The organism is Mycolicibacterium novocastrense (assembly GCF_001499835.1).
GTDB classification, from domain to species: Bacteria; Actinomycetota; Actinomycetes; order Mycobacteriales; family Mycobacteriaceae; genus Mycobacterium; species Mycobacterium novocastrense.
Window position 1 is genome coordinate 1 of record NZ_LQIH01000026.1, and the last position, 45,088, is coordinate 45,088.

Consider the following 45,088-nt stretch of genomic DNA (forward strand, 5'->3'; position numbering starts at 1 on the left):
TCCGCCGAAACCACCACGTACGGGTCGGCGAGCGATGGCGACGGTCGAAACGCGGCGCGGTAGGCGTCGACGGCGTCCAGCGCGGTGGCGGGGGTGATGTGGTAGCTGGCCACGAACGGCAACCCCCGCTCCCCGGCCACCCGCGCGCTCTGCCCTGCGCTGCTGCCGAAGACCCACGGCGTCAGGCCGGTGCCCTCACCGGGCACCGCTCGAGCGGTGACGCCGTCGACGCCTACCGCGCCGCGTTTCGACCGTCGCCATCGCTCGCCGACCCGTACGTGGTGGTTTCGGCGGACATCGTGGTCGCCGACGACAGTGCCACCGCGCACCATCTCGCGTCGAGCTACGGCCACTGGGTGTACTCGATCCGCGCCGGTGACGGCGCGGTCCCGTATCCCGATCCCGACGCGGTGACACCGTTGTCCGAGGCGCAACTCGACGTCGTCCGCGATCACACCGAGACCCAGTTCGTCGGTGACGCAGAGGAAGTCGCCGAGAAGCTCGATACGCTGCGGCGGGCCACCGGCGCCGACGAGCTGGTGGTCACCTCGGTGTGTCACCGGCACAGCGACCGACTGCGCTCACACGAACTGATCGCCAAGAGGTGGGGCCTGTGACCGTGCGCATACGGGAAGGCAAGCAACGTAAGCCCATTCATCTCGCGGCCCACTTCCCCGGTGTCAACAACACCACGGTGTGGTCGGACCCCGACTCGGGAAGTCAGATCGAGTTCGACTCGTTCGTGCACCTGGCGCGGACGGCGGAGCGGGGGCTGTTCGACTTCTTCTTCCTCGCCGAGGGCCTCCGGCTGCGCGAGCATCTGGGACGCATCCACGACCTCGACGTCGTCGGCAGGCCCGACACGTTCACGGTGCTCGCGGCGCTGTCCGCGGTCACCGACCGGCTGGGACTGGTCGGCACCATCAACACCACTTTCAACGAACCCTTCGAGGTGGCAAGGCAATTCGCCACCCTCGACCATCTCTCCGACGGCCGGGCCGGGTGGAACATGGTCACGTCGTCGGACGCGTTCACCGGCGAGAACTTCCGGCGCGGTGGCTTCCTCGACCACGCGCACCGCTACGAGCGGGCCGCGGAATTCATCACCGTCGCCCGGAAGTTCTGGGACAGTTGGGCACCCGACGCGGTGGTGGCCGACGCCGCTGGCGGCGTCTACGTCGAGCCCGGCCGGATCCGCCGGGTCGAACACACCGGAGCGCAGTTCGACGTGCGAGGCGTTGCGACGCTGCCCCCACCGCCGCAGGGCCACCCGGTGCTGCTTCAAGCCGGTGACTCCGCCGACGGGCGCACGTTCGGCGCGCAGCATGCCGACGCGTTGTTCACGTTGCATTCGGCGTTGGAGGCCGGGCAGAAGTACTACACCGACGTCAAGGACCGTGCGAAGTCGTTCGGCCGCGACCCCGACCAGTTGAAGGTCTTTCCGGCGGCGACGTTCGTGCTGGGGGAGACCCATCGGGAGGCCGTCGACAAGGCGCGTCACATCCGGCTGCAACAGGTCACCGGCCCGACCGCGATCACCATGCTCGAGCAGGTCTGGCAGCGCGATCTGTCCGCATACGATCCCGACGGCCCGCTGCCCGACGTTGAACCCGCCGACGACCCGACGGTGACCCAGGGTCGCGTCCGCCACGGTGACCCCAAGGCGCTGGCAAAAGCGTGGCGGGAACGGGCGGAGGCCGAGCACCTCTCGATCCGCGAACTCGTCATCGCGGTGACCAGCAGGCAGCAGTTCGTCGGAACCCCGACCGAGGTCGCCGATGAGATCGACCTGCACGTGCAGTCCGACGCGTGCGACGGGCTGATCCTGGTGCCGCATCTCACGCCGCGCGGCCTCGACGAGTTCGTCGACAAGGTGGTGCCGCTGCTGCAGGAGCGGGGCAGCTTCCGCACCGAGTACACCGGCGCCACGCTCAGAGAGCACCTCGGCCTTCGGGCAGGCCTATAGGCTGGGCTCCGGTGTCGCGCGAAGCACGATGAGCCGCGCGGCGCCGGGGGTGATGGTGGCGGTATCGCAGACGATGGTCGGCTGGCTGCTGGTTGCGGCCGGCCTGCTGACGTTCGTGTTCGGGGTGGCGTCGCGGGTGTTCATCGGGCGGCGCCGCGAGACGAAGGCCGTCCGGATCATGGTGCACACCTTCCGCCGGACGGGATTGGCGCGCGTGCTGTTCGGCCGGTTCGAGAGCGACGTGCTCGACGACGACGAACTCGACGCGATGATCCTGATGCCGACCATCGTGATCGCGTGCGGGCTGTGCCTGACCGCGGTGTTCCTGCTCGGGTACCAGAAGCTGGTCTAAGCGCGCGCCGCCGCTTCGGCCGCGTCGCGAATCGACCCCCGCCACACCGGCCCGTGCCCCGGCAGCAGCACCTCGGTGTCGAGCAGTCCGAGAGCCGACAGGCTGCGCACGCAGCCGTTCTGGTCGTGGTTGAACAGTCCGGGCAGAAGCTGCGGGCCGCCGCGCGTCGAGAGCGGGTGCCCGGTGACCAGCGCGTCGCCGCTCACCAGGACGCCGTCGACCAGGAACGAGCAGTGCCCACCGGTGTGTCCGGGAGTCGGGATCGCCATCGGCCTGCCCGGAAGCTTCGCCGCGACGTCCTCGGTCAGGGCCCGCGCGGTGGGGATGCCGTCGCGTAGCATGCCGCCCTTACGGGTGATCGCCACCGACCACGTGAGGTAGCGCGGGCGCCAGATGTGCTTGGCGATGTCGACCGGAGAGGCCTGTTCGAGGTACTCCCGTTTGGCGTGGCCGACCTCGGCCGCGTGGCAGTAGACCGGCGTGGCGTGCGTCTCGGCGAACCAGATCGCCGAGCCGAAATGGTCGATGTGCGCGTGGGTCAACAGGATTGCGCGCAGATCGTCGACGCCGAAGCCGAGCTCACGAAGCGACTGCAGGACGTCGTCGCGGTTGCCGGGGAAGCCGGTGTCGATGAGCATCACGCCCGTCTCGTCGGTTACCAGCGTCCAGTTGACGAGGTCGGTGTAGGCGAAATGGACGGTGTCGGTGATGGCGCTCAAGCCTGCTGCCATGCCGCGAGTCTATGCAAGGGAGTAGAAACGAACCCGTGGCTGAACTCAAACTCGGATACAAGGCGTCGGCGGAACAGTTCGCGCCGCGGGAACTGGTCGAGCTGGCCGTGGCGGCCGAAGCGCACGGGATGGACAGCGCGACGGTCAGTGACCATTTCCAGCCGTGGCGCCATGAGGGCGGCCATGCGCCGTTCTCGCTGGCGTGGATGACGGCGGTCGGTGAGCGGACCAAGAACCTCATCCTCGGGACGTCGGTGTTGACCCCGACGTTCCGGTACAACCCCGCGGTGATCGCGCAGGCGTTCGCGACGATGGGGTGTCTGTATCCGAACCGGATCTTCCTCGGGGTGGGCACGGGCGAGGCGCTCAACGAGATCGCCACCGGGTACGAGGGCGACTGGCCGGAGTTCAAGGAGCGCTTCGCGCGGCTGCGCGAGTCGGTCAAGCTGATGCGCGAGCTGTGGCTGGGCGACCGGGTCGACTTCGACGGCGAGTACTACCGCACGAAGGGCGCCTCGATCTACGACGTGCCCGAGGGCGGAATTCCGGTGTACATCGCCGCGGGCGGTCCGGTGGTGGCCAAGTACGCGGGCCGCGCGGGTGACGGGTTCATCTGCACCAGCGGCAAGGGGGAGGAGCTGTACAAGGACAAGCTCATCCCCGCGGTGAAAGAGGGGGCGGAGGCCGCTGGGCGCAACGCCGATGAGATCGACCGGATGATCGAGATCAAGATCTCCTACGACACCGATCCCGAGTTGGCGTTGGAGAACACCCGGTTCTGGGCGCCGTTGTCGCTGACCGCCGAACAGAAGCACTCCATCGACGATCCGATCGAGATGGAGAAGGCCGCCGACGAGCTGCCCATCGAGCAGGTCGCCAAGCGCTGGATCGTGGCGTCGGATCCCGATGAAGCCGTCGAGAAGGTGAAGGACTACGTCGACTGGGGGCTCAACCACCTGGTGTTCCACGCCCCGGGCCACGATCAGCGCCGGTTCCTCGAATTGTTCCAGCGCGACCTCGAGCCGCGTCTGCGTCGTCTGGGCTAGATCGCACGAGAACCGTAAACGCACAACATGATTCGAGTGCCGGCGACGGTTCTCGGCGTGCTTGCATTCGCGTTGGCGTTCGCGGGGCTGGTGTCGCGCTACCTGCCGGTCGACAGCGAGGTCGTGCTGGTGCTGGCCGCGGCGTCGCCCTACCTGACCGCGGCGGGTGTCGCGTCGATGGTGCTGTTCGCGGTGGCGCGGCGGTGGGCGGCGACGATCGTGGCCGCGGGGCTGTGTGTGGTGATGCTCGCGGTGGTGGCGCCGCGCTACTTCGGTCCCGAGGAGACCGGTGTCCCCACGGTCGCGCTGCGGGTGCTCACCGCGAATCTCGGAATGGGAGGCGCCGACGCGCGGGCGGTGGTGGAGTTGGCGTCATCGGCGGCCGATGTCCTGGTGGTACAGGAGATGACCCCGCAAGTGACCGAAGCCATGTCGGGTGCCGGACTCGACACGATCTTCGGCCACCGGGTGATCGAGCCGCGCCCGTCGGCTGATGGGATCGGGGTGTGGAGTCGAAATCCGATCGTGGCCTCCGGCACCGTCGACGGCTACCAGATGCCGATGCTGAGCACTCGGATCCGGGTTCCTGGGGTGAGATTCGACGTCACCGTGCTCGCGGTTCATCTCGCCGCACCGTGGGTGCAGCCGCTGCGCTGGTTTCAGAACGACATCGCCCGATTTCCCGAGACGCTGCGGGAGTTGGCGGACAGCGCCGGCTCCGGTGCGGTCATCGTGGCGGGCGACCTCAACGCGACCTACGACATGAAACCCTTCCGTCAGCTGTTGGACGAGGGGTACCGCGACGCCGCCGAACAAGCCGGGGCGGGCCTGACCCGCAGCTACCCGAGCAGGCCGTGGCTGCCGTCGGTGGTCGGGATCGACCATGTCCTGCTGCGCAATTGCGCAGCCTCGTCGGCGTACACCGTGGAGGTGCCCGGATCCGATCACCGTGGGCTCGCCGCCGTCGTCGACATTCCCGCGGACCCGACGGCGAGCTATCCGGTGGGACATCCCGCGGCGGGTCGTTCGGCAGGCTAGACTTCGGCGAACGAGTACGTACTGCCGTCACATGCCGGTTTCTTGGATTTGGACGAGGGGCCGACCGCCATTGCCGACCGAGACCACGACAGCCTTACTTGAATCTGTTAATCCTGCCATCGTGATTGCCCTATGTGCGGGATAGCCGGGCTCCGACGGTTTGACGGGCAGTCCGTTGACCGCGAGACGCTGTCGCGGATGGCAACGTTGCTCCGTCATCGTGGGCCAGATGCGATGGGTCTTTGGTTGGATGGTCCTACCGGTATGGCACATAGGCGGCTGTCGATCATCGACCTGGAAGGGTCCCACCAGCCGATGGTCGACGCGAGCGGGCATCGGCATCTCGTGTTCAACGGCGAGATACTGAACTATCGTGAGCTGCGCCATGATCTGACGTCGTATCCGTTTCAGACGCAAGGTGATACCGAAGTTCTGCTGGCCGTCTTCGAGAAATACGGGCCGACGGGAGTGAATCGTCTACGAGGCCAGTTCGCCTACGCGGTCTTCGATTCTCGAACCGGCGAGACTCACGTGTTCCGGGACCGGCTGGGCATCTTGCCGCTGTACTACTACGCGGATAGCCGTCTGTTCGCCTTCGCTTCCGAGATCAAGGCGCTGCTACCGGTCATCGATTCGCCTGCGATCGACGACGACAGCCTCCATGACTACCTGGCGCAGCGTGCAGTACCTGCCCCGCACACACTCGTCCGAGGTGTGCGCAAGCTTCCGCCAGGGCACCACCTGGTGCTCGGTTCCGACGGCGGGGTCCGCGTCTCAGCGTACTGGGAGTTGGCCTCCCGCCCCTCGCGTCGCGCGGTAACGACGCAGGAGGCTGTTGACTTCGTCGATGAGGCGCTCAAAACGTCCGTGCGTGAATCCCTCGTCGCTGATGTGCCGGTGGGCGTTTATCTCTCCGGCGGCGTCGATAGCAGTCTGTTGACGGCCATGACCAGGCGGGAGAACCCGGGGCAGCACCTACATACGTTCGGCGCGAGTTTCGGCGACGAACGTCTTGACGAGACTGTCTGGGCGCGAAAGGTTGCCGAACTCAACGGAACAATTCACCATGACGTCCTGGTCACCGCCGATGACTTCATGAACAACTGGGGGAAGCTGAGTTGGCACAGGGACGGACCGCTTTCCGAGCCGGCGGATGTGGCGGTCTTCCGGCTGGCACAACTAGCGCGCGAGCAGGTCAAAGTCGTGCTGAGCGGAGAGGGGAGTGACGAACTGTTCGGCGGCTACCCCAAGTACAAGTTCGCCCGCGCCACCCGCTGGCTCGGTGCCGCCCCCTCACTGGGAATGCTTGACCGCTTGGAACACGCACTGCCCGCGAGCAAGTCTCGACTCAGGATCGCCGTCCGCGCCATGGGCGAGAGCAAGTATGAGGATCGGCTACGCGCGTGGTTCGCCCCGTTCACCGTGACGGAACGGAACCGGCTGACCGGCCGCCGATCACCGCGCGGCGCACCGAGTGCGTACAGCCGAGGGCGTGGCGATGCCCTGCGCCGGATGCTGTTTGCAGATACCTGCGTCTGGCTCACCGACAATCTGCTCGAGCGCGGTGACCGGATGTCGATGGCAGCCTCACTCGAGACGCGCCCGCCGTTCCTCGATCACCGTTTGGTGGAGCTCGCTTTCGACCTGCCGAGCGCCGTCAAAGTCCGTGGCGGAACAACGAAGTGGGTGGTCAAGGAAGTCGCGCGTCGCTATCTGCCCGACGACGTGGTCGATCGGCCGAAGGTGGGTTTCAAAGTTCCATTGGACCGATGGTTTCGGCACGGCTTACGGGAAATGGCATTCGACCTACTCACCGGACCTTCGTCGTATGTCGGAAACAACCTCGATGGCGAGATCGTGGCCCGGCTGTTGAACGATCATTCGCGAGGCGTCCGTGACGAAGAGTCCCGCATCTGGACGTTGCTTTCACTGGAAGTCTGGCATCGCGAGTTCATCGCGAGGAAAAACGAGGTCTGAATCTCTAACGCTTGGACATTACTTCGTCGTATGCGCGGATAAGCTTGGGAACTTCGTAGTGCCAGGCGAGTTCATTCTGGACGCGTGCCAAACCGAACGCACCCATCTGCGCGCGCCTTTCGGGATCATCCAACAAGTTGACGATCTTTCGCGCCATGTCTTCGGCATCATTTTTCTCGGCATACAGGGAGGCCTCACCGGCGGAGTATCGTCCTTCCGTCAAGTCGAACTGCACGATCGGCTTGCCCAGAGCCATGTATTCCATGATTTTGTTCATCGTCGACTTGTCGTTCATCTCATTCGCCACGTCCGGATTGACACAGACATCTGCGGTGTTCAGCATCTCGAGAAGCTCGGTGTCGGGGACGCGGCCGGTGAAAGTGACGTACTCCGAGACGCCGAGTGTGATCGCCAGTTGCTGCATCTCGGCCAGCGAAGTGCCGCCGCCGACCAAGCCGAAGTGCACATCGTGACGGTCCATGTCCTGGACGATGTGCTTCACCGCAAGCAACAGAAGGTCGATGCCCTCCTGCTTGCCCATGACGCCCACATAGCCCACCAAGTACTTTCGACCACGCTTCAACTCGGGTTTCGGGGGCAGTGTCTTGAGGCGTTCGAGCATAGGCCCGCTGCGCACGACGAATACCCGCTGCGGGTCCATACCCCCTCGATCAATCGCGATACGGCGGTAAGACTCGTTGGTCGCGATCGACACATCGGCTGTCCGAAACGTCGCACGTTCCAGCCAGATCATCAATCGCCAGAAGGCATCGCGGCGACCGAATTTGGCTTCATAGAGTTCGGGGTTGATGTCGTGGTGGTCGAACAGAAATCTTGTCTTGGCGAAGATTTTGAAGAATAAGCCGACCAAGAACAGCAGATCGGGCGGGTTGCACGCATGGATGACGTCGAACCCACGTTCTTTTCGCACGCGGAAGGCCAGGCGGAAGGTGTGCCACAGCGCCGTCGAATACTCCGACAGATAGCCGAGCGCCCCGCTTCCCTCCGTGGGCAGGCGATACCGGTAGATATGGATTCCGTCGATTACATCCCGCGTCGTCTCGTAGCCCTTGCCGCTCGGACAGATGACGCTGACCTGCCAGCCATGAGCCTGCAATGTCGTCGCCTCCTGCCAGACTCGCCTGTCGAACGGCACGGGCAGGTTCTCGACGAGGATCAGGACACGCTTCGGGCTCACCAGCAGATCCCGTCGTAGTTCTCGTCGCTGGTGCGGTCGATCACCCGGACGAGATCGATGACGGTCTGACCCGGTCGGAGGTTGGCGACGGCTGACCGGAATTCATTGGCGCCGTTGCCTACCAACACAGTGTCGGCGAACTCCATCACCTCATCCACCGTGTCCACCATCAGACGCGATATGTGCGGGATGTGATTGAGGATGTAATCACGGTTCGCCCCCGTCAGCGCCGCCATGTTGACGTTGTCGTCGTACAAGCGGAGGTCATAACCCTTGCCGATCAAGTGCTCGATCACGTCCACGACGGGCGATTCGCGCAGATCGTCAGTGCCGGCCTTGAACGCGAATCCCAGCACACCGACCTTTCGCCTGCCCTTCGACGTGATCATCGCTATGGCGCGTTCCACCTGTTGGCGGTTGGACGGCAGGATCGAATTCAGAAGCGGTACGTCGAGATCCAGCTCGCGAGCCTTGTAGGTAAGTGCGCGCACGTCTTTGGGCAGGCACGACCCGCCGAAGGCGAAGCCGGGCTTCAGATAGTACGGCGATAGGTTCAGCTTAGTGTCCTGACAGAAGATCTCCATCACCTGCCGGCCGTCTATACCGGTTGCTTTGCAGATAGAGCCGATCTCGTTGGCAAACGCGACTTTGACGGCGTGCCAGTTGTTGTCAGCGAATTTCACCATCTCGGCCACCTCGACCGGGGTTCGGATCAGCGGAGCGTCGAGTCCTGCATAGAGGGAGGCCAACAGTTCCCCCGCCTTGGGATCCGTCTCGCCGATGACGGTTCTCGGTGGGTGGTGGTAGTCCCACACCGCGGTGCCCTCCCGGAGGAATTCAGGGTTGCTGCAAACACCAAAGTCCACGCCGGCGGTTTTGCCGGATGAGGCTTCCAGGGCTGGGATCACGACACCCCGCATGGAGCCGGGCAGCATCGTGGAGCGTGCCGCCACGACGTGGTAGGTGGTGTCGTCGCGCAATGCTCGGCCGATCTGCTCACACACCCTGCGTACAAAGCTCAGGTCGATGCTGCCGTTGCGCTGACTGGGAGTCCCGACGCAGATAAGCGAGACGTCGCTGCCCGGGATCGCTTCGTCGACTTCGGTTGTCGCGCGCAGTCGGCCGGACTTCACTGTCGCGCTGATCATCTCGCCGACGTCGGCTTCGACGATTGGTGTCTGGCCCGCATTGATCAGGTCGACTTTTGTCTGGTTGGGATCGACTCCGATCACGTGGTGGCCGTCCGACGCCAGACACGCTGCGGAAACGGCGCCGACGTAACCCAGCCCAAGGACGACGATTTTCATATGCCCCCGCTCGTCACCAAGCGATCTTAGGCATCGCGGCAGCATTTAGAGCAAGTCAGCGCGGACCATGATGCAGTCGACCTCGACGAGCCTCGGAAAGTGGCCGGCATTGTTCGGGACCAGGGCGCTCAGCTCGAATCCGCACTTCTCATAGATCGTGATCGCCTCCCGGAAGTCGACGGAATCCGCGTAGAGCTTCTTGATCGCCAACTCGCTCTGGAGCCCGACGAACGTTTTCACTGCCTCCGGAGCCGCGCTCACGATCTGCGTGTCGTATCCCTGCGTGTCCAGTTTGAGAAACGGCCGCGAGAATCCGAACTGCCCGCGGAGCCGGTCGACCGTGGTCGCCAGGTTCTCCGTTTTCACGGTGACGGTCTTGGAGACTTTATTCAGCTCCGTGAAGAGGTCGACCTCGTCATGGCGGGGGGCGCTCAGCGAGCTGAAGGTGTTCTCCTTCATCACGTTGAACTCCGCCGTCCCATCCTCGGCGCTGATCGCGAGCTCCTCCACCACCCAACGGGGCTGGCGTTGCGCCTTCTTGGTCAATTCGGCGGCTACGCTCGGGTCTGGCTCGAACGATACGACCAGGCCTTTGTACCCGACTTTCTCGCGCAGCATCGTGGCGTACTGCCCGACGTTGGCGCCTACATCGAACACGCAGTCGACCTTGAAGTGTTTGAACAGCTGCTGGAGGTGATCGACTTCCCACTGCTCGTACATGCTCTTGACCGCTGTCGGACCTCGACGGACCCACCTCATTCGGGACTCCTCACATAGAAGAAACCGATCACTCGTCGTAGGCAGACTCCAGATCGCGGGCGACGTCGCCGTAGCAATCGTACGGTCGGCGTCGGCTCCAACCAATCACCCTCTTGCGCGGTGGCCGACGCTACCGACTCGATGGCGGCGGTGGGGTTGTCGGGCACGTGCCGGGCTGGTCCCTGCGCGCAGGGCGGGATCTCGCGGATCGCCCTGCGGCGCAGGGGTTGTCGACGGTGATGAATTCGAGGTCCGCTATACACCGCCGGCCTTCAGTTACGCGAAGACGACGAACGATTCTTCCCCTGCCTGAGCGCCGACCTGCACCGACACCCCGTCCGGCGCCGCCCGACACCGGCCCAGCACAGGAGCCCGGCCGCTGCCAAACCACAGGCCGCGACCAATAGAACCCATGTCGCATCACCCCGAGAACTCGTCGCCTGATCCGCTTCCAGCCCGAGCAGGCTCAGCGCGGCGGGCGCCCAGAATCCGGAATCCGGGCCACCCCGGCATGGTCCGTCGGTCTGTCCTGGATTTTTCACCCACAGAAGGCCATCGAGTGCGCCGCCTTGGAACAGCCGCGGTGGCTTTCCCAACCGGGCCCCCGGCGGGTTGCATGGGCTGTCCTGCGGGCCAGCACCATTTCGCCCGATGTCGATCACGTAATGCGAGTCGGTGATGCCCAGTTTGCTGAGTTCGGACCGCACGCTCTCGGCGAACCGTACCTCACCTTCGACGGGATAGAAATTCGCGACGTTGAGACTGAACCCCGCAATCTTGTCGACGCCCACCCTCTTCAACCGGTCCGCGATTTCGGCTGCAGGCCACCAATTCTCATGTCCGGCGTCGACATAAACCCGCGCACCGGTCGTCGACAGCGCATCGACCGCGTAGCTCAGAACGCTCAAACGGTCATCCTGCTGGCATGGCAGTCCCGGCAGTGCGTCGGGTTCGATGATGACCATCGCCTCGTCATGCCCCATCAAGGCAGCAGCCACGCCGTCGACCCACGCTTTGTACTCCTGTTCATCGCGCGCACCCCCACTTTCCACGATGGGGCCACAATCACGTGTGGGGAGTCGGTAGAGCACGAGCACCGGGACCGCGTTCGCCGCTGCCGCGCCGGCGAGGTACTCGCTGACATCACTGCGGGCTGTCGCGGGGGTGGACCAGTCAGTGAACCACTTCGCTTGCGGCGTCCGCGCAATCGGATCGAAACGGGAATCCTCACGTGCCGCGGTGATCGACTGCATGTGGGGATCGAGATACAACGCGGTGCCCACAGGTGTGCTGCCCCCTATCACCTCAGGGGTGTGCTGCCGCTGCTCGGGATAGACGACCACCAGGATCGCCAGCAGGACAACGACAACCGAAACCGCTGCCGTCGTGAGTATGGCGTGTCGTTCTCGTCTCTTCACCCGTCGCCACCACGACGAAACCGGCCCCGTCGGTCTGCTGTTCATCGCGCACCGTTTTCTTGGTGCGTATCGCGGGGCCGCGCGAAGAACAGCACCGAAAGCGGAACGATCGTGACGGTCCAGAACATCGCCGTGTCCACGAAGCCCAGCGGCACATCAAGGAAACCGCCGACGGCAATGCCGGTCACCAGCATGGCGCCGACCGTCAGGTAGCGGCTCTTCCACACCGTGATGGCGAACGCTTGCACGAGAAGCGATCCGACAGCGAGAAACGCGAATATCGGACCGCCGACAGTGAGGAACTGAATGAACTGATTGTGACCATGAAAGGCGGCCAGGTTCAAAGGAGATGTGTCGCTCGTCGCGATTTGTTCGTACCAGTCACTGCCGAGGCCGGTGAGAAATTCCCGCGACGACCACTCGGTCAGCGCACCCTTCCAGATCAGACCGCGATCGGTGAACGTCTCGTCTTCCCATCCCATGATCGGCAGCGCGCACATTGTCAGCACCGCGGCAGTTGTTGCAGTACGTGCCACCGCCGACGCTGCTCGGCGCCATCCGAGGTGCGCCATGATGCCCACCACGATGCCCACGACAAGCATGCATGCCGTCGCGAACATCGAGTTTCGACTGGAGGACCACACAATCGCGAACACGACGACCGCTAGCCCGGGGACCCGCAGCCACCAGCGCGACAGCGTGACGACCGCGGCGATCCCGATCGAAAGATATAGGCCGAGATTGTTCTCGGCTGTGAACATCCCTTGCAGCAGGCCCAACGACGGAAACAGCGACTTATCGGAGTGGCGGACCGTCCCGTCCGCGTCATGCAGGATGCCGGCATCCGGCATCAGGAAACCGAATCCAATGGCGATGACGGCCGTCAGAACCACGAGTGCACCCAGCGCTCTGAGCACACGAGGGTGCGGACGCAAGGCGGCGATTGCCAAGACCACCAGCACGTAGAGGACGGCGTCGGGTGTCGGCGCGCCGGAATACAGGTCACGCAGCAGGATCCAGAGCCAGGGTGCCAACAGCACCGCGATGCGCCACAGGCCCGGTCGGGTGACGTCGTTGATCCGGAAGAGGATGATGCCGACGCTGATACTCACCGCCAACAGAAAAGACAGCCTGGAGACCATGCCGGCGGCTGGCGGCCATATCGGATCCTGGCCGACCGGGACGAACACCTTGTCTGCTGTCAGCGACAACACGATCCGGGATCCGACTGCCCGGCACCACAAAACGACGATGAGGAACACGGCGGCAGCATCAGAAGTGATGACCAGGCGGCCCCTCTGGTGCATCAACCCTCCACTCGCACCGCCCGGCCACCTCACCACGATGGCTACACGGGTACTTTGTGGATGTTACCGGCCTGACGAGCGGGGGAACGGTTGTCAACCGGACATGGGCGCTCCGCGAGCGGCAACGCGCTGCTGGCTCTGAGCGGCCAATGGGGCCGCTACGCGGTGCAGTTGCTCGCGCTCGTGGTGTTTTCGCGGCTGCTCAGCCCAGCTGATTTCGGACTCGTCGCGATGGTCACCGGCGCTGTCGGCGTCGCCTATGTGATCGGTGATTTCGGGCTTTCGCTCGCCGCGTTGCAGGCCGACGAATTGCACGCGCACCAGCGCAGCAACCTCTTCTGGTGCAACAGCGGGATCGGCGTCGTCCTGGCCGTCTCGATATGCGTCGCAGCTCACCCCCTCGCTGCGTTCTACGGCGATCCGCGCGTCGCTCCCGTCGCCGCCATCTTGGCCTCGGTGTTCCTGCTCAACGGTGTCTCGGTGCAATTCCGTACCGAACTGAATCGTGAACTGCGTTTCGGTGTGATAGCCGCCGCCGACTTGCTCGGCCAGGCATCGGGATTCGCCGTGGCGTTGGTGGGGGCGCTCGTCGGGTGGTCGTACTGGGCGCTGGTGGCCATGCAGGTCATCGCAGCGGTCGTCACGAATGCGGTGATCATCGCGCGGGCGCAGTGGTGGCCAGGCTGGTATCGCCGCGGCACACCCATGCGGTCGTTGCTCACCTTCGGGGCGAACACATTTTTCACGCAATTGATCAATTACGTGTCGACCAACATCGACCAGGTCGTCATCGGGCGGGTGTGGGGCGCCACCACGCTCGGCTTCTACAACCGGGCCTTCCAGATCGCCCGTATCCCCGCCCAGCAGGTGGCCATCCCGCTCACCCGTGTCGTCCTCCCTTACCTCTCGAGACTCCAAGGTGACCGAGCGGGATATCTCGACGCGGTGAAGAAGACACAACTAGCGCTGGCCGCACTCCTGCTGTCGCTGCTGTCGTTCGTGGTCGGCACCGGAGACTGGCTGGTCCCGATTGTTCTGGGTGATGGCTGGCAAGAGGCCGTTCCGTTGCTCCGCGTGCTCTGCCTCGCGGGCGCGCTGGAGGCGATCGGATGGGTTCCCTACTGGGTGCTGCTCTCGCAAGGTAGGACCGGCCTCCTGCTCGCCACCGAACTCGGAGGGCGCCTCGTCATGATCGCACTCATCGTCGCGGCCGCCACGCAGGGACCGTTTTGGGTAGCGCTCGCCGTCGCAGTCGGGCAAGCGCTCCTACTGGTTTCGGCGGCCTTCTATGCGGTTCCTCGTGCCAATGTTCCTCCGGCCCTCGTCCTGCTTCCGGCGGCGCGGCCCGCGATCCTGTTCGCGATCGCGGCCGGCGCCGCGTGGGGTACGGGCCACCTCACCGGCGAGCTGCCCGATTTCGCTGCCCTGCTGGTCGCGACGATCGCTTTTGTCGGAGTTTGCTTGGCCGCCATGGCGCTTCAAAGCTACCGTCACGACATGGGCGTCCTGTTGACGCTTGTCCGCAGCGTACGGCGGGGAAGGAGCAACGGATGAGCGGACCGCGACTGACGGTCTTGATGTCGACGGGACCGCTCAAAGCCGACGACAATCCCTACCTACAGCAGCTGATCGCCGGTCTGAGCGAGCAGATCGACGTCGAACCGCTGTCGTGGCGCACTGCGTTGTTCTCCCGCCCAGACGTATTCCATGTGCACTGGCCCTACCAGCTCTACCGCGCCAACGGACGAGCCAAGACGATCGTCAAGAGAATCCTGTCGGCCATACTGCTCGCCCGGTTGCGGGCACGCCGCGTGCCTGTCGTCTGGACGGTGCACGACCTCGCCTCCCACGAGGCGGATCGCGGCGTCGAGCGGCTCCTCTTGCGCGCGCTGGAGCGGATGATCACACTCCGTATCTACCTCAACGAGTCGGAGGAGAACGATCCTGCACTCGGCGTGGTCATCCTGCACGGCGACTACCGCGCATGGCTGCAAGGACGTGACATCGACACCTCACCGCGGCAACCCGAGCGAGACGTCCTCTTGTTCGGGTGGTTGCGGAGGTACAAGGCGATCGAATCCCTCATCACCGCAGCGCGAAACGCCGATGCGACGCTCACCATCACCGGGCGTGCGATCGATGACGACTACGAACAGTCGCTGCGCGCGATGACGGTCGGCACCCCCTCGACCACTCTCGACATCCGGCACCGCGAGGAGGAGGAACTCGCGGCCGAAATTCTTCGGCATCGAGTTGTGTGCCTTCCCTATCCGCGCATGCACAACTCGGGGGCACTGGTCTACGCGCTCAGCGTCGGCCGGCCGGTTCTCGCCCAGCGCAGTCCGTACAACGGGGCTATTGCACGCGACGTCGGTGCCCAGTGGCTGATGCTGTACGAAGGCCCGTTGACCGCGGAGACGTTGCGCGAGGCGCTCGGCCGGACCCCGCCCGCCGGATTACCTGACCTCTCCCGGTGGGACTGGTCGACGGGGATCGCCCTGCACATCGCGTGTTACCGCGCACTTGTCGGCATGGACGGCCGACGCTCTGCGTCCACGATCGTCCGCGAATTGCTCGAAGCCGAACCCGCGTTCGGCGAACATTCGGCGTTCAACGCTTCTGCTCAGATCTTGTAGGCGTCGCGCCAGAAACCCAGCGGGTTGCGCAAGGCCCGCGCGAGCTTCCCACGCTGCATCCGGGCATGGGTGCGCTTCACCTCCGGCGGGAACGGCCCGCTGCCCGCACGGAGGTAGCCCAACAGCATTGCGAATGATCCGACAACGTAGGGACGCCGAACAAGATAGCGGCCGCAATGCAAGAGGAAGTAGGGAAATGAGTAGCCGGTCCACCGGCAGACGCGACCATTGCGGTATCGCCCATGGACCTGTCCTTCGCTTGCGCCCACAGCGCGCACCATCTCGAAATGCGAGTCGGCGTCCACGCGCGTTTCGAATCCCGCCATGCTCGCCACCACCTCGTCCAGCACATCCCAGCCAAGAGCTGTCGGCATCGACTCGGTCGCCCGAAACGCGTCCATCGAGTACAGCTTGACCGAGCCCGGCACATGGAACTTTTGCTCGGTCATGCCCTTCGTCACGATCACGCCGCCCGCTATACCGACTCGGTCGCGAGCCAGTTCCATCACCCGTTCGAGGTAGTCGGGGGCCATTCGCACATCGGCGTCCAGCTTCATCACGTGTGTATACGGTTTCCGCGGCAGCGCGCTCGCAACACCGAAACGCCATGAGCTGAAGTCAGACCCGCCGATCAGGCCGCCGTCATTGGCTTTCGACAACACGGTGGCCAGGTTCTCGGTGTCGACCTTCTTGAATTGTTCGGCGGTGCCATCGGTACTGCCGTCGTCGACCACCACCCAATCGAAGTCCCGGAATCGCTGCTCCCGGACCGTGGCGACGAGGCCCGATACGTTGTGAACCTCATTGTGCAGCGGGGAGACGATGAGCAACGTCATTGTGGGTTGCGGGCTCGCTGGATACGTTCCCGCACGCCTTTGAAATCGCCCTTGAGTAGGTGCTCGGTGCCGTTGGCGGCCTTGCGGACGAACATCCGAACCCGGCTCTTGGCGACCACAGTCGGTTGGTCACACCATTCGCGCGCCACGAACGGCGCGGTCTTTTGAAATACCGCGGTACGCCGGGCCAGCTTGCCCCCGAACTTCCATTCGGGCTCCTGTTTGAGCACCTTGACGATCATGTCGCCGGTCCAGACGTCGACATCGTCGATCAGGAGATATCCGCCGATACGCAGGCGGGGCGCGAGGTAGAAGTAGTCGATCGCCGGGATCGGGAACCCGTGTCCGCCGTCGATGAGGGCGAGGTCGAGGTCGGTGATCTCGAGACGGGGCAGGATGTCTTGGGAGTATCCGATCTCGAACTTCGTCCGGTCCGTTGCGATGCCCTGCTCGGCACAGTAGGTGGTGATCCTCTCGGCCTCGTCGGCGGAGGGTGTGACGGCCGTGTGTTGAGCTCCGAGCGCAGAGAACACGATGGTCGAGTAGCCCGCGCCGGTCTCCACCGTGACGGAGTCCTCGCTGACGTGTCTGGTCAAGAAGTCGAGCACCTGCTCGGCGATCATCCAGTTACTCTGTCCGCCACGATGCAGTGTCGGTCCTGACGCGCTGAGATCCACGAGCCTCCCCGGTCGGTAGCGAGATCGCCACTGAGTGTACGGCGACGCCCGGGCGTTCAGGCCAAGCTCGGCGAGCGCACGTCGCGGCGGGATCACGACACCGTCGCGTTGCTGACACTTGACAAATACATTCGGGCGGTTCGCCGCTATTGTCAGTTCGAGGAGCTGGCCGCACCGTACGCGCACGCTTCGCATTTCGGTGTCGACACGTCGGGTGGAATATGGATCTTCGCAGCTACTGCCGCCTCCTGCGGCGGCGTTGGCTGGTACTCCTGGGCACTTTCTTTCTGGTTGCGGCAGCGCTCGGCGGAGCCGGATTCCTCCTTCCGTCCACCTACACGGCGACCGTCCAGATGGTGTTCACGCCCAATCTGCCACCGGATTCGTCGATGGAAACCCGCCAGATCGCCGGGTTGTATCTGGCGTCCCGCATGAAAACCTATGCGCAAGTGGTGACCACCGATCCGGTCCTTCAGCCCGTCATCGACAATCTCGGTCTGGGTGTGACCGTGCCCCAGCTCGTCGAGGAGATGGAAGTCACGATCCCGACGGACACCTCGGTGATCGACCTGTCGGTGTCCGCGCCGACGGCGGAGAAGGCCGCTTCGATCGCCAATCGGATCGCTGGTCAGATGCAAGTCGCTGTCGCCAATCTCGAAGGCTCGGCGATGGTCATCCAAGTCGCGGTATTGCAGCCGGCCACTCCGCCACAACATCGCTCGTCGCCGAATGTGTTACTGAATCTGGCCATCGCGTTCGTGGTGGCGGCGGTCGCCGCTGTCTTCGCCGCGGTCGTCGTGGACATCTTCGACACCCGAGTTCGAAACGGGCGTGACGTCACCGCCTTGGGGGTGCCGTATCTCGGTGGCATTCCGAAAGATCGGGACACCAAAGCCCGGGGCCTGTCGCCGTTCAGCGAGCAGGTACCTCAACTGCAGAGCATCGTTCATCGGATCGCCGTCGACGTTCTGGACGGGGTCGCCGAGAGGCCCGCGCGCGTGTTGGTCACCTCACCCCGGGCCGGTGCCACCGACAAGACGATGGTGGGCGCCTCCATCGCCGGTGCGCTCGCCGAAGCCGGTTATCGGGTCGCCTTCATCGACGCCGACCTCCGGGGTGGACGTCTGGCCGCGCAGGTCGGCATCGCGCAGCGCTGGGGGATCACCGACCTGGTATCCGGTCGGGTTCGACTCGACGAGTCGTTCTTCGCTTCGAGGTGGGGCGGATTCACCGTCGTCCCCTTGGGCGAAGGCGCCTTCGACATCGGTAGGTTGCTCGCCGACAAGCAGTTCGACAACGTGATGCGAGATTTCGTCGGCGACTTCGATGCAGTCATCGTCGATGCCCCGCCCGTCGCGAACTCGAACGAGGCGTCGCGCTTCACGCAGTACGTCCCGAACGTTGTGGTCGTCGCGGATGCGGTGACCACACGACGCGATGAGTTGCTGCGGGTAACCGCCGAACTACGGCAGACCGGAGCCAAGCTGCTCGGGGTTGCGCTGGTTCAGACAGACAAGGCCGAGAACCCGGCACCCGCCGACGACGGGGATCGCTACGACGAAGAAAGGTCCGATCACGTGACCGAACGACCCCGTCACGGACGCTGAAACCGTTCGTAGATGGACTCGGATTAACGCTCAATAAACCCTGTCCGCCAGTACAATCCCAACCCTGTTGCGAGTAAGAAGCTCGACCTCTCGAAAGTAGAAAAGCGTGCACTCGATCGGTTCAGTCTGGTTGCCGGTTCACGGCTCGGGCGTCGACCCCTTTTCCAGCGAATGGTGATGATCGCAGCAGTGCGGCAAACGCTGACCCGGGCGATGTCGTTGTGTCTGCCGGCAGTTCTCGTGTTCGCGGTTGCCGGCTCGGCGTATGCGCAGCCCAATGACGCCGCCGACCCGGCCGCACCGCCCCCTGACGGGGATGCGGCATCGCGTACTCTCTCGTGGCCTGACCTCGGGCTGCAACCGGGGCTGGAGTTGTATCCCGACAGCAGCCAAAGCTTCACTGTGCAGGTGCCTGCGGGATTGCGCGCCACCCGGTTGCAGGGCCTGATCCACGCACCGATGAACGTCGATTCCGGCTACCTCGAAATCACCGACGGTGAGGGCAAGTTCCTGGCGGCTGTCAACCTGCCGCCCTCGGTGGGCGCTTCGGCAGTGACACCCTTGGACGTCGACATCTCGGGGGCCCAGACTCAGGCTTCGGCGATCGACGTGTCATTCACGCTCCGTGCGCTGGACGGCGCTGACCGAGTCTGTGGTCCCACCCAGCGGCTGACTCTCAGCGACCTCGCGACAGTATTCACCGGGAATCAACCCCCGGTGACCACGATCGCGAATTTCTTTCCCCCAGTACTCGAGCGGGTCACGATCTACGCTCCAACCGACGCAAACGCCACCGAACAGCAAGGGGTGCTGACACTGGTGTCCACGCTGGCGCGGATCTACAGCGCCCTGAAGTTGGATATCGCGGTCGTCAATCAACCGCGTGGGGCGGCCCCCCCGCCCACATCCGGGCTGGCCCGTGCGGTTGTCGTGGAGACGGGCCCCGCCGGCCTGCGCCTCGAGAACGCGGGGACATCGGACGCTTACCTACGGGTGTCGGGCGACGGTGACGAACTCTCGTCGCAGATGGCACTTCTCGTCAACAGCCTGCAGCCGCTGGCGCAGACGGCCACGGCCCGCGTCGACAAAGTGGGGTCGGAAGCACCCGTCCCCGGCGACACGCTGACGTTCAGCCAATTGAAGGTAGGGGGCCAAGCCGCCGTCATCAGATCGAGCACTCTGCGGGTCGGAATCGATCGGACACTGTTGGGTCCTCGCTCCGACAGCGTGGAAGTCCATCTGCTTGCCGATTACACGCCTGTACGAAAAGATGACGCGGCAACCGTCGTGATCAAAGCCGACGGACTCATCGTCTACCGAGCGATGCTCGACGACACCGGCCTTCTGGACGCGACGTTCGACCTCGGCAGCCAGATGCTCGATGAGCAGTGGATCAATATGGAGCTCGCGCTGACCTACACCCCGCGGCAAGAGTGCGGAACATTGATCGCACCCATCACATTCCAAATCGATCCACGGTCGACGCTGACCATGCACCGTGGGGGCAATCCGCTTGGCGGCTTTGCTGCTTTCCCATCCGAGTTCGGCCCCATGTTCGTGGTCGCGCTCGACGGCAGCGGACCCGACCAGATCGCCTACGCCGCTCGGGTCGTGGCAGCGATCGCGCGCCTCACCCGGGCGGAGCTGAAGCCGCAGGTGGTTGATCTCCAGACCGCCGCCGACGCCAATTCCGGCGCGCTCATCGTGGCTAAATCCCAAGCATTGCAACAGCTTCCACTCAACCCGCCAGTGGCCGGTGACGGCTCGAGCGTGAACTTCGCTCTGCCGGACGATTTGCAGCTCAACATCGATGGCGGGCTTGGTTCCATTCAGGCTTTCGCAGATGCGGCGCGCAACCGCTCGGTCGTCCTTGTCACGACGACGGCCGAGTGGACGTTGGTGGACCCGCTCTTCGGCTATATCGATGGGGCAGTGAAGGACTGGTCCGAGTTGACCGGGGATGTGCTCGCCGCGGGCGTGGCGGGCACGCCGACCGAAGTCGCGGTCCGGCCGGCCGGCAACGTCTTCGAGCCGCCGCAGTCCAGCACCGATTCATGGCTGAAGACAGGCGCGATGGTGGGAGGGGTGACCGCCGCCCTCGCCATCGCGGTCCTAGCGGTGGCGTTGTTCCTGCGTCGGCGTAAAGTCCAGCCCGCAGTCGAGCGGCATGGAATCGTCGGCAACCACAGCGCAGAGGGTGAATGATCACCATCCCGTCGTCCACCGCCCATCGCGGTGACACCATCACGGAGTTTCCGTGACATGACCTCCGACGAAGCCGTATTGGTTACGGGCAGTGCGGGTTTCATCGGAAGCGCGCTGTCGTCGCATCTGCGTGAAACCGGCCGACGCGTCGTGGGTCTCGACCGGGCCGCGAAGCCGGGCGCCGATTCGCTACGTCTCGACCTGACGACGATCGAGGGGCAACATCTGCCTAGCCCCTGCCCGCCGACGATCGTGCACCTCGCCGCCCTCTCCAAGGAGCCGGGCTTTCCCTGGCGGGACTACTTCGCCAACAACGCCGAGGCGACGCGCCGCCTTTGTCAGGCCGCCGACGAGGCAGGGGTGCGGAACATCGTCTTCACCAGTTCGATGATGGTCTTCGCCGCCGGTCCGTGGCGGCGCTCGGAAGGCGACTTCGGCGACGCCGACACGGCATATGGAGCGAGCAAGCTGCAGGCCGAGGAGATACTGCGGACCTGGCAGGCCGCAAAGCCCGGACGCCGCCTGCGCATCGTTCGGCCAGGGGTGGTCTTCGGCCCGGCCGATCAGGGAAACATGCGGCGTTTGATTCACGGGCTCAGCCGGCGCCGCTTCGCCTACATCGGCCGCAACGACACGGTGAAGAGCTGTATCTACCTCAAAGACATGGTGCGCCTTTTGGTTCGCCTCATCGACGATGACGGGCCACACGAGACATATCACGCCGTGTACCCACAGCCGACCACCATCGGCGACCACGTCGACGCCATCAACAAAGCCTGGGGTTGGGATTACCGACCGCCGACAGTTCCCTATCGTCTCGCCCTGGCGGCGGCGACCCCCTTCGCCTTGCTCGACCCCTCGGGCTCCCGTTTCGGACTTCATCCGCGGCGGGTACAGAAGCTCCATCTGGACACGAATATCAGCTCTGATCAACTGGCCGACATCGGTTTCGCCTCCGAGTTCTCATTGCAGGAGGCGTTCGTCGACTGGCGGCGAGAGTGCGGCGGCGGGCTGCCTCCGGCGGCATGATGGGGGAAGTGAAGAGAACACAGTCGTGGGAAGAACCGGCTTCATCTGGTCTGGCGCCGCAATCTGAGGAAAGCTGAGCTGGTGTCACGTGATCCAGAAAGCGAGCGCAAGCCGGTGTCCGCCGTTTACGTCGCATCCCCGGAAGGCGACACGGGAAAGTCCACCGTCGCGCTGGGCATCCTGCACCGGTTGACGGCTACCGTCGCCAAGGTCGGTGTCTTTCGGCCGATCACCCGGCTCGGCGAGGATAGCGACTACATCCTCGAGCTGCTCCTGGACCACACCACTGCGGGTCTGTCCTACGACGACTGCGTCGGCGTCGGCTACGAGCAGTTGCACGAGGATCCCGACGCGGCGCTGGCCGAAATCGTCGACCGGTACCACCGGGTGGCTGACCAGTGCGATGCGGTGCTGATCGTCGGCAGCGACTACACCGATGTCGCCGCCCCCAGCGAGCTGTCGACCAACGCCAGGATCGCGGCCAACCTCGGCGCTCCGGTGGTGCTGGCGGTCAAGGCCAAGGATCGCAGCCCCACCGACGTCGCGCAGATCGTCGACATCTGCCTCGGCGAGATCGCCGCTCAGCACGCGCACACCGCAGCGGTCGTCGCCAACCGTTGTGACCCCGAACAACTGACCGCGGTGCTCGACGCGCTGAATGACCTCGATCCCAAGTGTTACGCGCTGCCGGAGGAGCCGCTGCTGGTCGCCGCGTCGGTCGCTGAACTGCAGCGGGCCGTCGAGGGCGAATTGATCAGTGGCGATCCGGCGCTGCTGTCCCGCGAGGCCATGGATCTGATGGTCGCCGGGATGACCGCCGAACGCGTCCTTGAGCGGCTCAGCGAGGGTGTCGCCGTCATCGCGGCCGGCGACCGATCCGACGTCGTGCTCGCGCTCGCGAGCGCCCATGCCGCCGAAGGCTTCCCGTCGTTGTCCTGCATCATCCTCAACGGCGGGCTGGCATTACATCCCTCGATCGCGGCTTTGGTCTCGGGGCTGGGATTGCGGTTGCCGATCATTGCCACCGAATTCCGGACGTTCGAGACGGCCAGCCGGGTGGCCTCCGCGCGCGGCAGGGTGACAGCGACCTCCCTGCGCAAGATCGACACTGCCATCGCCTTGATGGAAGCCCACGTCGACATCGCAGACCTGCTGGATCAGTTGGCCATCCCGATTCCACAGGTGGTCACCCCCCAGATGTTCACCCACAAGCTGCTGGAGTGGGCCCGCTCGGATCGTAAGCGCATCGTGTTGCCGGAGGGCGACGACGACCGCATCCTGATCGCGGCCGGTCGGCTGTTGCACCGCGGCGTTGCCGAGCTGACAATCCTCGGCGAGGAATCTCAGATACGGGCGCGCGCAGCGGAATTGGGTATTGATCTCTCGGACGCCGCCGTTCTCGACCCGCAAACCAGCGACCTGTGCGACAAGTTCGCCGAACAGTACGCCGAGATGCGCAAGCACAAAGGCGTCACGGTCGAGCAGGCGCGCGAGATCATCCACGATGTCTCCTATTTCGGCACCATGCTGGTGCACAACGACATGGTCGACGGCATGGTCTCCGGCGCCCGGCACACCACCGCCCACACCGTCCGGCCGGCCTTCGAGATCATCAGGACGCTGCCCGACGTGTCCACCGTCTCCAGCATCTTCCTGATGTGCCTTGCCGACCGGGTGCTCGCGTACGGGGACTGCGCGATCGTGCCGGATCCGACCGCCGAGCAGTTGGCCGATATCGCGATCTCCTCGGCGCGCACCGCGGCCAGCTTCGATATCGAGCCACGGGTCGCGATGCTGTCCTACTCGACCGGCACCAGTGGATCCGGCGCGGACGTCGAAAAGGTCCGGCAGGCAACCGAACTGGTTATGCAGCGGGAGCCGGACCTGTTGGTCGACGGTCCGATCCAGTACGACGCCGCGGTCGATGCATCCGTTGCCAAGTCCAAGATGCCCGACTCGAAGGTGGCCGGCCGGGCAACGGTGCTCATCTTCCCCGACCTCAACACCGGGAACAACACGTACAAGGCGGTCCAGCGCAGCGCAGGCGCAATCGCGATCGGGCCGGTGCTGCAAGGACTGAAGAAGCCCGTCAACGACCTTTCGCGCGGGGCGTTGGTGGAGGACATCGTCAACACCGTGGCGATCACCGCGATCCAGGCGCAGACGCTCTGATGGCCCGCAGCGTTCTGGTTCTCAACTCGGGATCGTCCTCGCTCAAATACGCAGTCATCGAACCGGATTCGGAGACGATGGTGATCGACGGCATCGTCGAGCGCATCGGTGAGGGGCAGGTCGGTGACCACGCCGAGGCGCTGCAGACAGCGTTCGCCCAGATGGCTGAAGCGGGCCGGGGCCTCGACGCTCTCGACCTCGTCGCCGTCGGCCACCGCGTCGTGCACGGCGGTCCGGACTTCTACGAGCCGACGCTGGTCGACGACGCCCTGGTCGCCAGGATCGACGAGCTGTCTCCGCTTGCCCCGCTGCACAATCCGCCGGCGCTGCTGGGAATCGAGGAGGCACGCAAGGCGCTGCCCGATCTGCCGCATGTCGCGGTCTTCGACACGGCCTTCTTCCACGATCTGCCGGCCGCCGCGGCGACGTACGCGATCGACCGCGACATCGCCGAGCAGTGGCATATCCGCCGCTACGGCTTCCACGGCACCTCACACCAGTACGTCAGCGAGCAGGCCGCGGCCTTCCTGGGCGTCCCACTGGACTCGGTGCGCCAAATCGTGCTGCACCTGGGCAACGGCGCATCGGCCTCGGCCATCGTCGGCGGCCGCCCGGTCGACACCTCGATGGGGCTGACGCCGATGGAGGGGTTGGTGATGGGAACCCGTTCGGGCGACATCGATCCCGGTCTGATGTTCTATCTGTGGCGCACGGCGAACATGAAAATCGACGACATCGAAGAGATGCTCAACCGTCGCTCCGGCGTGCGCGGACTCGGCGGTGAGGTCGACTTCCGGGTCCTGCATCAGCGCATCGAGTCCGGGGACACCTCTGCGCAACTGGCGTACGACGTCTACATTCACCGGCTGCGCAAATACATCGGCGCCTATCTTGCGCTGCTGGGCGGCGCGGACATCATCACCTTCACCGCCGGAGTCGGGGAGAACGACGCCGCGGTGCGGCGAGACGCATTGAGCGGCATGGCGCCGTTGGGCATAGAACTCGACGAGACGCTCAACGCCAGCCCCGACAAGAAGGCCCGGCGGATCTCGGCCGACCGGTCTGGAACGACGGTGCTAGTTGTTCCCACTGATGAGGAGCTTGCGATCGCCCGCGCTTGCACGAACCTCATCGAGCACTGAGCGCGGCTTCTCGAGCGGCAGTTCCTGGGCGGAATCGCAGATGGCCAACAGCCGACGAACCTGCCTGCCGCAGCGCACCTGCCAGTCGATTCCGTTCCGGGAGCAGATCACGTTGATGTAGTGCAGCGCCGCGAAGCCGGCGGTGCCGAAGAAGTCGACGAGCCGCAGGTCGATCACCAGGCGCCGGGTGCCGGCGACCTGACCCTCGACGTAGGTGGCCAGCGCTCGGCTGTTGGTGGCATCGATCTCGCCCTCGACCGTCACCAGGACCGTCGAACCATGCCGGTGGGACGCTGTGAAGCTGGCGCGATGGTGGTGTTCGCACAGATCAAACGACCGAGGGTCGGGACGGAACACCCGGCAGGTTCCTACAGCGGACACGGCGCACTCCTGTTGTCGAGATGCGATTGAACCGCGGAGGCCGTCAGCGACGCCTGACAGCTGCTGCGCCACGATCGGGATGGCCCCGATGGCCTCTGCAGTTTGGCTGTGACCTCAACCTGTGATGCAGATTACTACGAAATCCGCGGCAGGACCATCGAGTGTTACGACATGGGCAAATCCCGTAAAGTCGAGGCCTGCTGCGGTGTGGTTTGCTGTAAGGGCCACTGAATCCGTAGTTCTGACGCCGCTCGGGGTGGCCGCGGTGAGGATGAATTTGCCCCGCTGGCAACATGCCGAAATCCGGCCGCAACCGCCGTCAGCTGGAATGTGCCCATTCGGTGCGACGAAGGGGCACTCATGTCGAATATTCTCGAGCAGATCGGCGGCCACGAGGCCCTCGAAGGCGTGGTCGAGGACTTCTACAACCGCGTGCTGGCGGACGATCAGCTGGCCGGCTTCTTCACCGGAACCAACATGGCGCGGCTCAAGGGGCGGCAAGTCGAGTTCTTCGCCGCCGCGCTGGGCGGGCCCGACCCGTATACCGGTGCGCCGATGCGCCAGGTCCACCAGGGCCGCGGCATCACCGTCCACCATTTCAACCTCGTCGCGGACCATCTGGGCGCAAGCCTCGCGGCTGCCGGAGTGCCTGACCAGACGGCCGGCCAGATTCTGGAAGCTATCGCCCCGCTGCGCGACGAGATCGCGACCGCCAGCGTCGCCTGACCGTCAGAACGTGCTGGTCGGGCGGACGCTGTTGGCCAGGTCCACAAGCGCGTATCGGTGCGCCTGCGTCGGTGCCACCCGCGCCAGCGCGCGCAGTGAGGCCTCCACACCCAGCTGCAATCCGTGTTCGGTGAACGGGAACCCGAGGATGTGATTGGTGCTGGCGGTGTTGTCGGCCAGCCAATCCATCGCGGTGCCCAGCACCAGCGCGCGGATCTGCAGCACCCGCGGCTCGGTGTCCGGCAGCGCCTCGACGCGCCGTGCGGCGTCTCGGATCTGCTGCTCGGTGATCTCGGTCGACGACCGGCCGGACAACAGAGTGACCGCGCTGGTCAGCCGGGCCGTCGTGAAATGGCGGGACATCGCGGGCACCTTGTCGAGTGTCTTCACCGCATCGTCGCGCTCACCGGCGGCCGATTGCGCGCGGGCCAGGCCGAACCCCGCCGAGATCACCCCGTTGTCGGTCGACCACACGGTGTTGTAGAACTTTCCCGCGTCTGGGGTGCCCGCCAACTCGGCGGTGGCGGCCAAGGCCAGTTTGGGCGCCAGCTCGCCGGGCATGGTGTCGAGCACCTCGGTGAAATGCTTTGTCGCCGAGCCGTAGTCGGCGGTCAACAGTTCGGAGACGGCCTTGAACCAGACCAGCCGCCACGGCCAGCCCACCCGCTCGGCGAGGTCGTCGAGTTTGCGGGTGGCCTTGGCGACGTCGCCGAGGTCGAGCAGCGCGCGCACCTCCATCAGCGGCAGCTCGACCGAGTCCGACAGATCGATGCCCTCGGAGTCCAGCGCCCCGTGCCGGGCCGCGCGCAGCTGGTCGAGGGTCTGCACGGGCTGGCTCACCACGCTGGCCGACAGCACCGGCGCGCCGACGTCGGTCGGATCGACCAATGGTACGGGCAGGGCCCTGACGATCTCCTGTGCGGTCAGCCGCTCGGAGTGCACCTGCCCGTCGAGATAGACGTCGGTGTGCGCTACCAAAAGATCGATGCCGAACGTGGACCGGGTGGGCGAAAACACCGTGGACAGACCGGGTTTGGGTGACCCGGTGTCCTTCGCCACGACCTCACGCAGCACACCGAGCAGCTGTCCGGACATCTCGTCGGCACTGCCGAAACGCCGCCGTGGATCCGGGTCGATCGCCCGGCGCAGCGCACGGCCGAACGAGTCGTACTCGGCCAGCACCGGATCGTCCTCGGGCAACCCGTCGACGTAGCGGCCCTTGCGGGTACGCAGGTTCAGCGTCAGCGCTGCGAGCGTGCGGCCGACGGTGTAGATGTCGGTGGCCACCGTCGGCCCCGTCCGCACGATCTCGGGAGCCTGGTATCCCGGGGTGCCGTACAGGTAGCCGAACGAGTTGATGGTCGACACCGCGCCGAGGTCGATCAGCTTGAGCTGTTCCTCGGTGATCATGATGTTTTCGGGTTTGAGGTCGTTGTAGGTCAGGCCGAGCGAGTGCAGATAGCCCAGCGCGGGCAGGATCTCGAGCATGTACCCGATGGCCTGGGCCACCGGTAGCTTCTCGCCCTTGGCCTGTTTGAGCGATGTGCCGCCGACATACTCCATCACGATGTAGCCGACGGGGTTGCCGTGCTGGTCCGCGTGCTCGACGAAGTTGTAGATCTTCACGATGCCGGGATGGGTGACCTCGGCGAGGAACTGCCGCTCGGCCATCGCGATCTTCTGCGCCTCGGCGTCGCCGGAATGCACCAGACCCTTGAGCACGACTGGTCGTTCGTTGACGTTGTGGTCGAATGCCAGATAGACCCAGCCGAGGCCGCCGTGTGCGATGCAGCCCTTGATCTCGTACTGGTCGGCGACCATATCACCCGGATTCAGTTGCGGCAGAAACGAATACGGACTGCCGCAGTGCGGACACCAACCTTCCGACCGGGCAGGTTTGCCCTCGCTGGAACGGCCCACGGGACGGCCGCAGTTCCAACAGAAGCGCTTCTTCTCCGCGACCACCGGATTGGTCATCAGCGCTTCGAGCGGATCCTTGGCCCGCACCCGCGGGATCTCGACCAGCCCACCGCCCAGGCGGCGCGTTCGCGACAACGCCCGCGTCGTGGTGGTGGTCTGCTCCTGCGGCTCAGTGTCTCCGGTGCCCGCCGACCCACCGTCGTCGTCGTCGAGATGGGGCCGGAACACCGCCTCGGTCGCCATCGGGCGGATGGTCGAGGCCGAATCCATGCCCATATCGTCGAAGCTCGCCGGCTGGGTGCCCGGGCCCTCGTCGTCGTAGTCGTGCAGTTGGGTCTCGGACATCAGTCGGAATACCTCGCGACCGGAGGAGCCGGCGCCGGCCCGAGCACCGTCAACCACTTGCGGTACAACGTGTTCCAGGTGCCGTCGCGGCGGATACGTTCGAGCGTGCCGTTGACGAACCGGACCAGGCCGGTGTTCTCCCGGTTGACCCCGATGCCGTAGGGCTCCCGGTTGAGGCTTGGGCCGACGATGTGCAGGTAAGGATCCTGTGACACCAGGCCGGCGAGGATCGAGTCGTCGGTGCTGACGGCGTCGACCTGCCGCTGCTGCAGTGCCACCAGGCAGTCGGCCCACGCGACCACCCCGACGATGATCGGGGGCGGCGTGATCTCCCGGATCCGCTCCAGCGATGTGGTGCCCTTCGCGACGCATACGCGGCGTCCCGAAAGGTCCGACGCCTGCCGGATCGTCGAGTCGCGCGGCGCCAGGATGCGCTGATTGGCAGTCAGATACGCCGTCGAGAACCCGATCAGCTTCTTGCGTTCGCACGTGATGGTCATGGTCTTGACGACGACGTCGACCTGATCGTTCTGCAACGCGGCGATGCGGTCCGCCGACGACAGGATGCGGTACTCCACCTGCGACGGGGTTCCGAAGATGTCGCGGGCGATCTCACCGGCGATGTCGACGTCGAATCCGGTGATCTGCCCGGTGATCGGGTCGCGGAACGAGAACAGGTTGCTGCCGATGTCCAGGCCGACGATCAGCCGCCCCCGCGCGCGGATGTTCGCGACGGCCTCCTCAGCCTGGGCCCGATCGCTGAACGGCCGAAGGCTTGCCGTGCGGTCACAGTCCTCGGTGTCGTCGCCGGGCGGGCGCACCGGTTGCGGTGGCAACTCCTCCATACCCGCCGGGGTGGGCGGTGGAAGCGTCACACCGGGTGTGGAGGTCACCGACGTCGCCTGCCCGCATCCTGTGAGAACCAGCGCGGCGGCGACGAGCAGGCCGAAGAACTTCTTCATTACCGGTACTCACTCAACCTCGGCCACAACCCCAGCGCCACCGCGACCGCCGCGACGACGCTGAGCACCGCGGCGCCGACGGTCGCACCGGACAGCACCCGGTGCGCGTTGATGATGTCGTCGCGCAGTTGCCCGCGGCTCTCTTCGATCCCCTGGCTCAACGCCTCGTCGAGCTTGTTGAACGCGGGCGTGGAATCGTCGGCGCCGGTGCCCAGCGCCACCTGCGTGGCGGCTTGGTAGTTGCCGACGCTGATGTAGGCGTTGATCCGGTCGTCGGCGGCGCGCCAGCGCTTCAACAACTGCTCGGCCTCGGCGAGGTCGGTCTTGTCGATGGCGTCCTCGCGGGCCAGGTAGTCCGCGAGCTGCTGCTGCATCATGTCGATGCGCTGGTAGTACGACTGTTTGCGCACCGTCTCGTCGCCGCGCCGGATCAACGACAGCGTCTCGTCGGCACGGGCCTGCTGCGCGGTGATCGCCAGGTTCGTCACCGTCTTCAACGACTCGGCGGCGGTGTCCTTGGCGCTGCGACTGTCGGAGGTCGAGATGACCAGGGCCGTGCCCACCCAGATCAACATGGTCAGAACGGCCAGCCCGCCGGCGACGAAGCCGATATTGATCCGTCTGCGTGTGCGCCTGGCCAGCCAACGGTTCGCGAACAACCCGAACAGCAAGGTCGCCAGCACCACCAGGATGACCGGGCCGGGGATCCGGGTGGACGCGCTGGTCTCGGCGTCGACGCGCTGCGAGGTCTCCTCGTAGAGCCGTTGGGCCCCGGGCAGGATCTGCGTCTGCATCAAGGCCGACGCCTCCGACAGGTACGACGAACCCACCGGATTACCCGAACGATTGTTGGTGCGGGCGGTCTCGACCAGGCCGGTGTACACCGACAACTCTGCGTTGATGCGGCCGAGCAGCTGCACCAGGTCCTCGTCGGTGAGCCCGCTCGACGCCCGGGTCACGGCCACCGACGCGTCCGTGATCGCCTGCTCGTACCGTTGTCGGACGTCGCGCGGTTCCGCCCCGGCGATGAAGGCCGTGGCCGCTGCGGCATCGGCCACCGACAGCTTCGTGTAGAGCTGCCCGGCGGCAAACGACAGCGGCTCGGTGTGGTTGAGCACCGTCATCAGCGCCTGCTGGCGGTCGTTGATCGTCGTCGACGTGGCGAACGCGCTGGCGATGACGAGCGCGGACAGCACCACCCCGATGGTCAGGATCCGGCCGGGCGTGGTCCACAGAAACCACCAGCGTTGTTGTGCCGACGTCGACGGCGACCGCGACGCGAGCGGCTCCGTCGACGGGTGCGCCAACTCCACAGTCACGTGCGCGCGGACCTCATCAGCATCGCTTTCCGGCTCGTCGTTTCGACCGCTCCCACTGTATGAAAGAAGTCTAAGAGTTTCCGGTAGGCCGGGCGGCCCTATTGTTGAGGCGTGCGCGGCGACGGTGACGGATGGGTGGTTTCCCACGGCCAGGCCTACTGGGGCAGGTACGGCGCGGCCGGCCTGTTGCTGCGGGCCCCCGGCCACGACGGCACCCCGGTGGTGCTGCTCCAGCACCGGGCGGCCTGGAGCCACCAGGGCGACACGTGGGGTCTGCCCGGCGGGGCGCGCGACAGCCACGAGACCGCGGAGCAGGCGGCCATCCGGGAGGCCCATGAGGAAGCGGGGCTGCCAGCCGAGCAGTTGACCGTGCGCAAGGTGGTGCAGACCAAGATCGTCGCGGGCGACGGGGTCAGTTGGAGCTACAGCACGGTGATCGCCGACGCACAGGAGATGCTGCCCACCGTGCCGAACCGGGAGAGCGCGGAGTTGCGCTGGGTGGCCGTCGACGACGTCGCCACCCTGCCGCTGCACCCGGGATTCGCCGCCAGCTGGCAGCGGTTGCGCGACGAGTTCACGTCGATCCCGCTCCTGGTCAACCCCCAGCTCTGAGCGCCGCCTGCAAAGCCACCTTCAAAGACGAGGCCGCCGCACCAGGGTCCTCGGCCGCCGTGATCGCCCGCACCACGACGACGCGTCGCGCGCCTGCGTCCAGCACCTGGGGTAACCGGTCGGCGTCGATTCCGCCGATCGCGAACCACGGCTTGGCCGTACCGAGCTGGGCGGTGTGCCGGACCAGCTCCAGCCCGGGCGCAGCGCGGCCGGGTTTGGTCGGGGTGGGCCAGCACGGGCCGACGCAGAAGTAGTCGACGGCCTCGTCCACCGCCGCCGCGACCTGGTCGACGTCGTGGGTGGACCGCCCGATCACCGGCCCCTCGCCGACGATGCCGCGCGCCACCGCCAGCGGAAGGTCATCCTGGCCCAGGTGAAGCACGTCGGCGCCGGCGGCCAGCGCGATGTCGGCGCGGTCGTTGACGGCCAGCAGCGCGCCGTAGCGCCGGGCCGCGTCGGCGAGCACCTCGAGGGCCTCGAGTTCCTGGCGTGCCTCCAAGGGGCCGAACCGCTGTTCGCCCGGCGAACCCTTGTCGCGCAGCTGGATGAGGTCGACCCCTCCGGCGAGGGCGGCTTCGGCGAACTCCGCGAGGTCGCCGCGCTCGCGCCGGGCGTCGGTGCACAGGTACAGCGACGCGCTGGCCAGGCGTTCTCGAGGTTGGTGCACACCGCGACGCTAGCGGCTCGTCGTTGGGGGCCTAACCAGCGGGTACTGTGGGTTGACGAACGCGGGAGTCCCGGGAACGGGGACTGAGAGTGGGCATTCGAACCTGCCCTTACCGTCGCACCTGATCCGGGTCATGCCGGCGAAGGGAGGGAAGTTGACCGCAGCAAGCCTGGCCGTGATCGGCGGCGGCGTCATCGGATTGGCCGTCGCGCGGCGTGCGCTGAGTGCCGGCTGGGACGTCCGAGTGCACCGCACCGACGAGCGCGGCGCGTCGTGGGTCGCCGGCGGCATGCTCGCACCCCACAGCGAGGGCTGGCCCGGTGAGGAGAAGCTGCTGCAGCTCGGCCTGGAGTCGCTGCACCTGTGGCACGGTGGCTTTCTCGACGGGCTGCCCGAGGATGTGGTCACGGCACGCGAATCGCTGGTGGTCGCCGTCGACCGCGCAGATTCGAGCGACCTCAAGACAGTGGGCGAGTGGCTTGCGGCCCAAGGGCATCCGGTGACGGCCACGACGTCGGCCCGCGATATCGAACCGCTGCTCGCCCAGGGCATCCGGCATGGGTTTCGCGCCGAAACCGAACTGGCCGTTGACAATCGGCTGCTGGTGCGAGCCCTGGCCGTGTCGTGTGAAGGGCTTGGTGTGCAGTGGGCGCCCCCCGTGTCCGAACTCGCCGAGGTGCAGGCGGATGCCGTGGTGATCGCGAACGGTATCGACGCCCCGACGCTGTGGCCCGACCTGCCCATCCGGCCGGTCAAGGGTGAGGTGTTGCGGTTGCGGTGGCGCCGCGGCTGCATGCCGGTGCCGCAGCGGGTCATTCGGGCCAGGGTGCACGGCAGGCAGGTGTACCTGGTTCCACGTGCCGACGGCGTCGTCGTCGGCGCGACGCAGTACGAACACGGCCGCGATACCGCGCCCGCGGTGACGGGAGTTCGGGAACTTCTCGACGACGCCTGCGCGGTGATGCCTGCGCTGGGCGAGTACGAACTCGCCGAATGCGCGGCAGGCTTGCGGCCGATGACACCGGACGGATTACCGCTCGTCGAACGCCTCGACGAGCGCACACTGGTCGCGGCGGGCCACGGGCGCAACGGCTTTCTTCTCGCGCCCTGGACGGCCGAACGGATCGCGGCCGAACTCGATGTCACGATTGGAGCGACACAATGAAGGTACTGGTCAACGACGAAGCGGTGGAAGTGGACGCCTCGACGACGGTCGCCGCGCTGCTGGAGCGTCTCGGCTTTCCGGAGAAGGGCATCGCGGTCGCCGTCGACTGGTCGGTGCTGCCGAAATCGGACTGGGACACCGCGCTTTCGGATGGTGCTCGCGTGGAGGTGGTGACGGCGGTGCAGGGTGGCTAGCCCCGGCACCCTGCGCGCGGGCGGAGCATCGGTCACGAAGTTGACCATCGCGGGTCGCGAGTTCGGTTCGCGGCTCATCCTCGGCACCGGAGGCGCGGCGAATCTCGCCGTGCTCGAAGAGGCGCTTGTCGCATCGGGCACCGAGCTGACGACGGTGGCGATGCGGCGCGTCGACGCCGACGGCGGCACCGGCGTGCTCGAGTTGCTCGACCGGCTGGGCATCACCCCCTTGCCGAACACCGCGGGATGCCGCGGGGCGGCCGAGGCGGTGATGACGGCGCAACTCGCCCGCGAGGCGCTGCACACCGACTGGGTGAAACTGGAGGTCATCGCCGACGAGCGCACGCTGCTGCCCGACGCCGTCGAACTGGTCCGGGCGGCCGAGCAATTGGTCGACGACGGTTTCACGGTGTTGCCGTACACCAACGACGATCCGGTGCTCGCACGCCGGCTCGAGGACATCGGGTGCGCGGCGGTGATGCCGCTGGGTTCGCCGATCGGAACGGGACTGGGAATCGCCAACCCGCACAACATCGAGATGATCGTCGAGGCCGCTTCGGTGCCGGTGGTGCTCGATGCGGGCATCGGCACCGCCAGCGACGCCGCGATGGCGATGGAGTTGGGCTGTGACGCCGTGCTTTTGGCCACCGCCGTGACACGCGCCGCCGACCCGCCGACTATGGCGGCAGCGATGGCCGCCGCGGTCACAGCGGGTCGTCTGGCCCGGCAGGCCGGCCGTATCCCGAAGCGGTTCTGGGCGCAGGCATCCAGCCCGTCCCGATGAGTCGCTATGTCGCGCTGGGCAGTTCGATGGCAGCGGGTCCCGGGATCGGACCCCGCGCCGATGGTGCGCCCTGGGCGGCCGGCCGGTCGACGCGCAACTATCCGCATCTGGTGGCCGCCAGGCTGAATCTCGACCTCGTCGACGCGACATACTCCGGCGCGACCACCGCGAACGTGCTGTCCGAACCGCAACACGGTGCGCCGCCGCAGATCTCGGCTCTGACCGGATCTGAAGAGCTGGTGACGGTGACCATCGGCGGCAACGACGTCGGCTACGTGCCGATGTTGTTCGCCGCCGGCCTGCCACGAATCGCCCGCCGGCTGCCGCTGCTCGGGAAGGTGCTGCGCGCGCAGCTCGACCCGCGGGCGCGCGAGGACGCGTTGACAGAGGTCGCGGTGGCACTGGAGGAGGTCGGCCGGACGGTGCGGGCCCGCGCACCGCGCGCGACGGTGCTGTTCGTCGATTACCTCACGCTGCTACCACCGCCGGGTGTGCCGGCACCACCGTTGTCCGACACCGACGTCGCGACCGGCCGCCACGTCGCCGACACGCTGGAACGGCTCACCGCGGAGGCGGCGGCGGCCACCGGATGCGGACTCGTGCAGGCCGCCGAGCACAGCCGCCCGCACCACGCCTGGTCGGCCGAACCGTGGACGACCCGGTTCGGGCTGCCGTTACCGGGCAGACCCGCGCCGCTGCACCCGAACGCCGCGGGCATGCGCGCCGTTGCCGACATCATTGCGGCGCAGCTGGACGGGCCGGCGCCCGGGCGACGCTAACGTAGTGAGCAATGAGGCACACAAAGCTGTCGAAGACAATCGCCCTGATCTCTGTCGGCGTCATCGCGCTCGGGGGCTGCGGCCGTGACGAGGAGCGACCGGCGGTGCAGCCGCCCACCACACAGGCCGGGGTGTCGCCGGCCGCCGTGGACTTCGCCGGGGCGCTCGCGCAGCGCACCTCCGCCGACGCGATGTACCAGCATCTGGTGCGATTGCAGGAGATCGCCGACGACAACGGCGGCAATCGTGCACTCGGCACCCCGGGTTACGACGCCAGCGTCGACTACGTGGCTAACATCCTGCGCGACAAGGGTTTCGACGTACAGACACCGGAGTTCGAGGTGCGCCTGCCGTTCGCCGACGAACCCGCACTGACCGTCGGCGGCGCCGCGGTCAAGGCCAGACCGCTGAACTTCACGATCGGCACGCCGCCGGATGGTGTGTCGGGCCCGCTGGTGCCCGCCCGCGTCGAGGACTCTCCGGGATGCACCGTGTCCGACTACGACGGCTTACCCGTCAAGGGCGCCGTCGTGCTCGTCGACCGTGGCACGTGCCAATTCTCGGACAAAGAACAGGCTGCCGCTGAACGCGGTGCGGTGGCGCTGATAGTGGCCAACAACGAGGACAACGACGAGATGGGCGGCACGCTCGGGGAGGACACCGAGGCGAGCATCCCGGTTGTCAGCATCACCAAGACCGAGGGCGACCGGCTACGCGCCGAACCACGTGACGTCACCCTCAAGCTCAACGCGGGTGTGCGTAAGGAGCAGACCCGCAACGTCATCGCCCAGACCAGAACGGGCGACACCGCAAACGTCGTGATGGCCGGTGCACATCTGGACAGCGTCCCGGAGGGCCCTGGCATCAACGACAACGCCTCCGGCGTGGCGGCCGTGCTGGAGTCCGCGGTGCAGTTGGGCGGTTCCCCGAACGTCCAGAACGCGGTACGGTTCGGTTTCTGGGGTGCGGAGGAGGTCGGGTTGTTCGGATCGAACAACTATCTGGAGTCGTTGGATGTCGATGCCCTCAAGGACATCTCGCTCTACCTGAACTTCGACATGGTCGGCTCGCCGAACCCCGGCTACTTCACCTATGACGGGAACCAATCCCTCCCGCCCGACGAGGAAGGCGCGATCACCCGGGTGCCGGAAGGGGCGGCGGGCGTGGAACGCACGCTGGTGGACTACCTCGACGCGGCCGGAAAACCGGCCGAAGACACCAGCTTCGACGGTCGCTCCGACTACGACGCGTTCACCCTTGCAGGCATCCCGGCGGGTGGCACCTTCTCGGGCGCCGAGGCCAAGATGACCCCCGAACAAGCCGAACTGTGGGGCGGTGAGGCGGGTCAGCCGTTCGACCCCAACTACCACAAGGAATCGGACACCCTCGAGCACATCGACCGCACCGCATTGGGCATACATGGAGCGGGCGTGTCCTACGCAATCGGAATTTACGCTCAGGACCAGGGTGGGCCGAACGGAATTCCCACGCGCGATTTGCGCGTACGTCACCCACTCGCGTCATGAGGACAGGGGCGGCCCGCGCGGGAGTCGTTGTCGCAGTCGTCCTCGGCGTCGTCGGAGCGCTGACCTCGTGCGCGGCCCCGGAGCCGGCACCGCCGTCGCCGCAGGAGGTAGCGGACAAGGTCACCGCCGACGGGATGTACACCCACCTGCAGAAACTGCAGCAGATCGCCGACACCAACGGCGGTAACCGCGCCAACGGCAAGCCGGGGTACGACGCCACCGTCGATTACGTCGCGCAGTTCCTGCGCGACACGGGTTTCGACGTCCAGACTCCCGAGTTCGAACTGCTCGATCGCAGTCAGGGTGGCAACCCGTCGATGCGGGTCAGCGGGCGCGAATATCCTGTCGATCAAGCTTCTCTCCTGATCACCACGCCGCGGGGCGGGCTGAACGCCGTGACGCTTCGGCCGACCAAGCCGGCCGGTTGCCGGACCGCCGACTACGACGGCGCGTCGGTGCGGGGCGCGATCGCCGTCGTCGACGACACGGGGTGCTCGGTGGTCGCCAAACAGAACGCTGCCGTGTCGGAGGGCGCCGTTGGCCTGCTGGTCGTCAGCTCGCCGGGTGGCAGCGGAAGTCCGGCGGGTCTGTTCACGCCCGGCTACTACCAGGACCTGACCGTGCCCGTCGGGGTCATCGGCCGCGAGGCCGACGCCGCACTGCGGCGAACCTCGGCACCTGTACGCCTCGTACTGGACCGCAAACCGGTCATGAAGAAGACCCGAAATCTCGTGGCGCAGACCAAGACCGGCGATGCGCGCAACGTCGTGCTGGCGGGCGCGCATTTGGACAGCTCGGTGGCGAGTCCGGGGATCAACGACGACGGGACCGGCATCGCGGCGTTGCTCGAGACAGCGGCGGCACTGGGTTCGCAGCCACCGATCACCAACGCCGTGCGCTTCGTGTTCTGGGCCTCGGAGGAGAACGGGCTGGCCGGACCGACGAGGTATGTGCAGGGACTTTCGCCCGACGAACTCCGCGACATCGCACTGTATCTGGGCTTCGACATGCTCGGTTCGCCCAACGCTGGCTACTTCACCTATGACGGTGACCAGTCCGCTACACCCAACCCGGCGATCCCCGCACAGTCGGTACCCGTGGGTTCGGCCGGTATCGAGCGGATGCTGGCCGGCTACCTCAACACGGCGGGGGTGCGCCCCGCGGACATGCCATTGAGCGAATTCACCGACTATTACCCGTTTCTCACCGCAGGAGTGCCGGTCGGCGGTCTGACAGCTGGTTCGTCCCAGCGCAAAAGCGAGATACAGGCCCGCCTTTGGGGCGGCCGGGCGGGTGTCCCCTTCGACCCGAACTACCGCACCAAGCGCGACACCGTCGAGAACGTCAACCGGGATGCGCTGTCGGTTCTGGGGCCCGCGGTCGCCTACGCGGTCGCGAGCTATGCGGCCTCGGTAGACGGCGTCAACGGTGTTCCGCCCCCGGACCAACGGCAGCGGGCCGCTCGCTAGCCTGGCGGAGTCCCAACAGCCGCATACCGTGATAGACCACCAGCGCGGCTATCGAACCCAACGCGATTCCGGTGAACGTCAATGTGCCTGCGTGCCAAGTGAAGTCGGCGATTCCGATGATCAGCGGTATGGCCGCGGTCATCTGATTGATCGGCCGGGAGAAGTCGACGCGGTTGGTCAGCCAGATCCGGACCCCCAGCACACCGACCAGACCGTAGAGCACCACGGTCGCGCCGCCGAGCACGCCGGCGGGGATCGCCGAGATCACCGCGCCGACCTTCGGGCACAGCGAGAGCAGAATTGCGACAGCGCCGGCAACCCAGTACGCCGCGGTGGAATACACCCGCGTTGCCGCCATCACACCGATGTTCTCGGCGTAGGTGGTGGTCGCAGATCCGCCGCCGAAACCGGCCAGCGTGGTGGCCACGCCGTCGGCGGCCAACGCGCGGCCCATCACGGGGTCGACATCGGTGTCGGTCATCTGGCCGACCGATTTCACGTGCCCGATGTTCTCGGCGACCAAGGCGATCACCGCCGGCAGGAACATCGGCAACACCGCGAGGCTGAACGCCGGGGTCTGGAACTCGGGCAGACCGAGCCACGGAGCGGCGGCGATCGGCGCGGTGTCGATCTCGCCGAGCATCAGCGCGAGAACGTATCCGGCGAGGACGGCCAGGAAGATGGCCAATCGGCCGATGATGCCGCGGAAGAACGCGAGCGTAGCCACCAGGAGCACCAGGGTGACGAGTCCGACCACCGGACCCTGCTCGAAGTTGGCCTTGGCCGAGGGCGCCAGGTTGAAGCCGATCAGCGCGACGATCGCGCCGGTGACCACCGGGGGAAGTGTCAGGTCGAGCCAGCGCGTGCCGACCAGGTGGACGACGCCGCCGATCGCCACCAACGCGAGGCCCACCGCCACGAGACCGCCCAGGGCGCTGCCCGTTCCGTGCGAGGCGACCGCAGCGGTGACCGGTGCGATCACCGAGAAGCTCGACCCCAGGTAGCTGGGCAACCGATTGCCCGTGATGATTAGGAACAGCACCGTTCCGACACCCGAGAACAACAGCGTCGTCGCCGGCGGGAAGCCGGTGAGGACGGGGACCAGGAAGGTGGCGCCGAACATGGCCACGACATGCTGGGCGCCGAGCCCGATCGTCCGGCCCCACCCGAGACGTTCGTCGGGTGCGACGACGAAGTCATCGCCGGTGTCGGCGTCGACGCGCTTCCAGGTCAGCTCGATCACGGTCTAAGACGGTAGGCCAGCGCGCCCGCGAGCACCACGCAAGCGCCGGCCAGCACTGACGGCACCGGAAGCAGGAACGCCAGCACCACACATCCGGTCAGCCCGACCGCGGGGACCATTCGGCGGCCGAGTGTCCACGCCGAGGCGTTGGCGATCGCGTAGTAGACGAGCACGGTGAACGACGAGAATCCGATCGCGGTGCGGACATCCACGGTGGCCGCCAGAGTGGCCACGAGGACGCCGACGACGACCTCGGCGCGGTGCGGGCTGCCGAACCTCGGGTGGACGCGCGCCAGGATGTGCGGCAGGTGGCGGTCGCGCGCCATCGCCAGCGTCGTACGCGACACCCCGAGGATGAGCGCCAGCAGCGACCCGAGCGCGGCCACCGCGGCGCCGGCCCGCACGACGGGCTCCAGAGCGGCAAAGCCGGCCGCAGCCACCGCGTCGGCAAGCGGTGCGGCTGCTGAAGCCGTTGCCGCCGTACCCAATTCGGTGATGACAGCGGCGGCGACGAGCGCATACACCACGAGCGTGATGGCCAGAGCCAAGGGTATGGCGCGGGGGATGGTGCGGGCGGGGTCGCGGACCTCTTCGCCCAGTGTCGCGATCCGCGCATAGCCCGCGAACGCGAAGAACAACAATCCGGCGGCCTGCAGGACGCCGGCGACGGAGGCGTCGGCGTCGACCGACAGGCGGGTCCATTCGACGTCCCCGAAACCCAGCACGGTGACCACCACGGTGCCCAGCACGGCCAGTACCACGGCGACGATGACGCGGGTCAGCATTGCCGATTTGCGGATACCCGCGTAGTTCAGTGCGGTCAGCGCAGCGACCGCCCCGACCGCGATTCCACGGGCGGCCTCGGGCCACACGTAGTAGCCGACCGTGAGCGCCATCGCCGCGCACGATGCGGTCTTGCCGACGATGAAGCTCCACCCCGCGGTGTAACCCCAGAACCGACCGAGCCGCTCACGCCCGTAGACATAGGTTCCGCCGGACTCGGGGTAACGCGCGGCCAGCCGGGCGGACGAGGTGGCGTTGCAGTAGGCCACCACGGCGGCGACCGCCAGGCCGATCAGCAGTCCAGAACCGGCCGCCGCGGCGGCCGGCCCGACCGCGACGAAGATGCCCGCGCCCAGCATCGAGCCCAGCCCGATGACGACCGCGTCGAAGGTGCCCAGCCGGCGCGGCAGCGCGGGGCCGGCCGGCGTGCTCACGCCGGAATGCTAGATCAGGCGTTGTTGTGGTGCCGCGCCAACGACTCCCGGGCGGAGGTCGTCGCCGAGGCCACCAGCGCCACGAGCAGACCGGCACCGCCGAGCAGGGCCAGCGGGACCGTCCACAGCCGTCGCATCAGCAGGGCGGACTCACACTGCTCGACGTAGTTGGTGTCGCTGCCTGCCGCGGCCGCCTGGGTCATGTCGGTGAGGTATCCCGTCCCACACTTGACTTGCCAGCCGTACTGGTCGTAGCTGTCCAGGAACACCGGGAAGTTCATCGCCAGCAGGGCCGCGCCCAATACGACGGCGGCAATGATCCCGGTCCAGGCGAGACGATGGTGGTGGTCGGACAAAGTGTTCCCCCGTTCATGTCATGCATACGTCAGCAAACAGCAGCACCGGCCATGAGGCGATCGAGCCCAGATACGAAATGACCAGGTCGGCACCGGTCATCCCCTGCAGGTGATCGGTATGGGTGGTCGACCAGAACACGCCGACCAGCAGGTACGGGGTGCCCAGCACGAGCGCCACCGTGATCAACTCCCCGATCGTGACCTGAAAGCCCAGAAGCTTGCGGAGCGCGCCGAACACATCATTTATGTTAATCGCCATTCTGCATGCTCTGACAAGTTCGCGCGATTACCGGCAGCGGTACTGGACCGGTACGGCCGAGCTCGGTCCGATATCGTGTCTGCCATGTCGCGCACTCGGCCGGCGAGCGGTGACGCGGTCCGGCGCCGGCCGAAGGACCGTAAGGCCCAGATCGCCCGGGCATCCGCCGAGGCGTTCAGCACCCTGGGCTTCTACGGCGTGAGCATGGAGTCGATCGCATCGCGGGTCGGGATCTCGGCGGCCGCCCTCTACCGGCACTACGCGGGTAAATACGACCTGTTCCGCGATGCGGTGCTCAATCTGGGACAGCAGCTGGTGGATGCGACCGCGTTCATCGACGACAGCGATCTCGAGGACCCTGGACTGGAACTACACCGGGTGGCCACGGCGCTCATCGAGACCGCGATGGCGAACCGGGAGTCCGGCGGGCTGTATCGCTGGGAGGCGCGATATCTGCGGGGCGACGATCAAGCGTCCCTGATCGCGCAGATGCGCACCGTCAACCGCCGGATCCAGCGCCCCATCTGCGCGATGCGTCCGGATCTGACGTCGCATCAACGGTGGACGTTGTCCATCGCGGTCCTGTCGGTCACCGGCAGCATCGTCGACCACCGGGCGAAGCTGCCCGCCGGCCAGGTGCGGGCGCTGCTGTCCGATCTCGCCGAAACGCTTGCCGCCACCGAGCTGCCAGATGGCGACGACGTCACCGAGCAGCCGGTCGCACCGGTCCCCACCGCCGTCGAGCCGTCGCGATATGAAGCGCTGCTCAACGAGTCCATGCGCTTGTTCAACACCAACGGGTACCGCGACACGGGGATGGAGGACATCGCCGCGGCGGTCGGCATGCCGGCATCGGGCATCTACCGCTATTTCGCGGGCAAGAGCGACATCCTGGCCGCCGTCTTCCGACGCGCGGCCGACCGGCTCTCCGACGAGCTGACAGCGATCACCGCTGCCAAGGCCGACCCCGAGGACGCCCTTGCCGCGATCATCGACGCGTATGTGGCCAGGTCGTTCGCGCATCCCGAGCTGGACTACGTCTACTACTCCGAACGGCTGCACATGTCGCCGACGGACCAGAAGATCTTGCGAAACATGCAGCGCACCACTGTCGAATCGGTCGTGGAGTTGGTGGTCGCCGTGCGCCCGGAATGGACGCCGAGCCAGGCCAGGTTCGCCGTGCACGCGGCCATGGCGTTGGTGATCGACCTGGGCCGGCTGATGCGGTACGCGAACTCGCCGCAGAACCGGGCGATTCTGCAGCGGATGCTGGACGTGACGCTGTTGGGCCGCTACCGGTTACGCGCGACGTTGCCCGCCAAGTAGGCGAGGTAGCCGAGGGTGCCCACGACCGCGAGTTTGCGGGTCTTACGGGCGGCCAGTCCGAGTCCCAGCGCCGTCTCGATACCGCCGTTGACATAGATGAACTGGCGGGTGTTGCGCGGGAACGCCTGCACCGTCATCGATTCGAACAGCTCCGGCTTGACGAAGTGGCTGAGCCCGACCCCGGCCAGGCCCAGGCCGGCCAACGTGGCCGCGCGCGAACCGCTGCTCGATTCCTGAAGTGACACAGCCGGGGTTCCTCTCTGATCACGCAATCCGATAGTCGCTCAGAGGATACTGTGACGCCTCTCTGATGGCTCTGCGGGTGGATACCGGCTGCAGCAACGTGGCCTCGCCGTTGGGGTCGAAATAGTACGACCGTGAATCCGCGCAGTTGCCGGCCATGAACACCGAGTTGCCCATCAGCTTGGTCATCCGGTCGAGGTAGCGGGCGTTGGCTTCCTCGGTGACCTCGAATACCGTTGCGCCCCGGCGCTTCATCTCGCCGAACAGCCGATCCATATGACGCATCTGATATTCCACGGTGTTGAAGAAGTTCAGCCCGAGGAACGCATAAGGACTCGCCAGACTCAGATAGTTGGGGAAGTAGGGCACCGTGACGCCCTGATAAGCCTGGAATCTCGTGTCGCGCCACCACTTTCCCAGGTTGCGCCCTTTGCGTCCGATGATCTCGATCGCCGGGAAGTTGGCCTCCCACAGGTCGAAGCCCGTCGCCAGGATGAGCGTGTCGATCTGGGTCTTCGTCCCGTCGGCGGCGACAACACCGTCGGGTTCGATGTGTTCGATCCCCGAAGTCTGGAGGTGCACATTGGGTTTGGTGAATGCGCGGTTGTAGTTGTTGGAGAACGTCGGACGTTTGCAGCCAAAGTCGTAGTCGGGGGTCAACTGCTTGCGAAGCGCGCGATCGCGCACGGAGAAGAACCGGTGCATCTTGGCCACGTCGGATGCCGCGATGTTGAGGCGGCGGAATAAAAGCTGTCGGTGGCGCAGCCCGACGAAAAGGAAGAACTCGTAGATCACGTCGGTGATCGCCCGAAGTGCGCGCTGAGTCAACGGAATCCGGGCGAACAGTCGCTTGACAGGCGCGGGGATCGGGAAGTCGAGCCGGGGTACCACCCAGACCGGCGTTCGCTGGTAGACGGTCAGGTCGGCCGCCTTCTTCGCCAGTTCCGGAATCAGTTGCACCGCGGTCGCGCCGGTTCCGATGATCGCGATCCGACGGTTAACGAGGTCGTAGGTGTGGTCCCACGCGGTGGTGTGCATGATCCTGCCGGCGAAACTCTCGATACCCGGAATGTCGGGTGTGTGTGGTTGCGACAGGAACCCGGTGGCCGTGATGAGGTAGCGCGCCGACAGCGTCTCGCCGCCGGCCAGCGTGACCCGCCACACCTCGGCTTCCTCGTCCCAGCAGGCGCCTTCGACGAGCGTGTTGAACCGCATGTGCCGACGCACGTCGTACTTGTCGGCGACGTCAGCCGCGTACTGCTTGATCTCGTCACCGGTCGAGTACAGCCGCGACCAGTTCGGGTTGGGCTCGAAGTAATACGAGTACGTGGTCGTCGGCACATCGACCGCCAACCCGGGGTAACGGTTGACGTGCCAGGTGCCGCCCAGGTCCTCCTCGCGATCGAGGATGACGAAATCCTGATATCCCATCCGCTTGAGCTGGATGGCCGCGCCGATCCCCCCGAAACCCGCGCCCACGATGACGGCGTCGAGTAGTTCCGAAGTCATAGGAAAAACGGTACCGCAGCCAACAGGCAGTATCGGGGAGGCGTCAGCCCTTTAGCGAGCCGTTCCTCGGCGGATCGAGCGTCGCAATGCAGGTCACGGCCCGGTCACCCTGCTCCCAGGTTTCGGCCGTGGGGTAGAGCACATACAGCTGAACGGAACTGTCCGTCATGGCGTCCGGCGCGTATGCGGCCAGTTCAGGGCTGCACTTCTCGGCGTAGGCGTCGATTGCCGCCTGGCCGGGAAAGTCGCCGTCGGGCATCTGGAGGACCGCGAAGACCTCACCTGCGTGGGTCTCGTCACATCCGACCGTCTTCACGGTCAGCACCCGCGTATTGGCCGGAATCTCGGCCAGGCAGTCGCCCTGCTTGACGTCGGTCGCGGTCACCGTGCCGTTGCCGATGAGGAAGTACACCAGCAGGGCGATGACGGCCACTGCCACCCACAGCGCCGACAGCACCAAGCCGGCGATCGCCAAGCCGCGGCCGCCCTGGCCCTCCCTGGCCTTCTTCAACCCGACGACGCCGCAGACGACGCTGATCAGAACGCCTCCGAGCAGCCCGAAGATGAGCGAGACGATGGCCCACCAGTTGGTGGGGCGCTGTTGGGGCGGCGCGTAGTAAGACCCCTGCTGCGCATAGGGGGGTCGCGGTCGGTGGTGTGCGTCGCGATGGCCAAGCTGGTCC

The 45,088-nt window shown here is 66.0% G+C and carries 41 protein-coding genes and 2 pseudogenes; 22 read left to right on the forward strand and 21 right to left on the reverse strand.

What is annotated here, in order from left to right; genetic code table 11:
• Positions 1–209 (reverse strand): annotated as a pseudogene (locus tag AU072_RS28630) (LLM class flavin-dependent oxidoreductase); the annotation flags it as partial.
• A 9-nt stretch (positions 210–218) separates the two neighbouring features.
• Between AU072_RS28630 and AU072_RS28035 the strand changes: the two are divergent.
• The 3 genes and pseudogenes from AU072_RS28035 to AU072_RS18465 form a co-directional block, all read left to right on the forward strand.
• Positions 219–617: pseudogene (locus AU072_RS28035) on the forward strand (LLM class flavin-dependent oxidoreductase); the annotation flags it as partial.
• A gap of 2 nt (positions 618–619) precedes the next feature.
• Positions 620–1,966: an NtaA/DmoA family FMN-dependent monooxygenase gene (locus tag AU072_RS18460; RefSeq protein ID WP_064415182.1), complete on the forward strand. Its 1,347-nt coding sequence runs from the start codon at positions 620–622 to the stop codon at positions 1,964–1,966.
• A gap of 28 nt (positions 1,967–1,994) precedes the next feature.
• Positions 1,995–2,318 carry a hypothetical protein gene (locus tag AU072_RS18465; RefSeq protein WP_235629920.1) on the forward strand — a complete coding sequence of 108 codons (324 nt, stop codon included), beginning with the start codon at positions 1,995–1,997 and terminating at the stop codon, positions 2,316–2,318.
• Here the strand turns inward: AU072_RS18465 and AU072_RS18470 are convergent.
• Positions 2,315–3,049, reverse strand: coding sequence for an MBL fold metallo-hydrolase (locus tag AU072_RS18470; RefSeq protein WP_064415147.1), 735 nt, complete (start codon positions 3,047–3,049; stop codon positions 2,315–2,317). The two genes, AU072_RS18465 and AU072_RS18470, sit on opposite strands and share 4 nt — an antisense overlap.
• A gap of 35 nt (positions 3,050–3,084) precedes the next feature.
• On the opposite strand from AU072_RS18470, the gene fgd reads away from it, so the two are divergent.
• From fgd to asnB, 3 genes are all read left to right on the forward strand, one after another.
• The gene (fgd, locus tag AU072_RS18475; protein ID WP_064415148.1) at positions 3,085–4,095 is read left to right on the forward strand and encodes a glucose-6-phosphate dehydrogenase (coenzyme-F420); all 1,011 of its coding nucleotides are present in this window, start codon (positions 3,085–3,087) and stop codon (positions 4,093–4,095) included.
• Positions 4,096–4,122: 27 nt separating this feature from the next.
• Positions 4,123–5,133 carry an endonuclease/exonuclease/phosphatase family protein gene (locus tag AU072_RS18480; RefSeq protein ID WP_064415149.1) on the forward strand — a complete coding sequence of 337 codons (1,011 nt, stop codon included), beginning with the start codon at positions 4,123–4,125 and terminating at the stop codon, positions 5,131–5,133.
• Positions 5,134–5,265: 132 nt separating this feature from the next.
• A complete protein-coding gene (gene asnB / locus AU072_RS18485; protein WP_064415150.1) occupies positions 5,266–7,110 on the forward strand; it encodes an asparagine synthase (glutamine-hydrolyzing) in 1,845 nt (614 codons plus the stop codon).
• A gap of 4 nt (positions 7,111–7,114) precedes the next feature.
• On the opposite strand, the gene AU072_RS18490 is transcribed toward asnB, so the two are convergent.
• From AU072_RS18490 to AU072_RS18510, 5 genes are all read right to left on the reverse strand, one after another.
• Positions 7,115–8,308, reverse strand: coding sequence for a glycosyltransferase family 4 protein (locus AU072_RS18490; RefSeq protein WP_235629921.1), 1,194 nt, complete (start codon positions 8,306–8,308; stop codon positions 7,115–7,117).
• A complete protein-coding gene (locus tag AU072_RS18495; RefSeq protein ID WP_064415152.1) occupies positions 8,305–9,615 on the reverse strand; it encodes a nucleotide sugar dehydrogenase in 1,311 nt (436 codons plus the stop codon). Before AU072_RS18495 ends, AU072_RS18490 begins: the two co-directional genes overlap by 4 nt.
• Before the next feature lie 45 nt (positions 9,616–9,660).
• Positions 9,661–10,374 carry an FkbM family methyltransferase gene (locus AU072_RS18500; protein ID WP_064415153.1) on the reverse strand — a complete coding sequence of 238 codons (714 nt, stop codon included), beginning with the start codon at positions 10,372–10,374 and terminating at the stop codon, positions 9,661–9,663.
• Positions 10,375–10,646: 272 nt separating this feature from the next.
• Positions 10,647–11,657, reverse strand: a complete 1,011-nt coding sequence (locus AU072_RS18505; RefSeq protein WP_165596292.1) for a glycoside hydrolase family 6 protein — start codon at positions 11,655–11,657, stop codon at positions 10,647–10,649.
• Between the two features lie 176 nt (positions 11,658–11,833).
• Complete coding sequence (locus AU072_RS18510) at positions 11,834–12,982, reverse strand: O-antigen ligase family protein (RefSeq protein ID WP_165595621.1); 1,149 nt, start codon at positions 12,980–12,982, stop codon at positions 11,834–11,836.
• Positions 12,983–13,189: 207 nt separating this feature from the next.
• Between AU072_RS18510 and AU072_RS18515 the strand changes: the two genes are divergently transcribed.
• On the forward strand, positions 13,190–14,653 hold the full coding sequence (locus tag AU072_RS18515) for a lipopolysaccharide biosynthesis protein (RefSeq protein WP_064415156.1): 1,464 nt from the start codon (positions 13,190–13,192) through the stop codon (positions 14,651–14,653).
• Positions 14,650–15,735 (forward strand): glycosyltransferase family protein, encoded by a 1,086-nt coding sequence (locus tag AU072_RS18520; protein ID WP_064415157.1) that lies wholly within the window; start codon positions 14,650–14,652, stop codon positions 15,733–15,735. The genes AU072_RS18515 and AU072_RS18520 overlap by 4 nt, the downstream gene beginning before the upstream one ends.
• Here the strand turns inward: AU072_RS18520 and AU072_RS18525 are convergent.
• Both AU072_RS18525 and AU072_RS18530 read right to left on the reverse strand, forming a co-directional pair.
• Positions 15,723–16,571 (reverse strand): glycosyltransferase family 2 protein, encoded by an 849-nt coding sequence (locus AU072_RS18525; RefSeq protein WP_064415158.1) that lies wholly within the window; start codon positions 16,569–16,571, stop codon positions 15,723–15,725. The two genes, AU072_RS18520 and AU072_RS18525, sit on opposite strands and share 13 nt — an antisense overlap.
• Positions 16,568–17,194 carry an O-methyltransferase gene (locus AU072_RS18530; RefSeq protein ID WP_064415159.1) on the reverse strand — a complete coding sequence of 209 codons (627 nt, stop codon included), beginning with the start codon at positions 17,192–17,194 and terminating at the stop codon, positions 16,568–16,570. The genes AU072_RS18525 and AU072_RS18530 overlap by 4 nt, the downstream gene beginning before the upstream one ends.
• 275 nt (positions 17,195–17,469) lie before the next feature.
• Here AU072_RS18530 and AU072_RS18535 point away from each other — a divergent pair, with 275 nt between their 5' ends.
• The 5 genes from AU072_RS18535 (at position 17,470) to AU072_RS18555 (ending at position 25,403) form a co-directional block, all read left to right on the forward strand.
• Complete coding sequence (locus tag AU072_RS18535) at positions 17,470–18,855, forward strand: hypothetical protein (RefSeq protein ID WP_064415160.1); 1,386 nt, start codon at positions 17,470–17,472, stop codon at positions 18,853–18,855.
• Positions 18,856–19,407: 552 nt separating this feature from the next.
• Positions 19,408–21,060, forward strand: a complete 1,653-nt coding sequence (locus AU072_RS18540; RefSeq protein WP_235629922.1) for a hypothetical protein — start codon at positions 19,408–19,410, stop codon at positions 21,058–21,060.
• A gap of 57 nt (positions 21,061–21,117) precedes the next feature.
• On the forward strand, positions 21,118–22,089 hold the full coding sequence (locus AU072_RS18545) for an NAD-dependent epimerase/dehydratase family protein (RefSeq protein ID WP_064415162.1): 972 nt from the start codon (positions 21,118–21,120) through the stop codon (positions 22,087–22,089).
• A gap of 81 nt (positions 22,090–22,170) precedes the next feature.
• The gene (pta, locus tag AU072_RS18550) at positions 22,171–24,261 is read left to right on the forward strand and encodes a phosphate acetyltransferase (RefSeq protein WP_174523786.1); all 2,091 of its coding nucleotides are present in this window, start codon (positions 22,171–22,173) and stop codon (positions 24,259–24,261) included.
• Positions 24,261–25,403: an acetate kinase gene (locus tag AU072_RS18555; RefSeq protein ID WP_064415164.1), complete on the forward strand. Its 1,143-nt coding sequence runs from the start codon at positions 24,261–24,263 to the stop codon at positions 25,401–25,403. The genes pta and AU072_RS18555 overlap by 1 nt, the downstream gene beginning before the upstream one ends.
• Here the strand turns inward: AU072_RS18555 and AU072_RS18560 are convergent.
• Positions 25,338–25,784: an STAS domain-containing protein gene (locus tag AU072_RS18560; RefSeq protein WP_064415165.1), complete on the reverse strand. Its 447-nt coding sequence runs from the start codon at positions 25,782–25,784 to the stop codon at positions 25,338–25,340. The two genes, AU072_RS18555 and AU072_RS18560, sit on opposite strands and share 66 nt — an antisense overlap.
• A gap of 360 nt (positions 25,785–26,144) precedes the next feature.
• On the opposite strand from AU072_RS18560, the gene AU072_RS18565 reads away from it, so the two are divergent.
• Complete coding sequence (locus AU072_RS18565; protein ID WP_064415166.1) at positions 26,145–26,510, forward strand: group I truncated hemoglobin; 366 nt, start codon at positions 26,145–26,147, stop codon at positions 26,508–26,510.
• Positions 26,511–26,513: 3 nt separating this feature from the next.
• Here AU072_RS18565 and AU072_RS18570 read toward each other — a convergent pair whose 3' ends face one another.
• The 3 genes from AU072_RS18570 to glnX are packed head-to-tail and all read right to left on the reverse strand — an operon-like array spanning position 26,514 to position 31,056.
• Positions 26,514–28,775, reverse strand: a complete 2,262-nt coding sequence (locus AU072_RS18570; protein WP_064415167.1) for a serine/threonine-protein kinase PknG — start codon at positions 28,773–28,775, stop codon at positions 26,514–26,516.
• Positions 28,775–29,737 (reverse strand): glutamate ABC transporter substrate-binding protein, encoded by a 963-nt coding sequence (locus AU072_RS18575; RefSeq protein ID WP_064415168.1) that lies wholly within the window; start codon positions 29,735–29,737, stop codon positions 28,775–28,777. The genes AU072_RS18570 and AU072_RS18575 overlap by 1 nt, the downstream gene beginning before the upstream one ends.
• Complete coding sequence (glnX, locus tag AU072_RS18580; RefSeq protein WP_064415169.1) at positions 29,737–31,056, reverse strand: protein kinase G-activating protein GlnX; 1,320 nt, start codon at positions 31,054–31,056, stop codon at positions 29,737–29,739. Before glnX ends, AU072_RS18575 begins: the two co-directional genes overlap by 1 nt.
• A 111-nt stretch (positions 31,057–31,167) precedes the next feature.
• Here glnX and AU072_RS18585 point away from each other — a divergent pair, with 111 nt between their 5' ends.
• Positions 31,168–31,668 carry an NUDIX hydrolase gene (locus AU072_RS18585; RefSeq protein WP_064402088.1) on the forward strand — a complete coding sequence of 167 codons (501 nt, stop codon included), beginning with the start codon at positions 31,168–31,170 and terminating at the stop codon, positions 31,666–31,668.
• Here AU072_RS18585 and thiE read toward each other — a convergent pair.
• On the reverse strand, positions 31,652–32,335 hold the full coding sequence (gene thiE / locus AU072_RS18590; protein ID WP_064415170.1) for a thiamine phosphate synthase: 684 nt from the start codon (positions 32,333–32,335) through the stop codon (positions 31,652–31,654). The two genes, AU072_RS18585 and thiE, sit on opposite strands and share 17 nt — an antisense overlap.
• A gap of 133 nt (positions 32,336–32,468) precedes the next feature.
• Here thiE and thiO point away from each other — a divergent pair, with 133 nt between their 5' ends.
• Genes thiO through AU072_RS18620 form a run of 6 tightly spaced genes read left to right on the forward strand, consistent with a single transcriptional unit; the run spans position 32,469 to position 38,252 of the window.
• The gene (thiO, locus tag AU072_RS18595) at positions 32,469–33,500 is read left to right on the forward strand and encodes a glycine oxidase ThiO (RefSeq protein WP_064415171.1); all 1,032 of its coding nucleotides are present in this window, start codon (positions 32,469–32,471) and stop codon (positions 33,498–33,500) included.
• Positions 33,497–33,694 (forward strand): sulfur carrier protein ThiS, encoded by a 198-nt coding sequence (gene thiS / locus AU072_RS18600; RefSeq protein ID WP_064348250.1) that lies wholly within the window; start codon positions 33,497–33,499, stop codon positions 33,692–33,694. The genes thiO and thiS overlap by 4 nt, the downstream gene beginning before the upstream one ends.
• Positions 33,695–33,704: 10 nt before the next feature.
• On the forward strand, positions 33,705–34,478 hold the full coding sequence (thiG, locus tag AU072_RS18605; RefSeq protein ID WP_064415184.1) for a thiazole synthase: 774 nt from the start codon (positions 33,705–33,707) through the stop codon (positions 34,476–34,478).
• Entirely contained in the window at positions 34,475–35,257 is a 783-nt protein-coding gene (locus tag AU072_RS18610) for an SGNH/GDSL hydrolase family protein (protein ID WP_064415172.1), read from the forward strand. Before thiG ends, AU072_RS18610 begins: the two co-directional genes overlap by 4 nt.
• Before the next feature lie 11 nt (positions 35,258–35,268).
• Positions 35,269–36,783, forward strand: a complete 1,515-nt coding sequence (locus AU072_RS18615; protein ID WP_064415173.1) for a M28 family metallopeptidase — start codon at positions 35,269–35,271, stop codon at positions 36,781–36,783.
• Positions 36,780–38,252, forward strand: a complete 1,473-nt coding sequence (locus tag AU072_RS18620) for a M28 family peptidase (protein WP_064415174.1) — start codon at positions 36,780–36,782, stop codon at positions 38,250–38,252. Before AU072_RS18615 ends, AU072_RS18620 begins: the two co-directional genes overlap by 4 nt.
• Here AU072_RS18620 and AU072_RS18625 read toward each other — a convergent pair.
• The 4 genes from AU072_RS18625 to AU072_RS18640 are packed head-to-tail and all read right to left on the reverse strand — an operon-like array spanning position 38,206 to position 41,306.
• A complete protein-coding gene (locus AU072_RS18625; RefSeq protein WP_064415175.1) occupies positions 38,206–39,495 on the reverse strand; it encodes a uracil-xanthine permease family protein in 1,290 nt (429 codons plus the stop codon). The genes AU072_RS18620 and AU072_RS18625 overlap by 47 nt on opposite strands.
• Positions 39,492–40,712, reverse strand: coding sequence for an APC family permease (locus AU072_RS18630; RefSeq protein WP_120271068.1), 1,221 nt, complete (start codon positions 40,710–40,712; stop codon positions 39,492–39,494). Before AU072_RS18630 ends, AU072_RS18625 begins: the two co-directional genes overlap by 4 nt.
• A 14-nt stretch (positions 40,713–40,726) precedes the next feature.
• Positions 40,727–41,068, reverse strand: a complete 342-nt coding sequence (locus AU072_RS18635; protein ID WP_064415176.1) for a hypothetical protein — start codon at positions 41,066–41,068, stop codon at positions 40,727–40,729.
• Between the two features lie 13 nt (positions 41,069–41,081).
• Positions 41,082–41,306: a hypothetical protein gene (locus tag AU072_RS18640; protein WP_067393580.1), complete on the reverse strand. Its 225-nt coding sequence runs from the start codon at positions 41,304–41,306 to the stop codon at positions 41,082–41,084.
• A gap of 105 nt (positions 41,307–41,411) precedes the next feature.
• Here AU072_RS18640 and AU072_RS18645 point away from each other — a divergent pair, with 105 nt between their 5' ends.
• Positions 41,412–42,653, forward strand: a complete 1,242-nt coding sequence (locus tag AU072_RS18645; RefSeq protein ID WP_064415178.1) for a TetR/AcrR family transcriptional regulator — start codon at positions 41,412–41,414, stop codon at positions 42,651–42,653.
• On the opposite strand, the gene AU072_RS18650 is transcribed toward AU072_RS18645, so the two are convergent.
• The 3 genes from AU072_RS18650 to AU072_RS18660 all read right to left on the reverse strand — a co-directional run.
• Positions 42,620–42,898 carry a DoxX-related protein gene (locus AU072_RS18650; protein WP_064415179.1) on the reverse strand — a complete coding sequence of 93 codons (279 nt, stop codon included), beginning with the start codon at positions 42,896–42,898 and terminating at the stop codon, positions 42,620–42,622. The genes AU072_RS18645 and AU072_RS18650 overlap by 34 nt on opposite strands.
• Positions 42,899–42,917: 19 nt before the next feature.
• Positions 42,918–44,405, reverse strand: coding sequence for a flavin-containing monooxygenase (locus AU072_RS18655; protein ID WP_064415180.1), 1,488 nt, complete (start codon positions 44,403–44,405; stop codon positions 42,918–42,920).
• 43 nt (positions 44,406–44,448) lie between these two features.
• On the reverse strand, positions 44,449–45,088 hold a 640-nt coding region (locus AU072_RS18660; protein ID WP_064415181.1), incomplete at its 5' end, for a DUF4190 domain-containing protein.

Excerpts from the sequence above, each read along its gene's own strand:
- AU072_RS18655 (WP_064415180.1), bottom strand. The coding sequence starts at position 44,405 with ATGACTTCGGAACTACTCGACGCCGTCATCGTGGGCGCGGGTTTCGGG.
- AU072_RS18615 (WP_064415173.1), top strand. The coding sequence starts at position 35,269 with ATGAGGCACACAAAGCTGTCGAAGACAATCGCCCTGATCTCTGTCGGC.
- AU072_RS18610 (WP_064415172.1), top strand. The coding sequence starts at position 34,475 with ATGAGTCGCTATGTCGCGCTGGGCAGTTCGATGGCAGCGGGTCCCGGG.
- AU072_RS18535 (WP_064415160.1), top strand. The coding sequence starts at position 17,470 with ATGGATCTTCGCAGCTACTGCCGCCTCCTGCGGCGGCGTTGGCTGGTA.
- AU072_RS18575 (WP_064415168.1), bottom strand. The coding sequence starts at position 29,737 with ATGAAGAAGTTCTTCGGCCTGCTCGTCGCCGCCGCGCTGGTTCTCACA.
- AU072_RS18495 (WP_064415152.1), bottom strand. The coding sequence starts at position 9,615 with ATGAAAATCGTCGTCCTTGGGCTGGGTTACGTCGGCGCCGTTTCCGCA.
- AU072_RS18565 (WP_064415166.1), top strand. The coding sequence starts at position 26,145 with ATGTCGAATATTCTCGAGCAGATCGGCGGCCACGAGGCCCTCGAAGGC.
- AU072_RS18555 (WP_064415164.1), top strand. The coding sequence starts at position 24,261 with ATGGCCCGCAGCGTTCTGGTTCTCAACTCGGGATCGTCCTCGCTCAAA.
- AU072_RS18525 (WP_064415158.1), bottom strand. The coding sequence starts at position 16,571 with ATGACGTTGCTCATCGTCTCCCCGCTGCACAATGAGGTTCACAACGTA.
- AU072_RS18620 (WP_064415174.1), top strand. The coding sequence starts at position 36,780 with ATGAGGACAGGGGCGGCCCGCGCGGGAGTCGTTGTCGCAGTCGTCCTC.
- thiS (WP_064348250.1), top strand. The coding sequence starts at position 33,497 with ATGAAGGTACTGGTCAACGACGAAGCGGTGGAAGTGGACGCCTCGACG.
- AU072_RS18530 (WP_064415159.1), bottom strand. The coding sequence starts at position 17,194 with ATGATCGCCGAGCAGGTGCTCGACTTCTTGACCAGACACGTCAGCGAG.
- AU072_RS18500 (WP_064415153.1), bottom strand. The coding sequence starts at position 10,374 with ATGAGGTGGGTCCGTCGAGGTCCGACAGCGGTCAAGAGCATGTACGAG.
- AU072_RS18645 (WP_064415178.1), top strand. The coding sequence starts at position 41,412 with ATGTCGCGCACTCGGCCGGCGAGCGGTGACGCGGTCCGGCGCCGGCCG.
- AU072_RS18470 (WP_064415147.1), bottom strand. The coding sequence starts at position 3,049 with ATGGCAGCAGGCTTGAGCGCCATCACCGACACCGTCCATTTCGCCTAC.
- AU072_RS18545 (WP_064415162.1), top strand. The coding sequence starts at position 21,118 with ATGACCTCCGACGAAGCCGTATTGGTTACGGGCAGTGCGGGTTTCATC.
- AU072_RS18520 (WP_064415157.1), top strand. The coding sequence starts at position 14,650 with ATGAGCGGACCGCGACTGACGGTCTTGATGTCGACGGGACCGCTCAAA.
- thiO (WP_064415171.1), top strand. The coding sequence starts at position 32,469 with ATGCCGGCGAAGGGAGGGAAGTTGACCGCAGCAAGCCTGGCCGTGATC.
- AU072_RS18465 (WP_235629920.1), top strand. The coding sequence starts at position 1,995 with ATGAGCCGCGCGGCGCCGGGGGTGATGGTGGCGGTATCGCAGACGATG.
- asnB (WP_064415150.1), top strand. The coding sequence starts at position 5,266 with ATGTGCGGGATAGCCGGGCTCCGACGGTTTGACGGGCAGTCCGTTGAC.
- AU072_RS18570 (WP_064415167.1), bottom strand. The coding sequence starts at position 28,775 with ATGTCCGAGACCCAACTGCACGACTACGACGACGAGGGCCCGGGCACC.
- AU072_RS18480 (WP_064415149.1), top strand. The coding sequence starts at position 4,123 with ATGATTCGAGTGCCGGCGACGGTTCTCGGCGTGCTTGCATTCGCGTTG.